Origin of the sequence: Niveibacterium sp. 24ML, assembly GCF_026586805.1 — a bacterium.
In the GTDB taxonomy this organism is placed as follows: Bacteria; Pseudomonadota; Gammaproteobacteria; order Burkholderiales; family Rhodocyclaceae; genus Niveibacterium.
Genome location: NZ_JAPFHA010000018.1, coordinates 1 through 54,951, shown reverse-complemented (window position 1 = coordinate 54,951; position 54,951 = coordinate 1). Strand labels below are relative to the sequence as shown.

General features: G+C 66.4%; 58 protein-coding genes (1 of these 58 only partly in view). 34 read left to right on the top strand and 24 right to left on the bottom strand.

Features of this window, described 5'->3' with window-relative positions:
• Both OPU71_RS15110 and OPU71_RS15105 read left to right on the top strand, forming a co-directional pair.
• A protein-coding gene (locus OPU71_RS15110; RefSeq protein WP_267728842.1) for a PAS domain S-box protein crosses the window boundary here: on the top strand, positions 1–829 show its 3' portion. Its footprint begins 1,664 nt before the window's first position; the window shows 829 of its 2,493 coding nt (coding positions 1,665–2,493); the start codon falls outside the window, past its left edge; its stop codon occupies positions 827–829.
• Between the two features lie 72 nt (positions 830–901).
• Positions 902–1,501, top strand: coding sequence for a 1-acyl-sn-glycerol-3-phosphate acyltransferase (locus tag OPU71_RS15105; RefSeq protein ID WP_267728841.1), 600 nt, complete (start codon positions 902–904; stop codon positions 1,499–1,501).
• 24 nt (positions 1,502–1,525) lie between these two features.
• Here the strand turns inward: OPU71_RS15105 and OPU71_RS15100 are convergent, their stop codons facing one another.
• Entirely contained in the window at positions 1,526–5,086 is a 3,561-nt protein-coding gene (locus OPU71_RS15100; RefSeq protein WP_267728840.1) for a transporter substrate-binding domain-containing protein, read from the bottom strand.
• Positions 5,087–5,228: 142 nt separating this feature from the next.
• Between OPU71_RS15100 and OPU71_RS15095 the strand changes: the two genes are divergently transcribed.
• From OPU71_RS15095 to OPU71_RS15035, 13 genes are read left to right on the top strand one after another with little or no spacing between them, the layout of a single operon-like run.
• Complete coding sequence (locus tag OPU71_RS15095) at positions 5,229–5,846, top strand: riboflavin synthase (protein WP_267728839.1); 618 nt, start codon at positions 5,229–5,231, stop codon at positions 5,844–5,846.
• Positions 5,843–6,940 (top strand): bifunctional 3,4-dihydroxy-2-butanone-4-phosphate synthase/GTP cyclohydrolase II, encoded by a 1,098-nt coding sequence (gene ribBA / locus OPU71_RS15090; RefSeq protein WP_267728838.1) that lies wholly within the window; start codon positions 5,843–5,845, stop codon positions 6,938–6,940. Before OPU71_RS15095 ends, ribBA begins: the two co-directional genes overlap by 4 nt.
• A 54-nt stretch (positions 6,941–6,994) precedes the next feature.
• Positions 6,995–7,468, top strand: a complete 474-nt coding sequence (ribH, locus tag OPU71_RS15085; RefSeq protein WP_267728837.1) for a 6,7-dimethyl-8-ribityllumazine synthase — start codon at positions 6,995–6,997, stop codon at positions 7,466–7,468.
• Complete coding sequence (nusB, locus tag OPU71_RS15080; protein ID WP_267728836.1) at positions 7,465–7,941, top strand: transcription antitermination factor NusB; 477 nt, start codon at positions 7,465–7,467, stop codon at positions 7,939–7,941. The genes ribH and nusB overlap by 4 nt, the downstream gene beginning before the upstream one ends.
• Complete coding sequence (locus tag OPU71_RS15075; protein WP_267728835.1) at positions 7,938–8,510, top strand: GNAT family N-acetyltransferase; 573 nt, start codon at positions 7,938–7,940, stop codon at positions 8,508–8,510. Before nusB ends, OPU71_RS15075 begins: the two co-directional genes overlap by 4 nt.
• Entirely contained in the window at positions 8,507–9,361 is an 855-nt protein-coding gene (locus OPU71_RS15070) for an HAD family hydrolase (RefSeq protein WP_267728834.1), read from the top strand. Before OPU71_RS15075 ends, OPU71_RS15070 begins: the two co-directional genes overlap by 4 nt.
• A complete protein-coding gene (locus OPU71_RS15065; protein ID WP_267728833.1) occupies positions 9,358–9,837 on the top strand; it encodes a hypothetical protein in 480 nt (159 codons plus the stop codon). The genes OPU71_RS15070 and OPU71_RS15065 overlap by 4 nt, the downstream gene beginning before the upstream one ends.
• A gap of 43 nt (positions 9,838–9,880) precedes the next feature.
• Positions 9,881–10,837, top strand: a complete 957-nt coding sequence (gene thiL, locus OPU71_RS15060) for a thiamine-phosphate kinase (RefSeq protein ID WP_267728832.1) — start codon at positions 9,881–9,883, stop codon at positions 10,835–10,837.
• Positions 10,834–11,703 carry a DMT family transporter gene (locus OPU71_RS15055; RefSeq protein WP_267728831.1) on the top strand — a complete coding sequence of 290 codons (870 nt, stop codon included), beginning with the start codon at positions 10,834–10,836 and terminating at the stop codon, positions 11,701–11,703. The genes thiL and OPU71_RS15055 overlap by 4 nt, the downstream gene beginning before the upstream one ends.
• A gap of 18 nt (positions 11,704–11,721) precedes the next feature.
• Complete coding sequence (locus tag OPU71_RS15050) at positions 11,722–12,204, top strand: phosphatidylglycerophosphatase A (RefSeq protein WP_267728886.1); 483 nt, start codon at positions 11,722–11,724, stop codon at positions 12,202–12,204.
• Positions 12,204–12,680 carry a nicotinamide-nucleotide amidase gene (pncC, locus tag OPU71_RS15045; protein ID WP_420712389.1) on the top strand — a complete coding sequence of 159 codons (477 nt, stop codon included), beginning with the start codon at positions 12,204–12,206 and terminating at the stop codon, positions 12,678–12,680. Before OPU71_RS15050 ends, pncC begins: the two co-directional genes overlap by 1 nt.
• On the top strand, positions 12,677–13,165 hold the full coding sequence (locus OPU71_RS15040) for a GNAT family N-acetyltransferase (protein WP_267728830.1): 489 nt from the start codon (positions 12,677–12,679) through the stop codon (positions 13,163–13,165). Before pncC ends, OPU71_RS15040 begins: the two co-directional genes overlap by 4 nt.
• A gap of 34 nt (positions 13,166–13,199) precedes the next feature.
• Complete coding sequence (locus OPU71_RS15035; RefSeq protein WP_267728829.1) at positions 13,200–13,697, top strand: GNAT family N-acetyltransferase; 498 nt, start codon at positions 13,200–13,202, stop codon at positions 13,695–13,697.
• Positions 13,698–13,700: 3 nt separating this feature from the next.
• Here OPU71_RS15035 and OPU71_RS15030 read toward each other — a convergent pair whose 3' ends face one another.
• The 7 genes from OPU71_RS15030 to OPU71_RS15000 form a co-directional block, all read right to left on the bottom strand.
• Complete coding sequence (locus OPU71_RS15030) at positions 13,701–13,961, bottom strand: hypothetical protein (protein WP_267728828.1); 261 nt, start codon at positions 13,959–13,961, stop codon at positions 13,701–13,703.
• Positions 13,958–14,599: a flavin prenyltransferase UbiX gene (locus tag OPU71_RS15025; protein ID WP_267728827.1), complete on the bottom strand. Its 642-nt coding sequence runs from the start codon at positions 14,597–14,599 to the stop codon at positions 13,958–13,960. The genes OPU71_RS15030 and OPU71_RS15025 overlap by 4 nt, the downstream gene beginning before the upstream one ends.
• Before the next feature lie 308 nt (positions 14,600–14,907).
• Positions 14,908–15,768, bottom strand: a complete 861-nt coding sequence (gene purU / locus OPU71_RS15020) for a formyltetrahydrofolate deformylase (protein WP_267728826.1) — start codon at positions 15,766–15,768, stop codon at positions 14,908–14,910.
• Between the two features lie 109 nt (positions 15,769–15,877).
• Entirely contained in the window at positions 15,878–16,486 is a 609-nt protein-coding gene (thrH, locus tag OPU71_RS15015) for a bifunctional phosphoserine phosphatase/homoserine phosphotransferase ThrH (protein ID WP_267728825.1), read from the bottom strand.
• 99 nt (positions 16,487–16,585) lie between these two features.
• Entirely contained in the window at positions 16,586–17,278 is a 693-nt protein-coding gene (locus tag OPU71_RS15010) for a head GIN domain-containing protein (protein ID WP_267728824.1), read from the bottom strand.
• Positions 17,279–17,367: 89 nt separating this feature from the next.
• Positions 17,368–18,501 carry a PilT/PilU family type 4a pilus ATPase gene (locus OPU71_RS15005; RefSeq protein WP_267728884.1) on the bottom strand — a complete coding sequence of 378 codons (1,134 nt, stop codon included), beginning with the start codon at positions 18,499–18,501 and terminating at the stop codon, positions 17,368–17,370.
• Positions 18,502–18,658: 157 nt separating this feature from the next.
• Complete coding sequence (locus OPU71_RS15000; RefSeq protein ID WP_267728823.1) at positions 18,659–19,702, bottom strand: type IV pilus twitching motility protein PilT; 1,044 nt, start codon at positions 19,700–19,702, stop codon at positions 18,659–18,661.
• An 89-nt stretch (positions 19,703–19,791) separates the two neighbouring features.
• On the opposite strand from OPU71_RS15000, the gene OPU71_RS14995 reads away from it, so the two are divergent.
• From OPU71_RS14995 to OPU71_RS14970, 6 genes are all read left to right on the top strand, one after another.
• Positions 19,792–20,490, top strand: coding sequence for a YggS family pyridoxal phosphate-dependent enzyme (locus tag OPU71_RS14995; protein WP_267728822.1), 699 nt, complete (start codon positions 19,792–19,794; stop codon positions 20,488–20,490).
• 30 nt (positions 20,491–20,520) lie between these two features.
• A complete protein-coding gene (gene proC / locus OPU71_RS14990) occupies positions 20,521–21,333 on the top strand; it encodes a pyrroline-5-carboxylate reductase (RefSeq protein ID WP_267728821.1) in 813 nt (270 codons plus the stop codon).
• A gap of 31 nt (positions 21,334–21,364) precedes the next feature.
• Positions 21,365–21,934: a YggT family protein gene (locus OPU71_RS14985; RefSeq protein ID WP_267728820.1), complete on the top strand. Its 570-nt coding sequence runs from the start codon at positions 21,365–21,367 to the stop codon at positions 21,932–21,934.
• Entirely contained in the window at positions 21,931–22,233 is a 303-nt protein-coding gene (locus tag OPU71_RS14980; RefSeq protein WP_267728819.1) for a DUF167 family protein, read from the top strand. The genes OPU71_RS14985 and OPU71_RS14980 overlap by 4 nt, the downstream gene beginning before the upstream one ends.
• Before the next feature lie 74 nt (positions 22,234–22,307).
• Positions 22,308–22,898, top strand: coding sequence for a pyridoxamine 5'-phosphate oxidase (pdxH, locus tag OPU71_RS14975; protein WP_267728818.1), 591 nt, complete (start codon positions 22,308–22,310; stop codon positions 22,896–22,898).
• 295 nt (positions 22,899–23,193) lie between these two features.
• The gene (locus tag OPU71_RS14970; protein WP_267728817.1) at positions 23,194–23,799 is read left to right on the top strand and encodes a response regulator; all 606 of its coding nucleotides are present in this window, start codon (positions 23,194–23,196) and stop codon (positions 23,797–23,799) included.
• A 24-nt stretch (positions 23,800–23,823) separates the two neighbouring features.
• On the opposite strand, the gene OPU71_RS14965 is transcribed toward OPU71_RS14970, so the two are convergent.
• The 8 genes from OPU71_RS14965 to OPU71_RS14930 form a co-directional block, all read right to left on the bottom strand.
• Complete coding sequence (locus tag OPU71_RS14965) at positions 23,824–24,147, bottom strand: nucleotide pyrophosphohydrolase (protein ID WP_267728816.1); 324 nt, start codon at positions 24,145–24,147, stop codon at positions 23,824–23,826.
• 2 nt (positions 24,148–24,149) lie between these two features.
• The gene (locus OPU71_RS14960) at positions 24,150–24,746 is read right to left on the bottom strand and encodes a class I SAM-dependent methyltransferase (RefSeq protein WP_267728815.1); all 597 of its coding nucleotides are present in this window, start codon (positions 24,744–24,746) and stop codon (positions 24,150–24,152) included.
• 162 nt (positions 24,747–24,908) lie between these two features.
• Positions 24,909–26,183, bottom strand: a complete 1,275-nt coding sequence (locus OPU71_RS14955) for a dihydroorotase (protein WP_267728814.1) — start codon at positions 26,181–26,183, stop codon at positions 24,909–24,911.
• A 10-nt stretch (positions 26,184–26,193) separates the two neighbouring features.
• Positions 26,194–27,153, bottom strand: a complete 960-nt coding sequence (locus tag OPU71_RS14950) for an aspartate carbamoyltransferase catalytic subunit (RefSeq protein ID WP_267728813.1) — start codon at positions 27,151–27,153, stop codon at positions 26,194–26,196.
• Complete coding sequence (gene pyrR, locus OPU71_RS14945; protein ID WP_267728812.1) at positions 27,146–27,646, bottom strand: bifunctional pyr operon transcriptional regulator/uracil phosphoribosyltransferase PyrR; 501 nt, start codon at positions 27,644–27,646, stop codon at positions 27,146–27,148. Before pyrR ends, OPU71_RS14950 begins: the two co-directional genes overlap by 8 nt.
• On the bottom strand, positions 27,627–28,055 hold the full coding sequence (gene ruvX / locus OPU71_RS14940; RefSeq protein WP_267728811.1) for a Holliday junction resolvase RuvX: 429 nt from the start codon (positions 28,053–28,055) through the stop codon (positions 27,627–27,629). The genes pyrR and ruvX overlap by 20 nt, the downstream gene beginning before the upstream one ends.
• Entirely contained in the window at positions 28,055–28,576 is a 522-nt protein-coding gene (locus tag OPU71_RS14935; RefSeq protein WP_420712390.1) for a YqgE/AlgH family protein, read from the bottom strand. Before OPU71_RS14935 ends, ruvX begins: the two co-directional genes overlap by 1 nt.
• Positions 28,577–28,733: 157 nt before the next feature.
• Positions 28,734–29,120, bottom strand: a complete 387-nt coding sequence (locus tag OPU71_RS14930; protein ID WP_267728809.1) for a hypothetical protein — start codon at positions 29,118–29,120, stop codon at positions 28,734–28,736.
• Positions 29,121–29,189: 69 nt separating this feature from the next.
• Here OPU71_RS14930 and OPU71_RS14925 point away from each other — a divergent pair, with 69 nt between their 5' ends.
• The 3 genes from OPU71_RS14925 to OPU71_RS14915 are packed head-to-tail and all read left to right on the top strand — an operon-like array spanning position 29,190 to position 30,460.
• On the top strand, positions 29,190–29,666 hold the full coding sequence (locus tag OPU71_RS14925) for an ASCH domain-containing protein (protein ID WP_267728808.1): 477 nt from the start codon (positions 29,190–29,192) through the stop codon (positions 29,664–29,666).
• Positions 29,644–30,072, top strand: coding sequence for a YbaN family protein (locus OPU71_RS14920; protein WP_267728807.1), 429 nt, complete (start codon positions 29,644–29,646; stop codon positions 30,070–30,072). Before OPU71_RS14925 ends, OPU71_RS14920 begins: the two co-directional genes overlap by 23 nt.
• Positions 30,056–30,460, top strand: a complete 405-nt coding sequence (locus OPU71_RS14915; RefSeq protein WP_267728806.1) for a hypothetical protein — start codon at positions 30,056–30,058, stop codon at positions 30,458–30,460. Before OPU71_RS14920 ends, OPU71_RS14915 begins: the two co-directional genes overlap by 17 nt.
• Positions 30,461–30,462: 2 nt before the next feature.
• On the opposite strand, the gene OPU71_RS14910 is transcribed toward OPU71_RS14915, so the two are convergent.
• Positions 30,463–31,599 carry a type IV pilus twitching motility protein PilT gene (locus OPU71_RS14910; RefSeq protein WP_267728805.1) on the bottom strand — a complete coding sequence of 379 codons (1,137 nt, stop codon included), beginning with the start codon at positions 31,597–31,599 and terminating at the stop codon, positions 30,463–30,465.
• Between the two features lie 359 nt (positions 31,600–31,958).
• Between OPU71_RS14910 and OPU71_RS14905 the strand changes: the two genes are divergently transcribed.
• The 10 genes from OPU71_RS14905 (at position 31,959) to ptsP (ending at position 41,105) form a co-directional block, all read left to right on the top strand.
• A complete protein-coding gene (locus OPU71_RS14905; RefSeq protein WP_267728804.1) occupies positions 31,959–32,744 on the top strand; it encodes a substrate-binding periplasmic protein in 786 nt (261 codons plus the stop codon).
• Positions 32,745–32,810: 66 nt separating this feature from the next.
• Positions 32,811–33,332, top strand: a complete 522-nt coding sequence (locus OPU71_RS14900; RefSeq protein WP_267728803.1) for a GNAT family N-acetyltransferase — start codon at positions 32,811–32,813, stop codon at positions 33,330–33,332.
• Positions 33,333–33,398: 66 nt separating this feature from the next.
• Positions 33,399–33,860, top strand: a complete 462-nt coding sequence (locus OPU71_RS14895; RefSeq protein WP_267728802.1) for a hypothetical protein — start codon at positions 33,399–33,401, stop codon at positions 33,858–33,860.
• A gap of 43 nt (positions 33,861–33,903) precedes the next feature.
• Positions 33,904–35,178: a class I SAM-dependent methyltransferase gene (locus OPU71_RS14890; RefSeq protein WP_267728801.1), complete on the top strand. Its 1,275-nt coding sequence runs from the start codon at positions 33,904–33,906 to the stop codon at positions 35,176–35,178.
• Between the two features lie 67 nt (positions 35,179–35,245).
• Positions 35,246–36,538: a glutamate--cysteine ligase gene (gene gshA, locus OPU71_RS14885; RefSeq protein WP_267728800.1), complete on the top strand. Its 1,293-nt coding sequence runs from the start codon at positions 35,246–35,248 to the stop codon at positions 36,536–36,538.
• Positions 36,535–37,467 carry a glutathione synthase gene (gene gshB / locus OPU71_RS14880; protein ID WP_267728799.1) on the top strand — a complete coding sequence of 311 codons (933 nt, stop codon included), beginning with the start codon at positions 36,535–36,537 and terminating at the stop codon, positions 37,465–37,467. The genes gshA and gshB overlap by 4 nt, the downstream gene beginning before the upstream one ends.
• Positions 37,468–37,590: 123 nt before the next feature.
• The gene (locus OPU71_RS14875; RefSeq protein ID WP_420712388.1) at positions 37,591–38,628 is read left to right on the top strand and encodes an FAD:protein FMN transferase; all 1,038 of its coding nucleotides are present in this window, start codon (positions 37,591–37,593) and stop codon (positions 38,626–38,628) included.
• A gap of 65 nt (positions 38,629–38,693) precedes the next feature.
• Positions 38,694–39,101 carry a PTS sugar transporter subunit IIA gene (locus OPU71_RS14870; RefSeq protein WP_267728798.1) on the top strand — a complete coding sequence of 136 codons (408 nt, stop codon included), beginning with the start codon at positions 38,694–38,696 and terminating at the stop codon, positions 39,099–39,101.
• Complete coding sequence (locus tag OPU71_RS14865) at positions 39,088–39,357, top strand: HPr family phosphocarrier protein (protein ID WP_267728797.1); 270 nt, start codon at positions 39,088–39,090, stop codon at positions 39,355–39,357. The genes OPU71_RS14870 and OPU71_RS14865 overlap by 14 nt, the downstream gene beginning before the upstream one ends.
• Positions 39,357–41,105 carry a phosphoenolpyruvate--protein phosphotransferase gene (gene ptsP, locus OPU71_RS14860; protein ID WP_267728796.1) on the top strand — a complete coding sequence of 583 codons (1,749 nt, stop codon included), beginning with the start codon at positions 39,357–39,359 and terminating at the stop codon, positions 41,103–41,105. The genes OPU71_RS14865 and ptsP overlap by 1 nt, the downstream gene beginning before the upstream one ends.
• Positions 41,106–41,137: 32 nt before the next feature.
• On the opposite strand, the gene OPU71_RS14855 is transcribed toward ptsP, so the two are convergent.
• From OPU71_RS14855 to OPU71_RS14825, 7 genes are read right to left on the bottom strand one after another with little or no spacing between them, the layout of a single operon-like run.
• A complete protein-coding gene (locus OPU71_RS14855; RefSeq protein ID WP_267728795.1) occupies positions 41,138–42,463 on the bottom strand; it encodes a patatin-like phospholipase family protein in 1,326 nt (441 codons plus the stop codon).
• A gap of 58 nt (positions 42,464–42,521) precedes the next feature.
• Positions 42,522–46,211: an eCIS core domain-containing protein gene (locus tag OPU71_RS14850; protein WP_267728794.1), complete on the bottom strand. Its 3,690-nt coding sequence runs from the start codon at positions 46,209–46,211 to the stop codon at positions 42,522–42,524.
• The gene (locus tag OPU71_RS14845) at positions 46,208–48,175 is read right to left on the bottom strand and encodes an ATP-binding protein (RefSeq protein WP_267728793.1); all 1,968 of its coding nucleotides are present in this window, start codon (positions 48,173–48,175) and stop codon (positions 46,208–46,210) included. The genes OPU71_RS14850 and OPU71_RS14845 overlap by 4 nt, the downstream gene beginning before the upstream one ends.
• Entirely contained in the window at positions 48,172–50,142 is a 1,971-nt protein-coding gene (locus tag OPU71_RS14840) for a hypothetical protein (RefSeq protein WP_267728792.1), read from the bottom strand. Before OPU71_RS14840 ends, OPU71_RS14845 begins: the two co-directional genes overlap by 4 nt.
• Position 50,143: 1 nt before the next feature.
• Positions 50,144–51,586, bottom strand: coding sequence for a hypothetical protein (locus tag OPU71_RS14835; RefSeq protein ID WP_267728791.1), 1,443 nt, complete (start codon positions 51,584–51,586; stop codon positions 50,144–50,146).
• A gap of 10 nt (positions 51,587–51,596) precedes the next feature.
• On the bottom strand, positions 51,597–52,910 hold the full coding sequence (locus OPU71_RS14830) for a hypothetical protein (RefSeq protein ID WP_267728790.1): 1,314 nt from the start codon (positions 52,908–52,910) through the stop codon (positions 51,597–51,599).
• Complete coding sequence (locus tag OPU71_RS14825; RefSeq protein WP_267728789.1) at positions 52,907–54,571, bottom strand: hypothetical protein; 1,665 nt, start codon at positions 54,569–54,571, stop codon at positions 52,907–52,909. Before OPU71_RS14825 ends, OPU71_RS14830 begins: the two co-directional genes overlap by 4 nt.
• Positions 54,572–54,951 lie beyond the last annotated feature (380 nt).

Below are 54,951 nucleotides of genomic sequence, written 5' to 3'. Positions count from 1 at the left end.
ACGCCGCAGCGAACAACTGCGCGCCAAGCACGCCGAGCTGGGCCTGGCGATGCAGCAACTGGTGCAGGCCGAAAAGCTTGCCGCGCTGGGGGGGCTGGTGGCGGGCGTCGCCCACGAGCTCAACTCACCGCTTGGCAACACGCTCACACTGGCCAGCAGCCTGCGCGAGCGGGTTCGCCTCTTTGCGCAAAGCCTTGAAGAGGGGAGCCTGCGCAAGTCTTCGCTTACCCAATTCACCGAAGATAGCGCTGAAATGGCGGCGCTGATCGAGCGCAGCGCACGGCGCGCCTCGGAACTGATGGCCAATTTCAAGCAGGTTGCGGCCGACCAGACCAGCGAGCGCCGCCGCCGGTTCGACCTGAAGGAAACCGTCGAAGGCGTGGTCGCCGCACTCAGGCCGCGCCTGGCCCATGTGGCGCAGACGCTGACACTCGAGATTCCGCCCGAGATCGAGTTCGACAGCTATCCAGGGCCGCTCGAACAGATCGTCACCAACTTCATCAACAATGCCCTGCTGCATGCCTTTGACGATCGCAACGAAGGGCACATGACCCTGCGCGCGCAACTGATCGATCCCGACCATGTGCGCATCGTGTTTGAAGACGACGGCAACGGCATGAGCGAGGACACGGCCCGGCGCGCATTCGAGCCCTTCTTCAGCACCCGCGTGGGTGCCGGCGGCACCGGGCTGGGGCTCTACATCGTGCGCAACCTGGTCGAAGGCCGCCTCGGCGGCCAGCTCACGCTCGATTCGGCACCGGGCCAGGGCACCCGCCTCACCGTCGATCTGCCTCGGCTCGCGCCCGCGGATCAGACCACCCCTGCGTGAAGCGCGCGCCGGGGTAGACGGGCGCGGCGCAAGCTGGGATAGTCGCCCGCCCGCAGCACTGGAAGTACCACCATGTCGCCCACGCCCAACCCGATCGCCAAAGCACGCCCCCGACGCTGGGCCATTGCCCTGCTGCGCATGATCGGCTGGCGCCTCGATCTGCCTGCGCCCACGGCATCCAAGGTACTGGTGATCGTCTATCCCCACACCTCGAACTGGGACTTCCCGCTTGGCTTGCTGACCCGCTGGGCAAGCGGCTGGCCGATCCGCTGGCTGGGCAAGCACACGATCTTCGTCGGCCCCTTCAACCGCATCCTGCGCCGCTGGGGTGGCATTCCGGTCAATCGCGCAGCGGCGGGCGGCTTCATCGAATCCCTCGTGGCGGACATCAATCGCCGTGAAACCCTGATTCTCGCCATGGCGCCAGAAGGCACGCGCGCGCGGCAGGAATACTGGAAGTCGGGCTTCCTGCGGATTGCCCACGCCGCGAAGCTGGATCTGGGCATCGGCTACATCGACTTCGCCACCCGCACGATCGGCATTCGCGAGTACATGCGCCTCTCCGGCGACGAAGCGGCCGACATGGCCCACATCGCCAAGGCCTACGAAGGCATTCGCGGCTACCGCCCTGAACAGGCGGGCCCGATCCGCCTGCGGCCGCCGGCCCCCTGAAGGCGGCGGCCGGCGCCGGGCGCCTCAAAGCAGCGGCTTGATGCGATCCAACTCGGCGGCGAGGCGATCGAGCGCCGCCGTCAGTGACACAGTGAAGCGCCGTGTGGCCGCCACATCCCCCGCCTTGGCGGATCGCTCCAGATCGGCCGCCGCCGCGCCGACCCCGGTGAAGCCAGCATTGCGGGCGCCGCCCTTGACCCGGTGCGCAAGAAAGCGCACCGCTTCAAGATCATTCACATCGAGTTTGTCGCGCAGTTCGACCAGATCTTCGCCGGAGGCATGCACGAAACCATCAGCAATGTCGTGCGCGCGGTCCATCGAACCGACCAGCCCGGCCAGGTGCGCCAGCGGTTCAACCTCTTCGTCGTACTCGGGCTCCGGCATCAGGCCTTGCGGCGGCATCGCCGGCTGGCAGCCCAGGCGCGAGAGCGTCGCATGGAGGGTTTCAAGCGTCAGCGGTTTGAGCAGGACGGTATCCATGCCCGCGGCAAGACACGCGCTGGCGGTCGTCTCGCTGCCGTCCGCGGTGACGGCCGCAATCGGCGTACGCACCAGACCGCGTGAACGCTCACGCTGGCGCATCCGCGCCGCGAGGCTGATGCCATCTTCACCCGGCATGCGGTAGTCGAGCAGGATCGCTGCAAAGCTGCCGCTGCAAAACGCCTCGAAGCCGGCCTGCGATTCGCCCGCCAGCACCACCTCGAAGCCCATCAGCGCGAGCAGATCCTTTGCCACACGCAGGTTAAGGGGCTCGTCATCCACCACCAGCACCTTGCGCGTGCCAGGCGCGGCGGCCTCACTCGGCGCCTTGCTCGGCGCCTCGGCAAGCGGGGCGGGCGGCGGCGCGGCCGGGGCCAAGGCCTTGTTCAGCGTTTGCAGGAAGCGGCTCGGCAACAGCGGTTCGGCGCTCAGGGTGAGGCACTTCTCGCGCGCGGCCGCGACGGCCCCCGTAGCGCCGCCTCGCAGCAGGCGCACCCAGGCTTGCGCCGGCAGCGGTGCGGCGCCGTCCGACACGGTGATCTGGCTGAATTCGCGCGCTTCGGCCGAGACCACCTGCGCCCCCCAGTTACGCAACCAGGCCTCGCATTCAGAGCGCCAGGCCTTGTTGGACACTGCCAGGCGAACACAGATGCCGACCAGGCTGCGTTCGTCGTTGGACGCAAGCAGATGCGCGTCCGCCTCGACGGTGAAGGTGAAACGGCTGCCGCCCAGGGTGCCAGGCGAATGCTCAAGCCGCCCGCCCATCGCGTCGCTTAGGGCACGGCAGATGGCCAGACCGAGCCCGGTGCCGGGTGCGCCAGGTCCGCCGAGGGGCTCGAAGGGGTGGAACAGGCGGTGACGATCACTCTCGGCAATGCCGGCACCGCTATCCTCGATTTCGATGATCAGCCGCCAGCGGCGCGTTGTCAGCGGTGCGCCATCGATCCGCAGCTTCACGCCCCCATGCTCGGTGTAGCGGATCGCGTTCGAGAGCAGGTTGGCCATCAGCTGCCGCACCCGCACACCGTCGAGCACCAGAGGCGGCAGTTGCGGCGCGGTGAAGAGCTGCAGGCGCAGGCCGCGCTCGACCGCCATTGGTGCGAACAGCGCGGCCACGTCTTCGGCCATCGCACGGATGTCCGAGACTTGCGGATCGAGCACAAAGCGGCCCGCTTCGATCCGCGCGTAGTCGAGCGCGTCGTTGAGAATCGTCAGCGCCATGCTGGCCGAACGCCCGACCACGCCCATCTGGTAGCGCTGGTTTTCATCGAGCCGGCTGTGGATCAGTGCATCGACCATGCCGATCACGCCATTCATCGGCGTGCGCACCTCGTGCGAAAGCGCGGCGAGGAAGGCGGCCTTGCGGTCGGCCGAATCAAGCGCCGCATCGCGCGCGTCGGCCAAGGCCTTTTCAACGACCTTGCGGCGCTCGACTTCGCGTGCCAGGCGGCGATTCCACATCACTACCAGCCAGATGATGAAGCCAAGCACCGCCACGATCGGCAGCCCCACGCTGAGCAGCTTGGTCCACGGCAGCACAAACCGGTACTTGGGCACCAGCCAGCGCTGGCTCAGCTCATGTTTCTCGGCCGGCGTCATCGAATCGAGCGCCAATTTGAGCAGGCCAACCAGCTCCGGCCAATCGCTGCGCACCGCCAGGTGCAGTTCGCTCGGTGCATCGACCCAGCTGCCCACGATGCGAAGCACCCCCGCGTAGCGCTCGCCCAGCGGTGCCGTCACGGCGGTCAGGTCATTGAGGCTGGCATCGGCCGTGCCGCGCGCGACCGCGTCAAGCGCCAGATCCAGCGTTTCGTATTCGACGATCTGGATGCCGGGGTACTGGCGCTGCAGGCGCGGCAGCAGGAAATGCCCGCGCTTCATCGCCAGCACCTTGCCGTTGTACTGGCCCGGATCGCGGAACAGGGCGCCGTCGTTACGCGCCACCGCCACCGTGGCATTGGTCAGCATGGGCCCGGCAAAGCGCGCGAATTCCTCGCGCTCGGGGCTGCGCGACAGACCCAGGGCGATATCGATCTCGCGCGCCGCCAGGGCACGCTGCAGATCGGCCAGCGAGAAGGCACGCGGCGTTTCCAGCCCCACGCCGAGGCGTCGCGCCAGCAGTTCGATCTGGTCGGCAAACATGCCGTGCATGCGGCCATCGGGGCCCAGTTCGGTCAGTGGCGCGTAGTCGGCGATGTAGCCCACCCGCAAACGCGGGTGCGCCGCCAGCCAGGCACGCTGGGCCTCATCGAGCTGCAGCGGGGAAGGCGCGGCGGCCAGCTGCAGCGACACCGGCATCCAGCGCCGCACGATCTGTTCACGGGTACCCGAGTCGATCGATGCGATCGCGCGATCGAGCAACGGGGCCAGGGCCGCCGCATGGCGACCGATGCCCAGGCGCAGACCGGTATCGAGCTTGACCGGCCCTCTCACCGCAAGATTGGAGAGCAGATCGCGCTCCACCACGAAGGAGGCTGGCGCCAGCGCGCCGAAGTAGGCATCGGCCCGGCCGTCGGAAACCGCACGCAAGGCACTGGCGGTATCGGCGAACTTCTGCACCTTGGCCTTCGGATAGCGCTGCGGCACCAGTTCGTCGGCGGCAAACCCGCCTTCGACCGCAACCGCACTCCCCTCCAGCGTGGCTTCAGGCGTCAGTCGCGTGGTTTCGCGCCGCGTGATCATGACCACCGGCGTATCAAGGTAAGGCTGCGAGAACAGCATGTAGCGCTCGCGCCCGGCGGTGCGGCCGATCGAAGGCACGATGTCGATCTCGCCCGCACGCACCTTGGCAAACAAGGCCTCGGCATCGCGCTCGACGTGGATCTCGTAGGTGATGCCGCTGCGCCTGGCGATCTGCTCGACCAACTCAGCCGACATGCCGACATATCGGCCGCTGGCATCGAACTGCTCGATCGGCGCCCAGTCCTGTCGCGCCACCCCCACCCGCACCACCGGGTGGGTTTCCAGCCAGGCGCGCTCGGCGGCGGTGGGTTCCAGGGGGGGGGTCTGCGCAAGGGCAGGCAGGCCACCGGTGCATGCGGCGGCAAGGAGCAGGTGCGGCACAAGGCGCGCAATGCGGCGAAGCACACGGGGGATGAGCTGCATGGCGGCATGATAGCGGTGACGGCCGCGCCGTGGCACACGTAGGCGCCTCGCCCACGCCGGCAGCGCCGCCGGCCCGCCTGCCGCAAGCGGCGCCACCCCGGCCGATCGGCTAGAATCACCGCTTTTACAAGCGGAGCGAAGCATGTTCTCCGGAATCGTGGCCGCAACCGGCCGCATCGTGGCGGTGACCCCGCTCGAACAAGGCGTGCGCCTGACCACCGACGTTGGCGACTGGGATCTTTCCGACGTTGCGCTCGGCGACTCGATCGCCCATAACGGCGTCTGCCTCACCGTCATCGCCAAGGAAGGCCAGCGGATGCAGTTCGACGTGTCGGCCGAATCGCTCGCCTGCACTGTCGGCCTCGCCGAACCCGGCGAAGTGAACCTCGAAAAAGCGCTGCGCCTGGCCGACCGCATCGGCGGCCATCTGGTCAGCGGCCATGTCGATGGCGTGGGCGAAGTGCTGAAGTTCGAGCCGATCGGCGAAAGCCACGAACTGGTGATCCGCGCGCCGCGTGCGCTGGCCGGCTACATCGCGCGCAAGGGCTCGATCACGGTCGACGGCGTGAGCCTTACGGTGAACCGCGTCGAAGGTACCGACTTCTCGATCAACCTGATCCCGCACACAGTGGAAGTCACCACGCTCAAGCGCCTGGCACCGGGCGCGAAGGTCAATCTTGAGGTCGATCTGATCGCCCGCCATGTCGAGCGCATGCTCGCATGGGAAAAAGAATCGCAAGCCGGGGAACCAAAGGCATGAGCGTACTGGCACCGATTACCGCCATCATCGAAGACATCCGCGCCGGCAAGATGGTAGTGCTGGTGGACGAGGAAGACCGCGAAAACGAGGGCGACCTCGTGCTCGCCGCCGAACACGTCACCCCGGAAGCGATCAACTTCATGGCCAAGCACGGCCGTGGCCTGATCTGCCTCACGCTCACGCAGCAGCGCTGCAAGCAGCTTGGGCTGGGGCTGATGGTCAAGGACAACCGCTCGCCCTTCTCGACCGCCTTCACCACCTCGATCGAAGCGGCCGAGGGCGTCACCACCGGCATCTCGGCGCAGGATCGCTCGGTCACGGTGCAAGCCGCGGTGGCCCGCAACGCCAACGCCGATTCGATCGTGCAGCCCGGCCACATCTTCCCGCTGATGGCGCAGCCCGGCGGCGTGCTGGTACGGGCTGGCCATACCGAAGCCGGTTGCGACCTCGCCCAGCTTGCAGGTTGCGAACCAGCCGCGGTGATCTGCGAGATCCTCAAGGACGACGGCACGATGGCGCGCCTGCCGGATCTGCTGGAATTCGCCAAGGAACACGACCTGAAGATCGGCGCGATCCGCGACCTGATCCAGTACCGCGCGCACGCCGAAGTGCTGGTTGAGCGCGTCAGCGAAAAAACCGTCGAAACCGCGCATGGCGCCTTCCAGCTGTGTGCCTTCGCCGACCGCGTATCCGGCGAAGTGCATCTGGCACTTTCGCGCGGCGACATCACGCCGGACGCAGAAGCGCTGGTGCGGGTGCACGAGCCGGTCTCGGTGCTCGACTTCATCGACCCGGCCGGCAGCCCGCACAGTTTTGGCATCGACGAAGCGCTCGCGCGCATCAAGGCCCACGGCAAAGGCGTGCTGATCCTGCTGCACCGGCCCGAGAGCGGTGAAGACCTGCTCGCGCGCCTCGCGCCGGGCGACGGCAAGCGCCCCGCCGTGAAATGGGACCCGCGCATCTTCGGGATCGGCGCACAGATCCTGCGTGATCTGGGGGTCGGCAAGATGCGGGTGCTCGCCAGCCCGCGCAAGATCCCCAGCATGACCGGCTTCGGCCTCGAAATCACCGGCTACGACGCACCCGGCGCCTGATCCGCCCAACCGCAAACATCGCACGGCGCCCCGGCGGCGCCAGCAAGGACGAACATGCCCCGCTTCAACGACATCCCCGAGATCGAACCCGAGCTCAACGGCGCAGGCCTGCGCATCGGCATCGTCATGAGCCGCTTCAACCAGTACGTCTGCGAGGGCCTGCTCTCGGGGGCGACCGGCGAACTGCTCACGCGCGGCGTCAAACCCGAAGCGATCCAGATCGCCACCGTGCCGGGCGCGCTGGAAATTCCGCTCGCCCTGCAAACCATGGCGCGTTCCGGCCGCTTTGATGCGCTGATCGCGCTCGGCGCCGTGATCCGCGGCGAGACCTACCACTTCGAGCTGGTGTCGAACGAGCAAGGCGCGGGCATCACCCGCGTCACCCTCGACGAGAGCATCCCGATCGCCAACGGCGTGCTCACCACCGAAGACGACAACCAGGCCGAATTCCGCATGCACCAAAAAGGCCTCGAGGCCGCGCAAGCGGCAATCGAGATGGCCAACCTGCAAAAGGCACTCCGCGCATGAACACCCCGACCCCGAACAAGACGCCGCGCCGCCTCTCGCGCGAACTGGTGCTGCAAGGCCTCTACCAGTGGCAGCTGACCGGCAACTCGGTGCCAATGATCGAGGAACACCTCGAAGTCTCCGAAGAAACCGCCGGCGACTGGGTCCGCTCGGACCGCATCCTGCTGCGCGCGCTGCTGACTGGCACCGTCGAACACGCCGCCGAGCTTGAAGCCGAATTCGTGCCGCACATCGACCGGCCGGTCGGCGAGCTGTCGCCGATCGAACGCGCGATCGTGATGCTGGGCGTGTATGAACTCAAGCACTGCCCCGAAACACCCTACCGCGTCGTGATCAACGAAGCGATCGAGCTGGCCAAGAACTTCGGCGGCACCGAAGGGCACCGCTTCGTCAACGGCGTGCTCGACAAGTGCGCCGCACGCCTGCGCTCAGTCGAGATCGAGCACGCCAAGAACAACCCACGCCCGCGTTGAACCGAGCGCCGATACTGTTCGATCTGCCCGCGCAGATCGACACCCCGCGCCTGATCCTGCGCCCGCCCCGAGCGGGCGATGGCGCGGCGGTGCTGGATGCGGTGGGTGACTCACTCACCGAACTGCGGCAGTGGCCCGCCAACCTGCCCTGGGCAGTACCCGAGCCCGAACTCGACGCCTTCGAAACCTTCTGCCGCCGCAGCCACGCCCAGTTCATCCTGCGCGAGCACCTCAACTACCTGATCCTCGATCGCGACACTGCTCGCCTGCTCGGCGTCTGCAGCCTGCACGCGCTCAAGTGGCCCGAACGCTTCGCCGAAATCGGCTTCTGGGGCCGCAGCGGCACCCACGGCCAGGGCTATGTGACTGAAGCCGTCACCGCCCTCAAGGCATTCGCGATCGAAACCTTCGGCGCACAACGCATCGAGTTGCTCACCGACGCGCGCAACACCCGCGCCCGCGCCCTCGCCGAACGCGTCGGCTTCAAACTCGAAGGCGTGCTCCAGCACTACGCCAAAGCACCCGACGGCAGCCTGCACGACACCGCGCTCTACGCGCTGATTCCGTGAGCACCGCAGCGCTCTACGTCTCCGATCTCGACTTCACGCTACTCGATAGCTCGGGCCAGCTATCCGCGACGACACGCCTGGCGCTGTCATCCTGGCTCACCGACGAACTGCTGTTTACCGTCGCCAGCGCCCGCGCATGGACATCGATCCGCGACGTGCTCGACGGCATCGCACTGCCGCTTCCCGCCATCACCAACAACGGCGCCTGCGTAACGCACCTTGCAGCCGGCCGCCATCTAGACATTTGCAGCCTGCCTGCGCCACTCGCCCGTGAGGTCTATCGAATGCTTGACGAGGCCGCGCTCCATCCCTTGGCTGCCAGTACCACCGGCGACGCCGACAGGCTTCGCTTCGGCAAACAGGCCAATGCAGGCATCGCCGCCTACTTTGCAGACCGAACCGAACGCGGCGATCCGCGCCTGCGGTCAAGCGAACCGCCGCACGCCGCACTTGATGAGCAGGTGCTGGGTCTGACAGTCATCGCACAGTCAGCAGAAGTGCAAGGCGCCATCGCGAAGCTGCAGACCCACTTCGCCGGGCAACTGCAATGGAGCCACATGACAGCAACGATGCATCCCGGATTCGAGTGGCTAAGCATTGGCGCCAATGGGGCAACCAAAGGCGATGCGCTACTACGCCTGAAAGTGCTCGCCGGCCTCGACAACCATCACACCGTAGCCTACGGCGATGACCTTCAAGATTTGAGTCTGCTCGCTGCTGCAGACCACGCAGTTGCCGTAGCAAACGCCCACCCGCGGGTTCGCGATGCAGCGGCAAGCCTCACAGCCCGCCACGACCAAGACGGCGTGGTCCGCCACATCGCGCAGCACAGCAAACGAATGCTGCCATGACTCACTTCCTGACTGGCCTGCTCGTCGCGGCAGGGCTCATCACAAGCATCTACGCATGGCAGGCGGGCTTTGTGTTGCTGGCGCTTGCCGGCATCCTTTACCGCTGGAGTCAAGGCGGGCCCCTGTTCGGCGAATCGGCATTGAGTCCGGGCCTGCGGGCCAGCAGCATGGAAATCATCCGCGAATCTGAAAACGAGCTGGTGCTTCGAGGCAGTGAGCGGGTCATCATCCTGGACAGGGTGACACGCAGGATCAGGGGAATCGATCATGAGCTCGCGCGCTTTGACGAGATCAGCGAGATCCATGTCAACGCCGAACTCGACGCAGAAACCCAGAGCGAATTCGGGCGCTACTCGCTTGCGCTCAAGCGCCGTCGGGGCGGACCGATCCGCCTTGGGTACACCGATGACCAACTCGATGCATCGATCATTGGCGCGAAGCTAAGTACCTGGCTAGCGGTGCCCGTCGTCGCCTGAGCCGCGATAATCTCGGATTCACAAGAACCGATTGCAGCCCCAAATGCCCTCCGAATTCAGCCTCATCGCCCGCCATTTCACCCGCCCCACCGCGAACACGGTGCTCGGCGTGGGGGACGACTGCGCGATCGTGGCGCCGCGTGCCGGGTACGAGTTGCTGGTGTCGAGCGACATGCTGGTCGCGGGGACGCACTTTCTGCCGGACACCGATCCGGCGCGTCTTGGCTGGAAGACCGCTGCGGTGAATATTTCGGACATTGCCGCGATGGGCGCTCAGCCGCGCTGGATGACGCTGGCGCTCTCGCTCAGCGCGCCGGATGAGCCCTGGATCGCGGCGCTGGCGCAGGGTTTTGCGGATTGCTGCGCGGCTTTCGGCGTCGACTGGATTGGCGGCGACACAACGCGCGGGCCGCTCAACCTGTGCGCTACGGTGTTTGGCGAAGCCCCCGCAGGGCGGGCGATCCGGCGCAGCGGCGCGCGAGCGGGCGACGACATCTGGGTGTCCGGCTGGCCGGGCCTGGCCGCGCTGGGCCTCAAACATCTGCTCGAAGGCACGCCGCTGAATGGCGACTGGCGCGACACCTGCATCGAGGCGCTTGAGCGCCCGCAGCCCAGGGTGGCGCTGGGGCTGGCGCTCAACGGCATGGCCAGCGCGATGCTGGATGTCTCCGACGGGCTGGCCGGCGATCTGGCGCATATCCTGGAACGCTCGGGCTGCGGCGCGGAGCTTGAGGACGCCGCACTGCCACTGGGCCCAGCGCTGGCCGCCTGCAACGACGCCCGGCTTGCGCGCCAATGCGTGCTCGGCGGGGGTGACGACTACGAACTGCTGTTCACTGCGCCGCCGGCGCTGCGCGAGGCGATCGCCGCACTGGTACCCGGGCTTGGCCTGCCGATCAGCCGCATCGGCCGGTGCCTTGCCGAGCCGGGCCTGAACCTCAAGCACCGCGATGGATCGGTCGCTCCGCTCGCAATCACTGGGTTCGATCACTTCGCATGAATCGCCCGGCACTGACCCTGATCGGCACAGCAATGTGCTGGGCCGCGATCTGGTGGCCCTTCCGCTGGCTGCAGTCGCAAGGCCTGAGCAGTGCGCTGGCCAACACGCTTGCCTTCGCCTTTGGCGCGCTTATCGCGCTGGCCTGGTCGCGCGGACGCGTGGCGAATTTCTGGCGCGACCCGCGCCTGCTGGTGCTGGCGCTGGCCTCGGCCACCTGCAACCTGGGCTACAACGCCGCCGCCACCCACGCGCCGGTCATGAAGGTGGTGCTCTTGCTCTACACCGCGCCCCTGTGGACGATCCCCCTGGCCTGGTGGCTCTTGCGAGAGCGCCCGGGCTTGCGGGGCAGCCTCGCGCTGCTGCTGACGGTGTGCGGCGCGGCACTGATGCTCTGGCACCCGGCCTTGGGTTACCCCTGGCCGGCAAGCGGCTGGGAATGGCTGGCCTTGCTCGCGGGCCTGAGCCTGGCGGTGTACAACGTGCTGATCCGCGCGCTGCCGCATGGCGACGAGATCGAGCGCGTCGCGCTGATCTTCGTCGTGGAGTTCCTGCTGGCCCTGGCCTGGGTGCTGGGCGAAGGCAGTGGCACGATACCCGCCACGGCACCGCTGGCGATGGCCGCACTCGCCGGCATTGGCATGCTCGGAATCATCGTGGCGATGCAGTGGGCACTGCAACGTCTGCAAGCCAACCTCGCCGCAGTGCTGATGAGCACCGAACTGATTTTCGCCGCCGTCTTTGCCTGGTGGTGGGCGGACGAGGCGATGGGGCTGCGCGAGGCGGCGGGCGCGATGCTGGTGGCCACCGCGGCGCTGGTTTCAGCCTGGCAGCCGGCCACGCCTGCCAATTCGCCCACCCAGGCCTGATACGATCACACCATGAGCCTGCGCCCCAACCTTCGCTTCCTGTTCGCCCACCCGGCGCACTTTCTCGCGCTGGGGCTCGGGTCCGGGCTTGCGCCAAAGGCGCCCGGCACCTTCGGCACCTTGGCGGCGTGGGCGCTGTGGCCGATGCTGCGGGGGCTGTTCACCGCCGACTGGGCGCTGCTGCTTTTTCTGGCATGGGGATTCGTGCTCGGCGCCTTCGCGATCGAGATCACCGGCCGCAAGCTCGGCGAAATCGACCACGGCGGCATCGTCTGGGACGAGTTCATCGCGATGTGGCTGGTGCTGTTCTTCACCCCGCCGGGCCTCGCCTGGCAGCTGCTCGCCTTCGTACTGTTCCGCGGCTTCGACATTCTCAAACCACCGCCGATCCGCCAGGCGGATGCGCGTTTCAAGAACGGCGTCGGCGTGATGTTCGACGACCTGCTCGCGGCCGGCTACGCCCTGCTGGTGCTGGCGATACTCAAACGGATGATCGGCTGATGGAACACGAACTCGAACGCCTCTCACACGATCTGGGCGACTGGCTTGCCGGCCGCGAACTCAAACTCGCCACCGCCGAATCCTGCACCGGCGGCTGGCTCGCCGAAGTGATCACCGCCACCTCAGGCAGTTCATCGTGGTTTGACCGCGGCTGGGTCACCTACTCGAACGAGTCCAAGCAAGAGATGCTCGGCGTGCGGGCCGATACGCTTGCAGCACACGGCGCGGTAAGCGAGGCGGTGGTGCGCGAGATGGCCGAGGGCGCGCTGGCCCGCTCCGCCGCGAGCCGAGCGATTGCCGTATCCGGCATCGCCGGCCCCAGCGGCGGCACGCCCGAAAAACCGGTCGGCACCGTCTGGATCGCGTGGGCGCACGCCGATGGCGAGACCCGCACCGAACACCACTGTTTTGCTGGCGACCGCGAAGCGGTGCGGCGGCAAACCGTCGTCCGCGCGCTGAGCGGGCTGCTTGAATGACGCAGCTGCGATTCACGCAGATCGACCTCGCGCGCCACGCAGCCGATTGCGTGGCGATGCGGCGGGACAGCTTCGTGATTAGTTTTGGTGATGCTTCGCGCTTCGAAGCCGAAAGCGGCGACGAGGGCACGGGCTACCTGCACTGGCTTCAGACGCATCGGTCGCGCTACCCGCAAGGGCTGCTCCATGCCTGGGACGGTGAGCAACTTGCCGGGCAGATCGAAGTCACCCGACCCGAGAGCGCCGATTATCTGTACGTGAACCTGTTCTACCTGCAGCCCGCCTACCGCCATCGCGGCATCGGCGCGCAATTGCACGCCCGGGTGCTTGCCTTGCTGGACGGCGACGAACGCCAGAGCCTGCGGCTGTGCGCCGCCAGCACCAATGCAGCGGCGCTGCGCTTCTACCGCAAGCACGGCTGGCAGGACGATGGCGTGCGCGCTAACGCCCCCGATAGCCGTTACTGGCGCTGGTCTGCACGCTGAGCAATACGCCGCGCCTCCAAACCTTCGAACGTAAATGCCAATGACGACCGAAATCCTCCGCGCCGACCTCTCCCTCCCCGCCCATGCCGATGCACTGGTGCTGCTACTTGATGCCTATGCGCGCGACGCGGCGGGCGGCGGGCATGCGCTGTCCGACGACATCAAGCAACGCCTTCCCGGCGAACTGGCCCGCCGCAGCGGCGTGCATGTGCTGTTGGGCTTTGTCGACGGCGAAGCCGCCGGGCTGGCGATCTGCATGGAGGGTTTTTCAACCTTCGCCTGCGCGCCGCTGTTGAACCTGCACGACTTCGCGGTGCGGCCGCAATTTCGCGGGCAAGGGCTGGGCAAGGCGCTGCTGGCCCGCGTGGCAGGCCTAGCTGAGGAGCTAGGGTGTTGCAAGGTGACGCTGGAGGTGCTGGAGGGCAACGCGCGCGCGCGCGGCCTCTACCTGGCCTGCGGCTTCAAGGACTACGCCCTCGACCCGGCTTTCGGCAAGGCGATGTTCATGCAACGCTGGCTCGCCAAGGACTGAGCCTTACTTGAGCTGGTGCGCCGAGAACAGCACCGCTTTGCCCGCGACGAAGTTCACCTTGATGTTGCGGGCCTCGTCGCCCCAGACGCAGCTGCGCACCGCGAGCGCCTCGTCACACTGGCTTGCCTTGCCGATGATCGCCTCGACCTCGTCGAAACTCATGCCGGCGCGGATGCGCTCGTAGTTGCTGACGGTGAGTTTGCTGCAGCCTGCGAGCGCGACAAGCGAAATCAACGCGATCAAGCCAAACGAAGTCTTTGTCATGGCTGGCCCTCAGTTTGGCCGGTAAGCGCCGGCGCTGTATCGCCCCAGCGCGCCATCAATTGATGTGCAACGCCAAGCTGGTCAAGGATCCGTGCAACGACAAAATCAACCATGTCCTGCACGGTTTGCGGATGCGTGTAAAAGCCGGGGCTGGGCGGCAGGATGACGACGCCCATGCGCGAGAGCTTGAGCATGTTCTCCAGATGCAGCGTGGAGAACGGCGTCTCGCGCGGCACCATCACCAGCGTGCGGCGTTCCTTGAGGCAGACGTCCGCCGCGCGTTCGATCAGGCTGGACGATAGCCCCGCCGCAATCGCCGCCAGCGTGCCCATGGTGCAGGGGCAGATCACCATGGCATCGGGCGGGTTCGATCCCGATGCGAGCGGCGCAAACCATTCCTCGCGGCCATAGACCGAAAGCTGGCCTTCGGCTGCGCCGAAGCGCTCGGCAAACAGCGCTTGGACTTCCGCCGGGCGGGCCGGCAAGGCGAGATCCATTTCCTGCCGCGCCACGACCTGCGCCACCTGCGAGTACAGCAACTCCACCCTGATGCCCGCGGCGAGCAGGCATTCGAGCAAGCGGATGCCGTAGGGCATGCCGGAGGCGCCGGTGAAGGCAAGGGCGACGCGGCGGGTCATCGGGATACTCCGTGGGCTGGCATCTGGCGATTGTACGTGGCGCGGCGGCCGCCGATGCAGCGCCTTAGCCCTCAGCCGGCTTCGCCGAGCGCCGCCAGCGTGTCGATGATGATTTCGGCTGCGGCGTGAAGGAAAGTGCTCATGATGTGCCCTCTGCGGCGCGGTGGTAGTTGATGGGCCGAGTCTAGAGATTGCCAGTGGCGGCGACCAATCGATTGTCCCGATCCAGCGGATAGGGCCGTGCTATCCGCGCGCCCAACAAAAAGGGCGCCCACGAGAGGGCGCCCTGGTCGCGGCGTGGCGTTGAGTCAGCGGAACACGACGGTCTTGTTGCCATGCACCAGCACCCGGTCTTCCAGGTGGTAGCGGAGGCCGCGCGCGAGCACGGCCTTCTCGATGTCCTTGCCGTAACGGACCATGTCCTCGACCGAGTCGGAGTGGTCCACCCGGATCACGTCCTGGTCGATGATCGGGCCCTGGTCCAACTCTTCGGTGACGTAGTGGCAGGTGGCGCCGATCAGCTTCACGCCGCGCGTGTGCGCCTGGTGGTAGGGCTTGGCGCCGACGAAACTGGGCAGGAAGCTGTGGTGGATGTTGATGATCTGCCCCGGATAGTCGCAGCACATGTCCGGCGGAATGATCTGCATGTAGCGCGCGAGCACCATCACGTCGCCACGCACATCCTCGAAGATGCGGCGCACTTCGGCATAGGCGGCCGGCTTGTTGTCGGCATTAACCGGCACATGATGGAAAGGAATGCCATGCCACTCGACAAAGCCACGGAAGGTATCGTGGTTCGAGATCACGCAGGGGATCTCGATATCCAGCTCCTTGCTCTGCCAGCGGCCGATCAGGTCGTAGAGGCAGTGCTCCTGCTTGCTGACCATCAGCACGACGCGCTTCTTCACCGCGCTGTCGGTGATCTTCCAGTCCATGTCGAACTCGCGCGCAATCGGCGCAAAACGCTCGCGCAGTTCGGCCAGCAGGAAGGGCAGCGAACTGGCGCGGATCTCGATGCGCAGGAAGTAGCGCTGCGCTTCGTGATCGGTGTGCATGTTGGATTCGAAGATCCAGCCCCCGTGTTCAGCAATGAAGCCGGTGACGCGCGCAACGATGCCGGCGCGGTCGGGGCAAGAAGCGGTGAGGGTGTAGAAGCGTTGCGTGTGCATGGTCGGGGGAGTGGGGAGTTGGGAGTGGGGCTTAGGGAGCAAGGAGTAATGCGTCGCGGTGGCGTTCCACTCACGACTCACCACTCAAGGCCCCACTCCCGAAGCATCGCTAGATGCGGGCGGCGGCTTCGTCGATGTAGCGACGCAGCGTGTCGTAGTCGCGCGCCACCGGATACTGCGGGAACTCGCGGATCACGTTCTCTGGCGGGTGCATCAGGATGCCCGCTTCGGCCTGGCCGAGCATCGCGGTGTCGTTGTATGAATCACCGGCGGCGATGCACTTGAAGTTGAGGCCCTGGAAGGCTTTCACGGCGGCGCGCTTCTGGTCCGGCATGCGCAGGTGGTAATTCACCAGCTTGCCGGCGGCATCGGCTTCGAGGCGATGGCAGAACAGCGTCGGCATGCCAAGCTGCGCCATCAGCGGCTTGGCGAATTCGTAGAAGGTGTCGGACAGGATCACCACCTGATACTGATCGCGCAGGCCATCGATGAAAGCCTTGGCACCCTCCAGCGGCGCGAGGCCGGCGATCACCTGCTGGATCTGCGGCAGACCGAGCCCTTTCTCGGCCAGGATATCGAGGCGGTACTTCATCAACTTGTCGTAGTCCGGCTCGTCGCGGGTGGTGCGGCGCAGCGCTTCAATGCCGGTGGCTTCGGCGAAGGCGATCCAGATTTCGGGAACGAGTACACCTTCGAGGTCGAGACAGACGATCTTCACGGGACTTCCTGGTCAGGGGTTGCGGGCAGCCTGCGATTCTATCAGGCCGCCCCGCCGCATCCAGCCGTGCCAGATCACGCCCGCAGCGCGATTTGCCGCCTAGTTGCGAAAGCTCACATCACAGCTGCCCTGCTTGCTGACTTCGCGCTCAGCAGGGGCGCCAAGCACTTCGATATCGCCGGACCCGCTGCAGGACACTTTCACCCGCTGGCTCGCGCGCGCAACCAGATCGCCGGAACCGGCCAGCGCCAGCGTGGCTTCGCGCGCAGCCAGATCCTTCAGCACCAGATCGCCTGACCCCGCCAGGGATGCCGCCACCGTTTGCGCCTCGCCGCTGACAAGCACATCGCCCGAGCCCGAGAGCTTCACCTGCAAGCGTTGCACCTTGAGCGCGCTGGCGCGCAAATCGCCCGAACCCGAGAGCGCCATCGAGAACGCCGGCGCGGCAAGTGCGCGCACTTCCAGGTCGCCGGAGCCCTGCAGCTTCGCCTCGCTCAAGGATGCTGAGCTGACGATGATGTTGAGCTTCTTGTTGAATCTCCACGTGGCGCTGCCATTCGTCGCGCTGATTCGCAACACACCATCGCGGGACTCGAAGCTGAGCCGTGCCAGCAGGTCCGCATCGCCCTCGGCCTTGATCGCCGGCGCGCCAGCCTTCCAGACCACATCAAACGGGCCGCTCAGCTCAATGCGATCAAAGCCTGCCAGGCCCTGATCGAGACGCGCAGCTTCAGCGTGTGCGAGAGATGGGACGGCGGCAATTGCCAGAACAAACGATAGTGAGCGCAGCATCGTGGGGCCTCGTTTCAATTCGATGGCCCCAGACTGCCGCGCGGATGTAGCTCCTGTGTGTCAGCGCTACATCCGGATACCCGCGCGGGTCAAACGATATCCAGCCCCTGGATGCCCGCGTTGAGGTCGCGGTCGGAGTGCTTGCTGTTGAGCTTGATCTGCAGGCGCAGGTCGTTGATCGAATCGGCGTTGCGCAAGGCGTCTTCGTAGGTGATCTGGCCGGCTTCGTACAGATCGAACAACGACTGGTCGAAGGTCTGCATGCCCAGTTCGCGCGAGCGCTTCATCAGATCCTTGATCTCGGCGATCTCGCCCTTGAAGATCAGGTCGGAAATGAGCGGGGAATTGAGCATGATCTCGACCGCCGGCGCGCGCCCCTTGCGATCCTTGAGCGGAATCAGCCGCTGCGACACCATGCCGCGCAGGTTGAGCGACAGATCCATCAACAACTGGTGGCGTCGGTCTTCCGGGAAGAAGTTGATGATCCGGTCGATCGCCTGGTTCGCGCTGTTCGCGTGCAGGGTGGCCAGGCAGAGGTGGCCCGTCTCGGCAAACGCGATCGCGTAATCCATGGTCTCGCGATCGCGGATTTCACCCATCAGGATCACGTCCGGCGCTTGGCGCAGGGTGTTCTTCAGGCCCATCTCCCAGCTGTCGGTATCGATGCCCACCTCACGCTGCGTCACGACGCAGTTCTTGTGCGGGTGCACGTATTCGATCGGGTCTTCCAGCGTGATGATGTGGCCGTAGCTGTTCTCGTTGCGGTAATCGACGAGGGCCGCCAGCGATGTGGTCTTGCCGGTGCCGGTACCGCCGACGAAGATCACCAGGCCGCGCTTGGACATCGCGATGTCCTTGAGGATCGCCGGCAGCCCCAATTCGTCGATGGTCGGAATCTTCTGCGCGATCGTCCGGCACACCATGCCAACCCGGCTTTGCTGGATGAAGGCATTGGTACGGAAACGGCCGATCCCCGCCGGCGAGATGGCGAAGTTACATTCCTTCGTCGACTCGAACTCGGCGGCTTGCCGGTCGTTCATCACCGAGCGGACCAACTCGGCCGTGTGCTGCGGCGTCAGCACCTGGTTCGATTGCGGCACGATCTTGCCGTCGATCTTGATCGCCGGCGGAAAGCCCGCAGTAATGAACAAGTCCGACCCCCGCTTGCTGATCATCAGCTTGAGCAGGTCGTGCATGAATTTGAGTGCCTGATCGCGTTCCATGGTGCTTCTTCCCTTCGCTGTTCTGGTGATCGCCTCGGCGATTCGTGCAGTGGCCGTCGTGAGCGGGTCGAGGTCGATTCGAGAAGCGTAGCCGTACCCGAGTACGGCGAGCATCGCAGGATCGAGATCGGCCCGCGCAACAGGCCAATGCGCGGATCTAGCCGGGGAAGTTGTCCTTGTTGGCGGCCTTCAGTCGCGCTTCTGCCGTACTGACGATATTGCGCTTGACCAGTTCTTGCAGGTTCTGGTCGAGCGTCTGCATGCCGAACTGCTGGCCGGTCTGGATCTGCGAGTACATCTGCGCGATCTTGGCTTCGCGGATCAGGTTACGGATCGCCGGCGTGCCGATCATGATTTCGTGCGCGGCGACACGGCCGGTGGCGTCCTTCTTCTTCAGCAGGGTCTGCGAGATCACCGCACGCAGCGATTCGGACAGCATCGCGCGGACCATTTCCTTTTCCTGCGCGGGGAAGACGTCGATGATACGGTCGATCGTCTTGGCCGCCGACGAGGTGTGAAGCGTACCGAACACCAGGTGGCCGGTTTCGGCCGCGGTCAGCGCGAGGCGGATCGTTTCAAGGTCACGCAATTCGCCAACGAGAATGACGTCCGGGTCTTCACGCAACGCCGAGCGCAGCGCATTGTTGAATGACTGGGTGTCGCGCGAGACTTCGCGCTGGTTCATCAGGCAACGCTTGGATTCGTGCACGAATTCGATCGGGTCTTCGATCGTCAGGATGTGGCCGTACTCGTTCTCGTTGACGTAGTCGACCATCGCCGCCAGCGTGGTGGACTTGCCCGAGCCGGTAGGGCCGGTCACCAGCACGATGCCACGCGGGTTCTGCGCGATATCCTTGAAGATCTTCGGGCATTCGAGCTCTTCAAGCGTCAGCACCTTCGAGGGAATCGTCCGGAACACCGCCGCGGCGCCGCGATCCTGGTTGAAGGCGTTGACCCGGAAGCGCGCAAGATTGGGCACATTGAAGGAGAAGTCGGTCTCCCAGATGTCCTCGTACATCTTGCGCTGCGAGTCGTTCATGATGTCGTACACCATGGCGTGCACTTCCTTGTGCTCCATGGGCGGCAGGTTGATCCGCCGTACGTCGCCATGAACCCGGATCATCGGTGGCAGGCCCGCCGAAAGATGTAAGTCGGAAGCCTTGTTCTTGACCGCGAAGGCAAGCAGTTCTGTGATATCCATGGCGTCTCTCAGGATGCGTGGCGCAGACAGTGGGCGGCAAGTGCGCTGCTATACTCGACCAGCCCGGTCGAATGACTCGAAACGATTATATGACAGCCCTTTCGGCCAATCTGCAAGCAGTTCGCGAACGAATTGATCAGGCCTGCCGCCAGGCAGGGCGAAATCCGGCCAGCGTGAGCCTGCTCGCGGTCAGCAAGACCTTCCCCGCCGAATCGGTTGCAGCGCTTGCGGCGGCTGGCCAGCACGCCTTTGGCGAGAACTATGTTCAGGAAGGCTGCGGCAAGGTTGAGGCCCTTGCAGCGCTGAAACTGGATTGGCATTTCATCGGGCCGCTGCAAAGCAACAAAAGCCGCCTCGTCGCGCAGCACTTCCAGTGGGTGCACTCGGTGGACCGCCTGAAGATCGCGCAACGCCTCTCGGAACAGCGCGCCGCCCACCATGCGCCGCTGAATGTCTGCATCCAGGTCAATGTCAGTGGCGAAGCCTCGAAATCGGGCGCTGCGCCCGAGTCGGTCGAGTCGCTCGCGCTTGAAGTCGCGGCGCTGCCGCGGCTGCGCCTGCGCGGCCTGATGGCGATTCCCGAGCCGAGCGATGACGTGGCCGTGCTGCGCGGCCGGTTTGCGCAGCTACGCGAGCTTCGCGATACCCTGAACGAGCGTTACGGCCTGGCACTTGACACCCTTTCGATGGGGATGTCGTCCGACCTCGACCTTGCGATTGCCGAAGGTGCAAGCATCGTGCGCGTCGGCACGGCGATTTTCGGCACCCGCACCGCGGGCACCCCCTGATCCTGTTCCACGAATCACAGAGACACACGTATGCGAATCACTTTCCTGGGTGGCGGCAACATGGCAGCGGCACTGATCGGCGGCCTCATCGAACGCGGCTTTGCACGCGAAGCGCTGCAAGCGGTGGACCTGAGCCCCGACGCCCGCACCGCGCTGTCAGATCGCTTCGGCGTGCGCGCAGTTGAATCGCTGGACGAGGCCGCGCTGGAGTGCGACGTCCTGGTGCTCGCCGTCAAACCGCAACACATGCGCGATGCCCTCGCGCCGCTTGCAGGGCGCCTGGGCTCGCAACTGGTACTGAGCATCGCCGCGGGCATCCGCATGGAAGCCTTGTCACGCTGGCTGGGTGGTTACCGCCGCATCGTGCGTGCCATGCCCAACACACCGGCCTTGATTGGCGCCGGGGCCGCCGGCCTGATTGCGGACAACGACGTCACCGATGGCGACCGTGATGCCGCATCGAGCATTCTCGGCGCGGTCGGATCGGTGGTCTGGCTCACCGACGAAACGCAGATCGATGCCGTGACCGCGCTCTCCGGCAGCGGGCCGGCCTATGTGTTCTACTTCATCGAAGCGCTGATCGAGGGCGGCGAAGCGCTCGGCCTGCCGCGCGACACCGCACGCACGCTCGCGATCGACACCGTGCTTGGCGCAGCAAGGCTGGCCGCCGCAAGCGATGAAGACGCGGCAACCCTGCGCGCCCGTGTCACCTCGAAAGGCGGCACCACCGCGGCAGCGCTCGGCGCAATGGAAGAGGCGGGTTTCAAGGCCTTGATCGCCCGCGCACTCGTTGCAGCCGAGACCCGCGGCCGCGCGATGGGCGAGGAACTCGGGCGCGACTGAACGCCGCCCCACTGACTGGAGAGATTGCGCAATGGTTCAGGGCTTGCTGATGCTGATCGTCGAAGCCGTTGGAAGCTTCATCACGGTGCTGCTGCTGGTGCGCGCGCTGATGCGCTGGCAACGTCTTTCCTTCATCAACCAGATCGGGCAGTTCGTGCTGGCCGCCACCGACTGGGCGGTGCGCCCGGCGCAGAAGGTGTTCGGTTCGAGCGGGGGCTTCGACTTGTCATGCATCGTGCCGGCCTGGCTGGCGCAATGCCTGGTCGTTGCGATTGATCTGGCACTCAGGGGCGCGCTCGACAACCCCATCGGCCTGATCCTGAGCGCGGCAATCGGCGGCGTGTTCGAACTGCTGCGCAGCATGCTCTACCTGATCATGATGGTCGTGATCGCCGCGGCGGTGCTGTCCTGGGTGAACCCGCGCGCACCAGTCGCGCCGCTGATCAACGGCCTCGCCCGCCCCTTCCTGCTGCCCTTGCAGCGGCGCTTGCCGCCGCTGGGCGGGGTGGACCTGTCACCGCTGGTGCTGCTGCTGATCCTGCAGATGCTGCAGTTCGTGCTCATGAACCTGCGCCAGGCCGTCACCCTCGCTTTGCTGTGAGCTGGCTGAGTCATTGCGCCGATGGCAGTGTCGTCATCGCCTTGCACATCCAGCCCGGCGCAAAACGCACCGAATTGATCGGCTTGCACGGTGAAGCACTGAAGATCCGCCTTGCGGCGCCGCCCGTCGATGGCAAAGCCAATGCCGCCCTGCTCGCGTTCCTCGCAAAAGAACTGGGCGTTGCCAAGCGGGCAGTGACGCTCGAATCCGGCGAGGCATCACGCCAGAAACGGGTTCGCGTCAGCGGAGCAAGCCCCGAACGCCTCGCAGCCCTGCTCACTGGCAACAGAACCGATTGAGCCCGCGACACTCGAACAGCAGATGGCGCCCCGGCGCCTTCGCGTTGCCCCCGAAACCCGATCCGGATATCCCCATGAGTATCGACGTCCCGAACCCCTTCACCCTCTTCGGCGAATGGCTTGCCGAGGCGAGCGCCAGCGAACCCAACGACCCGAACGCCATGGCCCTATCGACCGTTGGCGCCGATGGCATGCCCTCATGCCGCATGGTGCTGCTGAAAGACTTCGATGAGCACGGCTTCGTCTTCTACACCAACCTGGGCAGCCAGAAAGCGCACGAACTGGCCGTCAACCCCAAGGCCGCCTTGCTTTTCCACTGGAAGAGCCTGCAGCGCCAGGTGCGCGTGCAGGGCGCCATCACGCCGGTGAGCAAGGACGAAGCCGACGCCTACTTCGCCAGCCGCGCGCGCGATTCACGCATCGGCGCCTGGGCATCGAAGCAATCGCAGCCGATGGAAGGCCGCTGGGAGCTGGAAAAGCGCGTCGCGGCCTACGCGCTGAAATTCGGCATCGGCGAGATCCCGCGGCCGGACTTCTGGTCCGGCTTCCGCGTCACCCCTGAAGTGATCGAGTTCTGGAAGGCCGGCGCTTTCCGCCTGCACGACCGCGTCAAGCTCGAGCGCCAGGCAGACGGCGACTGGTCGCGCACACCACTCTTCCCCTGACGGCTTTGAGTGCCCACGCGCAGTCCCGCCAGTGGGCAAATCTGGGCCTTTCCAGAATGGCGGATTTCGCGAAGTCCCGAGTATTTCGCATTGATGATGGATCGCCCACCCACCCGCCAAGGGTCGCCGGGAGCCGTCCGCAAGCGGGGCATTCACGGGCCAACTGTTCTCCGGCGTGATCTGCTACGCAAGGCCAATTCGCTTGGCATTTCACGCACGCGCGTTCACGCGCATGATTTAAGGAGTCTTGACAGCCCCCACACGCCATCAGGCGCATTCAAAAGAGGTCGATCACATGCTCAACGTATTCTCAGGCTCATGGTTGCAGAGCTGGAGCGTGTTTGCGGATGCGGTGTCGAGCTACGGTTACCTGATCGCGGTATTCATGGGGCTGGCGCTGGTGTTCTTCTGCACCGCACCGCTCTTCCGGCCAGAACCGCTGACCCCGGCCGAGCAGCGTCAGATCGTACCGCCGGCCCCAAAGCGTCGCGCAGTACTGGTGGTCGACGACTCCGCCGTGGTGCGCGCAAAACTGCAGAAACTGCTCGAATCAGCGGGCTATGAAGTCGCACTGGCGCAAGACGGCATCGAAGCAGAAGAGCGCCTGGCCGAGCGCCGTTTTCATTTGCTCATTACCGACCTTGAAATGCCGCGCATGAACGGATTCGAGTTGATTGCGTCCGTGCAGGGCAGCCTCGCGACCGAACGACTGCCGATCATCGCAATCACCGGGCACGATGCCCTGCAAGCGCGCGTGCGCGACTGTGAAGGCATTTTCGGTATTTTTCAGAAGCCCTGGAACGATCGTGAATTGCTGATGCGTACCGAAGCGCTGACACAGCTGAGCGAACTGACCTGGAACGTGCAGAATCCCCGCCCGCAGTCGCTGGCCGACGCCTGAGGCGGGCCGCAGCGCCAGCGCCGACTACAGCGGCGGGTATTTCTTCGCGTTAAGCGCGATCTTGTCGCGCACCGCGGCATCCAGATCGACCCCAAGCACCATCGCAAGCCGCATCAGGTAGAGCAGTACATCGGCAATTTCCTGCCGCACATGTTCCGCCTGCTCGCCGGCCATGATCGCCTCGGCCTGTGCGTCGGTCTTCCACTGAAAGATCTCGGCAAGCTCGCCCACTTCACCCGTCAGCGCAAGAATCAGGTTGCGCGGGGTGTGGAACTGATCCCAGTCCCGCTCGGCCGCAAAGCGCGCGAGTTCCACTTCCAGCGCGGCGGTATCGATCAAACGTGCCATGGTCAGGGCCGCGCGCCAATCAATTGAACAACGCTCGCGCGGCCGGTGTGGCCGATCCCCTCGATGACTTCGCGCTCCAGCTCGGCCAAGTGCTCGCGGCGCAGCGCGGCGAAGTCGCTCGCCAGCGTCCGCATTTCGTAAAGCAGGCTCTGATCCTTCGGCCCACCGGTTCCGAGCTGGAGCTGTCGCGGCGTGTAGGCCTCCAGCAAGACCAAGCCGCCCGGCCGCAGGGCGCTGACGGCACGCGCATGCACGAAAGCGCGCAGGGGCGGCGGAAGATGGCAGAAGATCGAGACAACGGCCGACCACCGGGCTGAGCCGAAATCGTACTTGGCAAGATCCGCGCAGACAGTTCGGATCAGCAGCCCACCCGCTTCGGCCCGCTTGCTGAGCTTTTCAAGGCCGACCGCAGAGCTATCCACCGCGGTGACCTGATAACCCAGCTGAGCCAGATAAAGGGCGTTGCGCCCCTCACCTTCACCGAGGCAGAGCACCTCGCCGGGTGGAATGCGGGAAGCATGCTCGCGCAGGAAGTCATTGGGCGTATCGCCGTAATAGAAACCCGGCTGCGAGTAACGTTCGTCCCAGACGTTGGCCATGCCACCCCCATTCGCAGAAGCGCGCGGCACCTTGCGGTGCCGCTCCAGAGGGCGCGAGTCTGCATCAGCGGGGCGGCTTACTCAAGCTGCATTGCTGTTACAGCCAAGGCAGAGGCATCGCAATGCGCACGATAGCCGAGCCTCTGCACAGGCGGTCGGTGCTCAGGCACCAAGCATGACCCGGCCTTCAACCAGGGTGTGCGTCACCACGCCTGGCAACTCGTAACCAAGGAAGGGCGTGTTCTTGCCCTGGCTGCGCAAGCCGGCGCGGGTGATCGTGCGGTGCGCGTCCGGGTCGAAGATGCAGACATCGGCGCGCGCGCCCACACCGAGGTGGCCGCCTTTCGTGATCCCCATGATCCGCGCAGCGTCGGCGGTGACGCGCGCGAGCGTGGTCGAAAGCGGCAGCTTCATCTCGGCCCCCCACTTGAGCGTGAGCGGCAGCAGCAGTTCAAGGCCGGTGGCACCGGGCGCCGCCTCGGCAAACGGCGTCTGCTTCTCGTCATCGTCAACCGGTGTGTGGTCCGAGCACACGGCGTCGATCTCGCCGCCGGCCAGCGCCGCGCGCAGGGCTTCACGGTCGCGCTGGGCACGCAGGGGTGGCACCAGATGCGTGAGCGGGCTGAAGAAACCGATATCCACGTCACTCAGATGCAGGTGATGAGCGCTGACATCGCAGGTGACGTTAAGCCCTTCAGCGCGCGCACGGCGGATCAAGTCCAAGCCGGCGGCCGAAGACAGGCGCGTGATGTGCAGCTTGACGCCGGTGCTGCGGGCCAGTTGCAGTTGCGTCGCGAGCGCGACGGTCTCTGCTTCAACCGGAATGCCGGTCAGGCCCAGGCGTGAGGCGACCTCACCGTCGTGCGCAACGCCGCGCGACATGTAGGGATCAAGCGGCTGCAGCCAGACGCGGTAGCCGAAGGTAGCGGCGTACTGCATCGCGCGCATCAGCACCAGGTTGTCCTTCATCGGGGTGTTGGCCTGGCCGAAGGCCACGCAACCGGCCTCGGTCAGCTCCGCCATTTCGGTGAGCCGTTCGCCTTTGAGGCCGGCGGTGAGGGCGCCGACCGGATAGACGTGCGCGCAGTTGAGCTTGCGTGCGCGGTGGCAGAGCATTTCAACCAAGCCCGGTTCGTCGAGCGCCGGGTCGGTATCGGGCGGGCAGGCAAGGCTGGTGACGCCGCCGGCCATCGCAGCCTGCATTTCGGATTCGAGCGTGGCCTTGTATTCGTTGCCCGGCTCGCGCAGGCGGGCAGAGAGATCAACCAGCCCGGGCGCGACCACCGCGCCGTTCGCATCGATCACGCGGTCTGCAACAAAACCGGCCGGCGCGCTCCCGAGCGCGACGATCTTGCCTTCGGCGATGAACACGTCTTGCCGGGCATCGAGCTTGTTGGCCGGGTCAATCACGCGGCCGTTCGAAATCTGGATCTTCATCGTCATGGTCTCAGTGCCCCGCCAACATGCTCATCACCGCCATCCGCACCGCGATGCCGAATGTCACCTGCGGCAGGATCACCGCATTGCCGCCGTCGGCAACCGCCGAATCGATCTCGACACCGCGGTTCATCGGGCCGGGGTGCATCACGATCGCATCGGGTTTGGCGAGCGCGAGCTTCTCGGGTGTCAGGCCCCAGACCTTGAAATATTCCTGGCTGGAGGGCAGCAGCGCGCCTTGCATGCGCTCGTTCTGCAAGCGCAGCATCATGACCACATCGACGCCCTTGAGGCCTTCGCGCATGTCGTGGAAGACGCGCACGCCCATGCGCTCAACGTCGGTCGGCAGCAGGGTCTTGGGGCCGATCACGCGCACTTCGGGCACGCCCAAGGTGGTCAGCGCGGCGATCTCGGAGCGCGCGACGCGCGAATGCAGCACATCGCCCACCACCGCCACCGTCAGGTTGGTGAAGTCCTTCTTGTAGTGACGGATCGTGTACATGTCGAGCAGGCCCTGCGTCGGGTGCGCATGGCGCCCGTCGCCGGCGTTGACCACGCTGATGTGGTCGCGCCCGGTGGCGCGCAAGTGCTGCGCCAGCAGGTAGGGCGCGCCGCTCGATGCGTGCCGCATCACGAACATGTCAGCGCCCATCGCGCAGAGGTTATCCACCGTATCGAGCAGGGTTTCGCCCTTGCTCGTCGAGCTGGTCGACACATTCAGGTTGATCACGTCGGCCGAGAGCCGCTTGGCGGCAATCTCGAAGGTGGTGCGGGTGCGCGTGCTGTTCTCGAAGAACACGTTGAACACGCTCTTGCCGCGCAGCAGCGGGAGTTTTTTGACCTCACGCTCGCCCACTTCGGTGAAGGGGGCAGCGATGTCGAGGATCTCGGTGAGGATGCTCTTGGGCAGGCCTTCAAGCGTGAGCAGGTGCGCGAGCTTGCCGTCTTTGGAGAGTTGAGGGTTAAGCATGGATCAGCCTCAAGGTGAGTGCGCCGTCGGCCGCCTCTTCAAGCTGCAGGCTGTCGGTGGGAGCGATCGGGGTTTCCAGCGTGTGGGCAACGAAGCGGGCAGCGATCGGCAGCTCGCGGCCACCGCGATCGACCAGCACTGCCAGATCCACCCGCGCCGGGCGGCCGTAGTCGAACAGTTCATTGAGCGCCGCGCGGGTGGTGCGGCCAGTGTAGAGCACATCGTCCACCAGAATGATCGGTGCGCCGGCGACATCAAAAGGGATCTCGCTCTTGCGCGGGCTCGGGTGCAGGCCCTTCTTGCCGTAGTCGTCGCGGTAGAAGGCGACGTCCATCACGCCGAGTGGCTTGCTCAGACCGAGTGCCGCATGCAGCCGTTTGGCGAGCCACACGCCGCCGGTATGAATGCCGACCATTGCAGTGTCGGCGGTGACATGGGGACGGATCTGATCCGTCAGGGCAGCGATCAGCTGTTCAGCGTCCGGAATGGGCATTGGATGTCTCGAACCAGGTTTGAAGAATGCGCTGGGCGGCCACCGCGTCCAGATGCCGCTTGCGCGACTTCCAGCCGTGGCCTGCCTGGGCCAGCATGGTCTCGGCTTCGGCCGAGGTCAGGCGTTCATCCACCAGTTGCACCGGCAGCCGGAAGCGGCCGCCCAGCTGGTTGGCAAAGCGGCGCGCGCGCGCGGTCATCTCGTGCTCGGTGCCGTCGATATGCACCGGCAGCCCGACCACCAGCGTTTGCGGGCGCCACTCGTCGATCAGTTTTGAAATGGCCGCGAAGCGCGGCTCGTTGGCTTCGCCCTCGATCACCTGGATCGGCTGCGCCATGCCGACCTCGGTCTCGCCCACGGCAACACCGATCCGGGCGGTGCCGAAGTCAAAGCCGAGCACCGTAGCCATCAAGCGTGGCCGGCAGTGTCCGACAGGCGGGTGAAGTCGATCCCCAGCAACTTCATCGCCGCGTCGAGCCGCTCATCGGGCGGCAGATCAAAGACGATGCTCAGATCGGCCGGCACCGTGAGCCACGCGTTCTGCGCCAGCTCGGCTTCAAGCTGGCCCGCCGACCAGCCCGCGTACCCGAGCGAGATCAGCACATCCGACGGCTCGCCGGTGGCACCGAGCGACTCAAGAATGTCCTTCGAGCTGGTCAGCGCGACGCTTTCATTCACTGTCAGCGAGGAATGCCATTCGCCGGCGGGGCGATGCAGCACAAAGCCGCGATCGGTCTGCACCGGGCCACCGAAGAACACCGGCCGCTGCGCAAGCTCGGCCGACTCGAGCGGAATGTCGACTTTCTCGAACAGCTCCGCCAGCGTCATTTCGATCGGGCGATTGACGATCACGCCCAGCGCGCCTTCGTCGTTGTGCTCGGCGATGAAGGTCAAGGTGCGGGCGAAGTTCGGATCCGCCATGGCAGGCATGGCGATCAGGAAATGATTGGTCAGATTGATGGGATCCACGCCCACATTCTAGCAGGCACGCGCCCCAGCGCCGCGTATCGCCGGCGTGCCGTGCTTTGCATGCCCCCGGCCGATGGCCGCCGTCGCCGGCCCGCCCGGCGCACCGCATGGCAGCCGCTCAGCAGGCAAAGCTTTCGATGAAACGATCGGGCCCGGGCGCATCACAGCGAACCGTTGTGGCGCGAACCTCGAAAATGCTGCCGTTGATCAAGCGGCATTCCCAAACCAACGGGCCTTCCAGCGCCAAGGGCAATGCCACCCGGCCAAGGCGCACGCCATCGTGGGTCAGCCAGCCGTCCGCAATGCCGCCGACACACGCGGCCAGATCGCCGTCGATGAGCGCATGCTCAAAGCAGATCTCAAGCCCGCCGGCGTAACCGGCAAGCTCGCTGCCGTCGGGGGCCCGCCGGTAAACATGTGCAGCCGCGCAGCGGATCGACAATTGCCCGCCGCGCAACGTCGCCGCCTCGATCTCGGTGCTGTAGAACGATAGCTCGTAGCGCATTGCCCCTCCCCCTCTGGCGCCTGTCTGTGACGCCGGTATGCTTGCAAGTCCTGACGCTCGACTCAAGCCATGGATCCGCTGCCAACGCCCGAACAGATCATCGCCCAACTTGCCGCGCAAGGCGTCCGCCTGCCGCCCGGCCGTGTGCATGTGGATGGCTATGGCGACTCGCCGGCCTTGTCGCAAGCCCTGCTGGCGCTGATTCGCGACGGGCAGAAGCGCGCCGGCACCGGATTGCTGTGGGGGCACGAACACGAGCAGCTTGGCTGGGCCGAGCCGGGCGACATCGAGGTGATTGTCGATCATCTGAACCGGCCCTCGGTCATCGCACGGACCCTGAGCGTCGAGATCAAGGCCTTCTGCGATGTCGATGCCGCTTACGCGGCCACCGAGGGTGAGGGCGACGGCTCCCTTGCGTACTGGCGCGAAGTCCACTGGGACTACTTTTCACGCGAATGCGCGCGGATCGGCCGCACGCCCAGCGAACGCATGCCGGTGGTGTGCAGCATCTTCGAAGTGCTCGATGTCCTCCCTCAAGCCGACTGAAGCGCGCAATGGCGCGCACCGCATCCTGTGGATCGTGCTCGGCACGGTCTGCCTGCTGCTCGCGGTACTCGGGGCCCTGCTGCCGCTGCTGCCCGCCACCCCCTTCGTGATTGCGGCCGCAGCCTGCTTTGCGCGGTCCTCGCCCCGCATCCATGCAAAGCTGCTCAACAACAAGACCTTCGGGCCGATGATCCGCGACTGGGAAGCGCGGCGCTGCATGCCACGCAAGGCCAAGGTAGTGGCCATTGCGATGATGAGCCTGATGGGCGGCATCTCGATTGCCTTCTTCGTGCCACCGGGCTGGCCCAAACTCGCCGGCGCCGCCTTCATCCTGATCGGCTGTGCAACCGTGCTGCGGATCAGAACCTGCCCGGCCGCAGCGGCATCCGATGCGCCACGCAGCTAGCCTGCTGCGCTACCTGTGGGCGTCGCCGGCAAGCGCGCTGGGCTTGCTCGCCACCGCACTGCTTGCGGCGTGTTTCGGCACACGACCAAAGATCGTGCAAGGCGTCATCGAAGTCGACGCGGGCGCCCTGGTGCGACACCTGCCGCCACTGCGCTTTGAGGCGATCACCCTCGGCCATGTGGTGATCGGCGTGAGCGCGCAAGCCCTTGCGCGCTGGCGCTCACACGAACATGTACACGTGCGGCAGTACGAACGCTGGGGCCTCTTGCTGATCCCGCTCTACCTTGGTGCCAGCGCATGGATCGGGCTGCGCGGCGGTGATGCCTACCGCGACAACCCGTTCGAGCGCCAGGCCTACGATCCGCGCGAGCACCGCCCGCGGCGCTGAACTCAGCGCTCGAAGATCTGCGCGAACTGGGCCAGATCGGTGGTCGCCTTGCGTGCGTCGGCCAGCGCGATCCGCTTGGCCTTGAGCAGAATCTGCAGATCCGAATTCATGGTGTGCGAACGCGAATCGGGCACCGCGTTGAGCTTCTCAAGCAGCGGCCGGATGCCGGCGACATTGCGCCCGGCGATCAGGGCCTGCGCCTCGGCGTTAGGCGTGAGGCATTCGGTGGCGAGGTAGTAGGAATCGCCCTTGAGCGAGGGCACCAATGCCTGGCAAATCACACCGCGCAATGCGGTCGAAAGGGCCTGCGCCTGGGTCTCGCTGTTGCCGAGCAGGCGCAGCAGCTTCTGCAAACCTTGCTCGGTGGTCTTGGCGTGCAGGGTTGCGAAAACCAGCGGGCCGGACTCGGACAGCGCGAGCGCTTCCAGCGCGGTCTGCGCATCGCGGATCTCGCCGATCAGGATCACATCCGGCCGCTCGCGCAGCGCATCGAGCGCGCCGAGGTAGTAGCTCTCAACGTCGCCGTCGGCGCCCACCTCGCGCTGGGTAATGATGCAGCGGCGTTGCGGGATCAGGGTTTCGACCGGATCTTCAATCGTGATGATGTGGCCCGAACGCGTCTTGTTGATCTCGTCGAGCAGCGAGGCAATCGTCGTCGACTTGCCCTGACAGGTGTCGCCGATGAAGAGCACCAGCCCGCTGTTGAGCTTCACCAGATCCTGGATCGAGGGGCGCAGGCCAAGGTCTTCCATTGCCATCGGCTCGGTCGGGAAGCGGCGGATCACGCAGCCCAGCCGCTTGCGGCCCTGGAAGGTAAAGCAGTTGGCGCGGATGCGCGCGCTGTAGAGATCCTTCGAACGGTCGAAGGCGCGCTCCATGATGCGCTCTTCCCAGTTCGGCTCGATCACCTTGAAGAACTCTTCAAGGTCTTCGCCGGTCACCGGCGTATCGCAGGCCGCCACCAGCCGCTTGGGCTGGCGCAGCATGACCGGGCTGTTCTGGTGAATGATGATGTCGCTGAACACGATGTTCGAGTTGAGCAGGTGCAGGATCTGCTCGACCAGCGTGCCCAAGGCGGGATAGCCCGCATTTTCGGCCGCCGAAAGCGTCTCGATCATCGAGTAATTCTGGTGTTCCATCAAAGCTCCCGGGGCAAGCAATTTATACGATCGGCCGTGACTATATACCGCGCAAAGGAAAAGTCACGAGCCACAGCGACAGGCGGTTGCACACCAATGCCCTGTACAAAATGCCAGCTTCATTCCGGCGCGACGGAAAGGCCCGAAAACCAGCTCGAAGCGGGCTTGCCTGCTGCGATAACACCGCAGCAAGGCCGCCGCGCCAGCGCTTCAAGATGCGCGGCCGGGCATCCCCAAGGACATGACGACCAACAGCCTCACCCCCCGCCCGCAGCAGCGCTAAGATTGCAACTTCAACGGTGCTGCGGCCCTCGATAGCGGGGCCGGTCAAACAGCCCTCCGCGACAGGAGCCGAATCGATGCCTCGCCCTTACTGCGCCGCGCTGCTCGCCTTGTTCTGGCTCCCCCTGGCCGCTGGCGCCGAATGCACGCAACTGCGCTACGCCACCAACCCAAATTACCCACCCTTCAGTTGGCCCGGCGAGCACAACGACTACAAGGGCGCGAGCATCGAACTGCTCAAGCTCGTGGCGCCGCCTGGCGTCGCGCTTGCGCCAGTGGTTGTCCCGTGGAAGCGCTCGCAAGCCATGGCCGAGGCCGGCGAGATCGACTTGCTGCTGAGCCTGCGGATCACGCCAGAACGCGAGCGCTACCTCAGCTTCACCCGCGCCGCCGCCTTTGCCAACCCGATTGTCGTGTTCGTCAAAGAGACGAGCCCGATCAGGTACGCCGACTGGCAGACCCTCAAGGACTATCAAGGCGGCGTGAGCCTGGGCGACGCATTCGGCAATGGTTTTGACGAATATATGCGCGACAACCTCCGGTTCGAGACCGCGCTGACGATGACCGAGAACTTCCGCAAGCTCAAAGCCGGGCGCATCGACTATTTCGTCTCTGGCGACTACCTCGGCCGCGCCTACCTGCGCAGTGCCGCAGGCAAGGCCGGACCTCGCGTGATCAGCCTCGATCCGCCCATCAGCAGCGGCGGCATCCACTTCGGATTCAGCCGCAAGTCCGCGTGCGTCAGCCTGCTCAAGGAAATGGACGCACGCCTGGCCGAACTCAACTCGAAAGGTACGCCCACGCGATTGCTCGATGAAGCGCTCGGCGCTTTCGCGCTCGTCTCCAGCTACGACTGGAAGTAGCGGCCCGGCAACTTCAATGACCTTGGTTGCGGCTAGACTCAAGGCCCCCTTGAGCCCCCAAGTGCCATGATCCAGACCGACCTGCACGACTGCCATCTGCGCCCCTGGCTGCACACCGACAAGCCCGAGCTGATCACGCTCGCTAACAACCGCAAGATCTGGCGGAACCTGACCGACCTGTTCCCGCACCCCTACACCGAAGCGGATGCCGACTTCTGGATCCCCTTCGCCAGCCATACAGGCGCTTCCTGCCACCTCGCGATCGTGCATCGTGGCCGGCTCGCAGGCGGCATCGGCATCATCGCCGGCGAAGGCAATGCACGCTTCACCGGCAACTTCGGTTACTGGCTGGGGGAGCCCTGCTGGGGCCAGGGCATCGCGAGCGCGGCGGCCCGCGCGATGGTCGATCACGCCTTCACGCAGCTTCAGTTTGAACGGCTCGAAGGCGCAGTCTTCGAATGGAACCCGGCATCCATGCGGGTGCTGGAAAAGGCCGGTTTCAGCCGTGAAGGCGTGCTGCGAAAAAGCGTCTTCAAGGACGGGCAGCTGATCGACAGCGTGATGTATGCCCGGGTGCGCAGCGGCTGAAGCGCCCCCTCTTCTCGCAAAACACCGCCCCCAAAAATAGCCAAGCCGCCTGCCCCTCCCAACACGATGACGCTGAACTACGAAACACTCGACACGCTGGCCGACGCCTACACACCGCTGCTGGCCCTGTTGTGGCTCGCGCTGATCCTGCACCCGCTCCTCGCCCGCCAGTGGCGAACAGCGGTGCTGCGAAGCGCCCTCGGCATCTCATGCCTGGCCGTTTGCTACGGGCTGATGTTCGCCGACCGCGTGCTTGCGTTGTGGCCCGCGATCGGCCTTGACTACAGCACCCACAGCGCGGTGGCCATTGCATTCGTTGCAATCCTCTGCACGCTGCTGCCGCGCCAGCGCCTGGCATGGATCGCCAGCTTGCTGGCGTATTTCCTCCTGATGCTGTACCAGCGCTATCACACCGTCGCCGATATCCTCAGCACCGCCATCGCGGTCACGCCGCCCGTGGCTTACCTGTGCGTGCAGCTTGCCCGCGCGGGGGCGGCCAGCCGCCGGGCGAACAGCACGGCGCATTGAGCGACGCGGCGGCGGGGCCGGCATGTGGGAGAATCCGGCCCCGATGATAGAACTCAGCAGCCCCTCCCGCAGCGAATCCGTCGCCCCCACCTTTGATGTCGCACAGCTGGGGCAGGTCTTTACGCCCGAACCGGTTGTGCGGGCCATGCTCGCGCTGCGCCAGAAGCGGGGCCGCACGCTTGAACCTTCCTGCGGCAACGGCGCTTTCCTGCGCCACCTGCCTGGCGCCGTCGGCATCGAACTTGACCCGCGCCATGCGCCGCCGGGCGCACTGATCGGCGACTTCTTCGCGCTGCCGGCACACGAGAAGTTCGACACCATCATCGGCAATCCACCCTATGTGCGGCACCAGGACATTGCCGCCAGCACCCGCGCCCTGCTGCCCAGCACGCTGGGCTTCGATCGCCGCAGCAACCTGTTCCTGTTCTTCATCGCCAAGTGTCTTGACCACCTCACGCCTGGCGGCGAGCTGATCTTCATCACCCCGCGCGATTTCCTCAAGGCGACGAGCGCGGGGCCGCTCAACCGGCTGCTGCACGCACGCGGCACCCTCACCCACGTGATTGAACTGGGCGACAAGAAGAGCTTCGACGATGCGCTGCCCAACTGCCTGATCTGGCGTTTTGTCGAGGGCGATTTTTCGCGCCGCACGGCACTGATCGACGCCGCCCACCACCGCACACTGGGCGATGCGCTCAGCGCCGCCGAACGCGGCGAGTGGGAAGTGCGCGATTTCGTTGAACACGCCGGGCAACTGGCCTTCGTGCGCAGCGCGCACGACCTGGCGCTGACCGACGTGTTCGCGGTCAAGGTGGGCGCGGTCTCCGGCGCCGACGCCGTCTTCAGCAGCGACGCCTGCGGCACGCGCGATTTCGTTTGCTCACACACGATCACCAGCGGCAAGACGCGGCGGATGATCTGGCAGCCCGAGTCCCCCCACCCCGCGCTGCTGCCGCACAAGGCCGCACTGCTGGCACGCCGGATCGCGCCCTTCGATGAAAGCAACTGGTGGCACTGGGGGCGCGGCTACCCGCTCACCAGCGCGCCACGCATCTATGTGAACCACCGCACCCGCGTGGCCAAGCCCTTCTTCCTGAACGACAGCCCGCATTTTGACGGCGCGGTACTTGCGCTTTTCCCGCATCGCCCCGATGTTGGTCTGAATGAGCTGTGTGCCATGTTGAATGCGGTCGACTGGGCGGAGCAGGGCTTCGTTTGCGACGGGCGCTTCATCTTTGGGCAGCGCGCGCTGCAGCATGCGCGCCTGCCCGCGGCCTTTGCCGCATTCGCACGCGAAACCAGCCCCGCTGCACCCTGAGCGCAGGTGATCCCCCGCGCGGGGGTGCCGGGGTTAAACTTGGCGCCCCGACCGAGGAGAACCACCAATGGTCCCGCATTTGACGACGGCCCTGACCGGGCCGCTTCTGGAACTGGAACGCTGCTTCCTCGACAACGCCACGAGCATCGAGGCCTGGCTGCGGCAACAATGGCAGGATCACATGCCGCCTTTCTACGGGTCGGTCGATCTGCGCAACGCGGGTTTCAAGCTCGCCCCGGTGGACATGAACCTCTTCCCGGGCGGCTTCAACAACCTGCATGAGAGCTTTCTGCCGCTGTGCGTGCAGGCCGCACAATCGGCGGTCGAGCGCATCTGCCCGGACGCTTCGAAACTGCTGCTGGTACCCGAGAACCACACGCGCAACCAGTTCTACCTGATGAACGTGGCGCGCCTGGCAAACATCCTCGGCCACGCCGGCCTCAAGGTGCGCATCGGCAGCCTGCTGCCGGAGATCACCGCGCCGACCACCCTGGATCTGCCGGACGGCCAGAAGCTCACACTCGAACCGCTGGTGCGCAAGGGCGACCGCCTCGGGCTGAAGGACTTCGACCCCTGCGCGGTGCTGCTCAACAACGACCTTTCCGCCGGCGTACCGGACATCCTCAAGGATCTGGATTCGCAATGGGTGATGCCGCCGCTGCACGCGGGCTGGACCACCCGCCGCAAGTCGATCCACTTCGGCGCCTACGACCGCGTTGCCGAAGCCTTTGCGAAGATGCTCAAGATCGACCCCTGGCTGATCAATCCCTACTTCGGCCGCTGCGGCAAGGTCGACTTCCATGAACGCGTGGGCGAGGAATGCCTGGCCGCGCAGGTGGACGCCACGCTGGCGAAGATTCGCGCCAAGTACATCGAATACGGCGTCGAAGACCAGCCCTTCGTGATCGTCAAGGCCGACGCCGGCACCTATGGCATGGGCGTGATGACGGTGCGCGACGCCTCCGAAGTCACCGGCCTCAACCGCAAGCAGCGCAACAAGATGTCGGTGATCAAGGAAGGCATGCAGGTCAGCGAAGTCATCATCCAGGAAGGCGTGCACACCGTCGAAACCGTGAACGGCGGCGTCGCCGAACCGGTGGTGTACATGCTCGACAAATACGTCGTCGGCGGCTTCTACCGGGTGAACACCGAGCGCGGCATCGACGAAAACCTCAACGCCCCGGGCATGCGCTTCGAGCCCCTGGCCTTCGAAACCTGCTGCAACACGCCCGACTGCGCCCAGGCGCCGGACGCGCCGCCCAACCGCTTCTACGCCTACGGCGTGGTGGCCCGGCTGGCGCAGCTGGCGGCGTCGGTAGAGCTGGAAGAAACCGCCCCGGCCGAGCTGGAAATGGCATGAAGATCGCGTTCATCGTCGACCCGCTCGAGGGGCTCAAGGCCTACAAGGATTCGAGCATCGCGATGATGCGCGCGGCACAGGCGCATCGCTTCGACGTGTTTGCGATCCTGCGCGAAGACCTGCGCCTGCGCGACGGCCAGGTCCGCGCGCGCGCGCAGGCCCTCAGCCTGAGCGAGGACAACAAGCACTGGTACCGCGCCGGTGACAGTGCCGACTTCGACCTGCGCGAGTTCGACGCGGTGCTGATGCGGCAAGACCCGCCGTTCGACTTCGAGTACATCACCGCCACCTGGCTGCTCGAACGCGCCAAGGCACAAGGCGCCAGGATCTGGAACGACCCGCGCGCAGTACGCGATCACTCCGAGAAGATCGCGATCACCGAGTTCTCGCAGTTCACCGCCCCCACCCTGGTGGCGCGCGCCAGCGACGACATCAACGCCTTCATCAACGAGTTCGGCGATGTGATCCTCAAACCGCTCGACGGCATGGGCGGCAGTGGCATCTTCCGCGTGCGCCGCGACGACCCGAACCGCAACGCGATCATCGAAACGCTGGGGCAGCTGGGGACGCGCTCGATCATGGCGCAGCGCTACATCCCCGAGATTTCGGCGGGCGACAAACGCATCCTGATCATCGGCGGCCTCGTGGTGCCGTACTGCCTGGCACGCATCCCCAAGGCCGGCGAATCGCGCGGCAACCTGGCCGCCGGAGGCACCGGCGTGGCGCAGCCGATTTCCCCGCGCGACCGCGAGATCGCGGAAACCCTCGCGCCCCAGCTGTGGGAACGCGGCCTGCTGATTGTCGGCCTCGATGTGATCGGCGATTACCTCACCGAGGTGAACGTCACCAGCCCCACCTGCATGGTCGAGATCGAAGACCAGACCGGCTACGAGGTGGCCACCAAGGTGATCGAAGCGCTGCTGCCCTGAGGCCGGTGCCTGCGCGGTCGGTCTGATTCAGATCAGGCCCGGCGCGGGCGGCGGGGCGGGTGCCCGCAAGCGCCCCGCCACACGCGGTAAAGTGATGCGTCCGCCTCCCCCCGAGACCCACGCGTGCGCCTTCGACTTCACCTGACCCTCGCCTTGCTGGTGCTGGCCGGCCTGGCCGGCTGCGGCCGCCAAGGCACCCACCATGAAGAATCCTTCGTCTTCGGCACACGTGTCGAAGTCACCACCTGGGGCGTGCCTGAAGCGCAGGCCCGCGATGCGGTCGGCGCAGTGCTGCGCGAGTTCGATCGCATGCACCGCAGCTACCACGGCTGGCAACCCTCTGAACTGACAGCGGTGAACGAAACGATTGCGCGCGGCGAGGTCGCCACCGTATCACCCGAACTGGCCGGCATGCTGAGCGAGGCCCAGGCGCTCAGCGCCCGCGGCGGGCAGTTGTTCGACCCGGCAATCGGCAAGCTGATCGGCCTGTGGGGCTTTCACCGCGACCAGTTCGAGCCGACCAGCCCCGACGCCGCCGCACTGCAGGCAGTAGTTTCCGCCCGGCCGTCGATGGCCGACCTGACGATCGAAGGCTCGCAAGTACGCAGCCGCAACAAGGCGGTGCAGCTTGACCTCGGCGGCTATGCCAAGGGCTGGGCGCTGGACAAGGCGGCCGAACTGCTCAAGGCCCGTGGCGTGCACAACGCCCTGGTAAATATCGGCGGCAACGTGCTGGCACTTGGCGCCAAGGGTGACCAGCCCTGGAAGGTGGGGATCCAGAACCCGCGCGGCGGCGGCGCCCTGGCCGCGCTGCCGCTCAAGGATGGCGAAGCGATCGGCACCTCAGGCGATTACCAGCGCTTCTTCGAGCGAGACGGCCAGCGCTTCTGCCACCTGATCGACCCCCGCACCGGCCGGCCGGCCACGCAGACCCAGAGCCTGACGATCCTGATCACCGCCAGGCCGCGCGCCGGCACGCTCTCGGATGCCGCCAGCAAGCCCGCCTTCATCGACGGCGAGCACTGGCGCGAACGCGTGGCCGCCTTCGGCATCGAACATGCGCTGCGCGTCGATGCCCAAGGGCACATCGTCGTCACCAATGCGCTGGCACGCCGCATCGAATGGCTGGGCGAAACCCGGCCCGACCGCCTGGTCGACTGAGGCACAGGCGGCGTGCTGCGGTTAGAATCCATCGGCTAGTTCGGCGTCGCCGATCGGAGACAGGCATGCTCGGAATCTTCCTTGTCACTCACGGAACCCTTGGCGAGTCGCTGATACAATGCGCTTGTCATGTCCTCAACCGCCGGCCGCTGCAGATCGCGCAGCTTGGCGTGTCGGCCGCCGACGACCCGTTGGACGCCCTGCCGACAGCACGCACCCTGATGGCCACCGTTGATAGCGGCGACGGCGTCATCGTGCTGACTGACATCTTCGGGGCCACCCCCAGCAACATCGCACTCAAGCTGCTCAAGCCCGGATCCGTAGAAGGACTGGCCGGCGCGAATCTGCCGATGCTGCTGCGGATCCTGACCTACCGCGAAAAGAACGACATCCAGACCGTGATCACCAAGGCGATCGCTGGCGGATGCGATGGCGTGTTGCACATGAAAGTGGATCGCGATGCCAAAAACTGAAGTTGAAATCATCAACAAGCTCGGCCTGCATGCACGCGCCTCGGCCAAGCTCACGCAGGTTGCCAGCGGGCATGAGTCGGAAGTCTGGCTCGAACGTAACGGCCGCCGCGTCAACGCCAAGAGCATCATGGGCGTCATGATGCTGGCCGCCGGCAAGGGCTCGAAAGTCACGATCGAAACCGAAGGCTGCGATGCCGACGTTGCCATGCAGGCTCTGGTGGCACTGGTGGCCAACCGCTTTGGTGAGTCCGAGTAATGCCGGCGACGGTGGCCAAGCCCGAATCGGTTTCGTTCGCGCTGCACGGGCTGCCCGTCTCGCACGGCATTGCGATCGGCTACGCACACCTGATTTCCCATGCCTTGCTTGAAGTCCACCACTATGTGGTCTCGCCCAAGGCCGTCCCGAAGGAGCTGAGCCGGCTCGACGACGCGGTGGCCTCGGTCGGCGCTGAACTCGATGTCCTGCGCCAGACGCCCAGCGCCGCCGCCTCGGAAGTGGCTGTGTTCGTCGACCTGCAGATGGCGCTGCTGCGCGACCCGCTGCTGATCGACGAGGCCCGCTCGCATATCCGCACCCGGCGCTGCAATGCCGAATGGGCGCTGGTGCAGCAGATGGAAGTGCTGGTCGAGCAGTTCGACGCGATCGAAGACGCCTACCTGCGCGAACGCAAAGCCGATGTCGTGCAACTGGTCGAGCGCCTGGTGAAAAGCCTGCTCGGCCACCCCGGCTATGTGCCACAGAAGCGGCGTGACGGCTTTGCCACCATCGTCGTGGCACACGACCTGTCGCCGTCGGACACGATCCACTTCAAGGATGCACAGATCGCCGGTTTCGTCACCGACATCGGCGGCTCTACCTCGCATACCGCCATCGTCGCGCGCAGTCTCGCGATCCCGGCGGTGGTTGGCCTGCAGCATGTGCGCCATACGGTGCACGACGGCGACGTACTGATTGTCGATGGCACGCGCGGTGTCGTGATCGTTGCACCCGACGAGCGGGTGCTCGAGGAGTACCGCATCCGCCAGGAGCAGCTTGAGCTCGAACGCACAAAGCTCAAGCGCATCACCGGCGCCACCGCGCGCACGCTGGATGGCGAGCGCGTGCAGATCAAGGGCAACATCGAACTGCCGCGCGACGCGCAAGGCGTGCGCGAAGTCGAAGCCGACGGCGTCGGCCTGTTCCGCACCGAATTCCTCTTCATGGGCCGCGACGAGTTGCCCGACGAAGACGAGCAGTACGAAGCCTACCGCAGTGTGCTCAAGGCCCTGCCCGGCAAGTCGGTCACCATCCGCACGCTCGACATTGGCGCCGACAAGGCGCTGCGCGGCATGGAACTGCATAGCGACCAGAACCCGGCGCTCGGCCTGCGCGCCATCCGCTACTGCCTCGCCGAACCGCGCATGTTCATGACGCAACTGCGCGCCTTGCTGCGCGCATCGGTGCACGGGCAATTGAAGATCATGCTGCCGATGCTCGCCACGCTGGACGAGATCACCCAATCGATCGCGATGATCGAGCGCGCCAAGAGCGAACTGCGCACCGAGAAGATCAAGTTCGATGACGCGGTGCCGGTCGGCGGCATGATCGAAATCCCCGCCGCAGCGCTATCCGTCGGTCTGTTCGCGCGCAAGCTCGACTTCCTCTCGATCGGCACCAACGACCTGATCCAGTACACCCTGGCGATCGACCGCACCGACGCAGCCGTCTCACACCTCTACGACCCGTGGCACCCGGCGGTGCTGATGCTGATCCACCGCACGATCCAGACCGGCCTGCGCGCCAACGTACCGGTATCGGTGTGCGGCGAAATGGCGGGCGACATTGCCAACACCCGCCTGCTGCTGGGCATGGGCCTGCGCGACTTCTCGATGCACCCGGCGCAGATCCTCGAAGTCAAACAGGAAATCCTGCGCGCCCACACGGTGGAACTCGGGCTCAAGGTCGGCAAGCTGATGAAGCTCGACGAACCGGACAAGGTGCGCGAAGCGATCGAGCGGCTCTAGCCCCGCACCGCTGCGGGGCCCGCCACACCCACTCAGACTTGGACCGTCTGCGGCCGCCAGGATTCCTGGTAGGCGCCGATGAGGCTGGCGCGGGTGTCCTTGTAACGCTCCCAGTCGAAGCCTTCAAGGAAATCGAGCGCCGCTTTCGCGCCACGCTCGAAAAGGTCGAGCTTGGCCTCGTCGCTGAGCCGGAAGTTGAGCCAGTCGTGATCGGCGGTGTCGATGTAGGCCACCAGTTGCCTGAAGTCCGGGTTCTTGCGGATGAACTCGTAATCAAGGCAGTGACGCGAGGCATTGAAGGTCTGCGTGATCAGCTTGAGCGGCCCGGTAATGGTGTGGGCGCGTTCATCCCATTGCAGCTTCACGCCAAAGGTCGGCCGCGTCGGCACCTTGTGGGTGCTGTGGAAGGCATCGATCGGGAAGTTCGACAGCACACCGCCGTCCACGAACACCGCCTCGGGCGGCGGGAAACCGATGTTGTCGTCGGCCACCAGGCCCGCCATGTCCTCCCAGCGCTTCACATGCGCCGCATCGCGCAGCGCCAGCGGCACGCGCACCGGGGCGAAGAACAAGGGAATCGACATCGAGCAGCGTGCATAGTCCGCCGGGTTCACCGCGCCCACGTCGGCCCAGTACAGGTCCGCCATGCGGGGGAACTCCACCTTGGTCTCGGTTGCAATGTCGGCCGCCACGACGCACAGGTAATCCTTTGCCGGATCAAGCGGTGGCAGCGCATCGCGCCCTTCCAGTTGCGAAGCCCGATGCCGCGTGCCGTCGCGCAGCCGCCATCCGGCAGGGGTGGTGCCCATCAGGCGGCGCAGCGCGGTGGTGCTGGCGACCGCATCGCCCAGGACGATGTCGCGCATCCAGGCGTGGAAACGCGCACCACGGTTGAGGCCATGAATCTCGTTCATGTTGTCGACCACCTGCATCGCCTTCCACAAACCCTTCGCGAGCCCCGGTCGCTTGAGCATGGTGTTGATGAAGTCCGGCGCGTCGTCATCCTCGTCGTCCTTGCCGTCAACGAAACTCTCCATCGGCATGTTGGCGACGATCTCGGTCAGGCGTTCGCTCTTGGCCACCGCGGGCGCGCCAAGCGCGGCGAGCGCCAGCGCGGTGATCGACCCGGCCGACGCGCCACCGAGGCCGGAAAAGCGCAGGCCCGCTTGCTCCAGCACATAGACATAGCCCAGCAGCGCCACGCCCAGCACGCCGCCGCCTTCCATCACCAGATCGACATACTGGTGACCGGCGTCGTCGATCACGTCGCTGTAGACGCGCTGGTGAAGGCCCTTGGCCCGTAACTCAGTCAGAACAGGCTCAACGCGCACGATGAAGTCGCTTGCGGTTTGAGGCATGGTTTGCTCCTTTTCTTCAATGAGGTTCCGGCATCACCATTCGAATCCGGAAGAACGCCTAGGTGGGTTGAGGATTCGGAATCGACACCGACAGCGTTGGCCCAAACGGCGTGAAACTGACGCCCCCGCCCTTCTTCTTGGCCCGCAATTGCTGCCACTCCACAGAAAGACTGGTGGCGAGTTCATCAAAGATGTCGCTTGGACTGCCGCCGGGGTAGTTCACCTGCACCGAGTAGCGCAGGATCTTCTTCTCGCTGAGCACCAACTGTTTGACGTCGACCTCGGCGCGATTCTTGTGCAGGCCGTTTGCCGATGACGTAATCGGCGAAAGGTTCGACAAGGAACCGCCGGGGCCGCCCAGCTTTGCGTTGAGCAAATGCCCCTGCACATAGCGCTGGCCATGCACTTTTCGGATCAGATCCCAAACCTTGGCGTTCGGCGCCGACCCGGTTGCGGAACCGTCGCCCGCGTTCTGTTTCGTCAGCCCATTGATGACCATGCTGCGACCGCCCAGCGATTCACCCGGCACGATTTTGCTCGCCTGGAGGCCTCCGTAAGAAGGCGACTGCTTGGGCACGTCATCAGCTGACAGGCCATCGAGCACGCCGGCATCAACCAGGATCTTCGCGACAGCATCCATCGCTTCGTAGAGCGCCTGTTTCTTGGCTTTGCCACGCTCGATATCGGCCGGTTTCGCGTCCTCCGGCTTGATCGCGTTGATCGTCTTCAGATCGCCCATCAGCGTTGCGATCTCGTCGCGTTTGACCGTAGCCGATGCTTTGAGACCCGGATCATCGATTTCCCCAATCGTCGCGTTCAGGTTGGTGACGTCGCTGTGCACCATCACTTTCACGTGCGGCGGTTCGCCTTCAAGCTGGATTGAATGCGACTCACCCGACTTGGTCTTGAAGTCGACCCGCTCGTGCCACCAGTCAATCAACGCCGCCACCGCCGATTTGATCGCCCCCAGCACCGCCTCGATTGCGCCCTTCACCTTGTCGATCAGCCACAGGATCGCCGCATCCACCTTGGCGCGAATCGCGTCCACCAGCTCGCGTATCTTCTTGCCGACACCGCCCAGGCCCACCTGCTCAGCGAGGAATCCGATCACGATCGGCATGCCGCGCCGCATCAACCCTTCCACCCGCGCACCGGCCTTGTCGATGGCACCACTGGCGATTTCGGATGCCGAGTCGAGCGCACTGATCGCCATGCGGATGATCTGCTGCGCGTAGCGTTTGACCGTTTTGAACACCTTGTAGATGCGCCGCGCGATGTCGACGATCTCCGACAAACCGCCGGACGCCGCCGCCGCGGCCGCGACGATGGCGATCTCTTCGGCCACCTTGCCCGCCACCCATTCGGCCACGCCCTGCAGCACCGTGCTGCCAAATTCCTTGGCCTTGTCGATGATGCCCTTGGTGTTCTCGGCCGGCGACTTGGAGGTATCAATCGCGCCGCGCACCCACGCGATGGCACTGCCAAAGCGGCGCATCCAGACCTGGAGCTTGGCGACCTTTGCCGGATCGAAACGCTTCTTCAGCAATTCGAAGATGTGATTCACCGACAAGCCCATCACATCGAGCGCGAAGCCAAACACCGCCATCGGGTCTTTCCAGCTTCTTGGCGCACTGATGCCTTTCTCGGCAAGCTCGCCGAACAGCCAACCCTCGATGCCAAAACCCAGGTGGCTGAGGATGTTCTTGCCGAAGCGCTTGAAGCCGGCGCCGGTGGCGCGCACCGCGTTGCGCACGAAGGCGATCGGCGCGCGCATCACGCGGTCCCACACCGAGAAGGCCTTGCTGATCAGTTCGCCCAGCAGCTCGGGCGGCACGTCGAACACCCGCAGCACGAGGCGGAAACTCGCCTTCACCGCCCCCATCAGATCGCGGTTCTTGAACACCAGCTTGATCAGCGCGCGGATCTCGGTCTTGGTGCGCGCCCAGGCCTCGCCGTCACGCACGAGCGCTTCAAACAGCTCGATCTGGCGCAGGATGATCGGGATCAGGAAATCCACGAAGGGGTCGCGGATGCACTTGGGGATCATGTCCCAGATCTTCTCGGCCAGCAGGACAGGGATGCCCCAGACGTCGAGCACCACATTGGCAATGCGCTTGAAGAAGTTGATCGCGCGGGTAATGAAGCTCCCTAGCAGGGTGAACCCGGCAATCACCGCATCAGCAAGGCTGACGAGCTTGCCGCTGGCCCAGGCCGCAAGCGCTTCAATCTGATCGGCGACCCACTGCGTGGCACGCACGATGAACGCCAGACCGACCCCCGCGGCCGCCCCCACCCAACCGCCGGCAGCCTTGGCCAGGCGACCGATGGCGCCCGAGAGACTGCGCGCAAAACCCACCAGCCCGCTGCCAAATCGCTGTGCGGCGCGCTGCAGGCTAGGGAGCAGGGTGTTCTGCAGATAGGCACGGCCGCGCACCACCAGATCGCCCTTCCAGTTCGCCTTGATCCAGCGAACCCCTTGCACCACCCCCACGACCGCCGCTGCCAGCACGACGAAGGGCCCTGCCGGCGACGCAAGAATCGCAAGCCCGGCCACCACCGCCGTGACGGTCGCGATCTGCTTCTTGTAGGGCTCGAGCACTTGCTTGATCGCATCCCAGACCTTTTCGACCTTGCCCTGCACCCACTGCAGGATGCCGTTCTGTCCTTCAGGCCCTTCACCGATACCCAGCTTGTTCTTGACCCAGGTCCACGCCGCGGCAAGCGCCTTGCGGATCGGTGCGCACTTGTCCCACACCCAGGTGGCGAACTGCTCGATCTTGTCCCACTGCTGCTTGGCGATCTTCTTGATCCAGCCCCACACCGGGGCGCCCACCTTGTCCCACAGCGCCTTGCAGAGGTCCTCGACCTTCTTGACCACGGGTTGCAGCTTCTCGACGATCGGTTGCAGCAAGCGCGTTGCAAGTTGCTCGATCTTCGCGGCCGCCTGCCGCAAGGGCGAACAGTCATTCGCCGCGATCTTCCCGACGGCTTCCTGCACCCAGGCGATCATTGGCGCAAAGCGCGCCACCAGCGACTTGCCTGCACCGGCAATGCTGCGGACCGGCGCCATTACGCTATCAATCAGCCGCTCGAATCCGCTGGTGACCTTCTCCTTGAGCCAGTCGACGATGCCAGCCGGCCCTTTCTCGATGAAGGGCACCAACTCAGGGGCATAGCGGCGCAGCAGATCCATTGCCACATCCGCGCCGGCCTGCACAACGGTGTTGACCGCGCTACCGAGCAGCGCCGCACCACGCGCCAGCAAGCCCGGCTTGCGCTGCACCGTGGCGCCCTCGGTGCGCCCGACCACCGAGAAACCGGTGCCCGCCACCACCGCGGCGCTTGCGCGGCTCGCCTCCGCCTCCAGCGCATCGCTGCCGCCGCCCAAGCGCTGCACGCGTGGCCGCGCCGGGCCGCGCTGCTGGATCACATGCGCCGCTTCATGCGCGAGCAAGGCGATGTCGTCGGGCCGCTCGCCACGCGCGAGCACGATGTCGTTGCCGTAGGCGAAGGCACGGGCGCCCTCCTGTTCGGCCGCCCGCTGCGCGGCGGCATCGGTATGCACCCGCACGGCGGAAAGATCGGCCCGCAGGCTTTGCTCCAGCCGGCGCCGCACCGGCATTGCCAGCGGCTGGCCAGCGCCCAGTCGCCCCGGCATGCGCTGCGCGCTGCCCTGGGCCGGGCGGGCACGCGCTGGCGCGGCCGGCGCAGGCCGCGCCGCAACCGCTGCGCGTGCCACCGCGCTCATGTTTCGCCCCCCTCACGCAGCGGGCAGACCTGCCCGCTCTTGCGGTACTCACGGCGGATCGCCGATTCGAGCGCCGCCGCGTCGATCACGCCACCGGCATCAAGCGCCAGCAGCGCCGCATGCAGCACCACGTTGCGCCACTGCCCGCCCGACAGCGCACAGCGCGCCGCAAAGCGCGACAGCACCGCCGCCGGCACCGCATGATCGGCCGGCAGCTGAATCGCGAGGATGCGCTCGCGCACCGCAGCATCCGGGGCCGGGAAGTCGATCGTCACATCAATACGGCGCAGGAAGGCGCTGTCGATCCGCTCAGCGCTGTTGGTGGTGATCAGCAGGATGCCGTGGAAGCGCTCCACCGCCTGCAGCAGGAAGTTGGTTTCAAGGTTGGCGTAGCGATCGTTGGCATTGCTGACGCCGGTGCGGCCTGCCATCAGCGCATCGCCTTCGTCAAGCAGCAGCACCGCGTCGATCGCCTCGGCGGCTTCGAAGATGCGCGCGAGGTTGGCCTCGGTCTCGCCGATGTACTTGCTCACCGTGCGCGCGAGGTCGATGCGGTAGGCGGGCTTGCCCAACTGCGCCGCCAGGATGCGCGCCGCCGCGGTTTTGCCTGTGCCGGACGGCCCCTTGAACAAGGCCCGCACCCCGGGCGTGAGGCCGGCCGCGAGCGCCTCGCCCACGCCATCGGCCAGTGCCTCGCGGCGGCGGCAGCGCAGTTCAAGCCAGCCCATCTCTTCAGTGGCACGCGCAGGCAGTGCCAGCTCGCGCCAGCTGCCCGTCGTCGGCAAGACTTCGGCCAGCGCCGCCAGCGCCGCATCGCCCCGGTGCGCCAGTTGTTCGGCCAGTGCGTGCGCGGGTTCGGGCCGCGTCAGGGCGCGTTCGATCTGACGCCGCCACACCCCGGCGGGCAGACGGTGCGGCAGCGCAAGTGCCGCCGGGCAATCGTCGCGCCCGGCCGCCAGCCAGGCCTCATGCAGAATCGCCACGCGCTGCGCCGGTGTCGGCGGCCGCAGCGGCAGCAGTGTGACCTGCGCGGGCAATTCGCCCCCTGCGACCGGCAGCAGCGTGTAGTCAGCCTTGGTGACAAGGCGCGGCAGGGCATCGGGCAGGCTGTGGCGCGCATCGAGCACCAGCGCCGCGTTCGAAAGCAGGGCCACGCAGCGCGCGCTATCCAGATCGGTGAGGCTGGTGGCTGCCCCCGCGCGCAGGCTCAGGCAGCCGTGCCCGCCCTGCGCCGCGAGCGCGGCGGCAAGGCTCATCCGCCCGCAGCCCGGCAAGCCGCGCAGGGCCAAGGGCTTTGGCAGATCGGCCACTCCCGGCGGGGCGACCAGGCCTTCGAGCGCGCGCGCCTGCGTCGGCTCGCGCAGGCGCAAGGCCGGGTCCTGCACCGGGCGCGCGCAGAGCGCGTCCCACACCGCCAGCGGCACCGCCAGCGGCCATGCCGCGCGCGGCCCCTGCTGTTCGGCCAGCAGCAGGCCGGCCTTGAGCACCTGTTGCAAACGTTCGCGCACCGCGTCGGGATCAAGCGTCGGGTGGCAGGCCGACAGCCAGCCCCAGGCGGGGCGCGCGGCGCCATCCTGCAAGTCGGCCGCCAGTGCGGCAAAGCGCGGGTCGTCCTCGATCAGGCCGACCTGGAAGACCAGCCCGATCGCGGCATCGCCCAGCCCGAGCGCGTGCTGCAGGCGCCGGATCGGCAGGCTGAACTGCGGCGCGGCCCAGGCGGCCGTGGCCTCATGCCAGACCTGCCAGCAGGTTTCCAGCGGCAGACCTTCGAGTTCCGGCCTGTCGATCTGGTCCAGATAGTCCTGCAGGAAGGGATGCTGCGCGAACAGCGCATCGGGCGAGCCCGCCTTGCGCAGCGCCGGCGCCAGCCACGCCAGCACCGCACCGAAGAAGAACAGGCGCGCATGGTTGGCCGCGCCGGGTGCCACGTCGGCAAAGGCCAGCGGCGCACGCGGCGCGTTCATTGCCCGGCCTCGGCGGTGAAGCGGTAACGCAGTGCGCATCCGGCCGCGGGCAACCACCCGAGGTCGCGATCGAGCCCCGCCAGGCGCAATTCGATCGGCAAGGCGGCCAGCGACATGCGCACTTCAAGCGCCTCGCCGCTGCGCACGATGCGCGCGGCGCGGCGCAGCACACGCCCGACCACCTCATCCGGCGCAAAGCCCGTGGCCACCGCGAGCCGCGCCACGACGAAGGGGGCAAGCCGTGCCACCCAATCCGCCCAGTCGCCGATCGGGCGCGGCGCCGGCCGGCCGCGTTGCGCGATCCGGCGTGGCGCTACCCAGCCGGGCCAGTCGTTGCCGCGCAGCACTTCGCGGCGCGGCAGATCGGCCACGCAGAAGCCGGCCGGATGCCACAAGGCATGTCGATCCGGGCCTACCACCTGCCGCCAGGCGCGCTTCTGATCAGCCCAGGGCGCCAACCAGTCCTCTGGCAGGCACCAGTCGGCCCGCGGCGGCGGCGCCCAGCTGCCCGCTTGCAGCTCGGCCGGGCGGCCGGCCGCTGCGGCAAGCCAGGTCGCAAGCGGATCGGCATCGAAAGCGGCGCCGAGCAATCTGCGCGCAAGAAGGCTGAGCAGATCCCAGGGGTGCAGGCCAATGCCACGTTCGGCGGGGCGGGTGAAATCCGGGTAGAGCCCCAGTGCAAGCGCAAGGTTGAGCAGGTGGAACACGCCACCGAGCCCGGTCTGCACGGCGGCCAGCGGGCTCGCCACAAAGGCTGTATTCGCCGCTGCGTGCGCGGCGCCGGATACCGCGCGCGAAGGTAGCGCGATCTGCTGCAAGGCAGGGATAAGCGGCAACTCGGGCACCGGGAGTTCGCCCGCCGTTTGTTCCGGCAGCGCGGGGGGCGTCGGCGCTTGGTCGTGCCACTGCACGGCCGGCGGCGAGCGCGGGCCGTCTGCGGCTGCGGTGTCAGTCGGCGCGGCCGTAGCCGGCGCCTCGTCCGGTGATTGCGCCCCCGCTGCGCGATCCGCATCGGCGGCACCGGGCGGGTACGCGGAAGCCAAGCCCTGCGCACTCTGCGAAGCGGGCACAGGCGGCGCGCTGAAAGCAGCCGGCTCATCGCTCGCGGTGGCCCCGGCCACGGAAGGCGGAAGGGCGGCGGGCGCCGGCGCGGCCACCTCATCACCCAAGGCCAAGCGCGGCAAGTCTTCGACGGCCATGCCCTCAGCCGCGGTGGCCGCCGCTGGCCCATGTGCCGCCAGCCATGTGTCTGGCGGACAGGGCGCGGCGCTGGCAGCGGCCGGCACCCGGGCCAGCCCCAAGGCCAGCCACAGCCAGGCGCGCGCGGCGGCGGGCAGATCAGCGCTTTCGAACCCGGCACAATCGGCGAGCGCCTCGGCGATGGCCCGTACCGCGTCGGCGGGTGCCGGCGTGGCCCCTGCCGGAATCACGAAGCACTGCGCGAGGGCTTGCCGCAAGCCTTCTGCCTGCGGCGCGCAAGCGCGTGCGAATGCCACCGCCCGCCCTTCCCCGGCCAGGAGCGCAAGCGCGGCCGGCACCGCTTGCGGATGCGTGCGCCAGGCGGCGAACACGCCTTCGGCACCTGCCTGCGGCAAGCTGCACCACCACCAGTGATCGATCGTGCCGGCCAGCAGATCGCGCGCGGCGCAGGCCAGCCATTCGGCGGTATCGGCAAAGCGCACCGCCTCGGCTGCCGGCCCCACCGACTCGATCCAGGGCCGGCGCGCCGCGGCCAGGCGGCTGCGTGCCTGGGTGATGACGGCTTGCCAGTCTGGCGACGGGCGATGCAAGGGCCGCTCCAGCGCATCGGCCGCAATACGCCCGCCTGCCCGGCGCAGGCACAGGATCGCATCGCCCGGATCGAGCGCGCCCAAGGCTGCATCGACCCGCCGCGCCAGGCGCGCCTGCACATCGGGGGCGTGCGCAGCGCCACGCACGCGGGCTTGCACGATGTGCACGCCGTCCATGTCAGCGCCCTTTCGGCGGTGTCTTCTTCGGCGCGCGCTTGGCGGCCGGCTTGGCCGCAGGCTTCGGCGCGGTGTTCGTTGGCGCCTTGCGCGACGCCGCCTTGGGCGTCGGCAGATCGCGCATGTTGCCTCCCAGGTTCACCGGTGTGGACAAGCTGCCGAGCGCCACCGGCTGCGCCACCCCCACCACCGGCGTGGCAACGACACCGGGTGCAAGGCCGGTGTTCCCGATGCCCACGGGGTTGAAGAGGCCCGGATTGGCATTCACGCCGGTGAAGTTGCCCGGCGCCGCAATCACACCGCCGGGCACGCTGTTCACGCCGCCCGTTGGCAGCGTTGCGATGGTTCCGGGCTGGGTCGTGATGCCGCCAGGAAGCGTGTTGATCGCACCCGGATTGAGGATGCCACCCGGCTGCACGCCAATGCCGGTGGGCGGATTGAGCACGGTGCCGGGGTTGATCACTGTGCCGGGGTTGATCACTGTGCCCGGATTGATCACCGTGCCCGGCAAGGTCGTGATCCCGCCCGGTAGCGTCGTGATGCCGCCGGGGTTTGTCGCAATGCCGCCCGGCGGGTTGGTGATCCCGCCGGGGATGGTCGTCACCCCGCCCGGGATGGTCGTGATCCCGCCGGGGAAGGTGAAGCCGCCCGGCGGCAGGATGAAGAGCTTGGGATAGGCCGCCACCTCCAGTTGCAGGATCAGCCCGCCGTCGAAGCTCGCGCCGGGGCTCAGCGGCTGGAAGCCCAGTTCAAAGTAATCCGGGTTCTCACGGAACACGTAGGGCATGACCGTCGTGATGCCGCCCTTGCCATCGGCGTCCTTGAGGGTGAGGCGATAGACGTAGTGATTGAAGGACGGGTTGTAGCCGCTGAACGCCAGTTGCGGCATGCGCGCATCCTTGCTGACCACGCTGCCCTTGAGCGAGGTGACGACCCAGTCATTGACCCCGCTGGTGCGGCGGATAAGCGCAGCGGCGACAATCTCGGGCGTCTGCTGCGCCGCTTGCGGGGCCGCCACCGGCCGCCACGCGTTGTTGGTGAAGCCGAGCAACTGACCCTCTGCCGGCGCGCTGGCCTGCACGCTGCGCCCTTGCAGCGCGCCGATCTGGTTGGCCGCAGTGGTGCCGCTGACATCGCCGCTCATCGCGTCTGGGCCGACGTCGCCGGCCAGCGCGTTGAGGCGGTCGATGATCGCGTTCATCAAGTTCGCGGTGATCAGCTCGCCGGGCTGCACATGGGCGAGCGTCGTCGGACGCTGGGGCGGCCGCAGGATGCCCGGATCAATCGTCCCGACCAGGCCGGGGTTGAGCAAGCCGGGCGCCACGGTCATCCGATCGCCAAGCAGGGAAGTGTCCACCATCGGCTGGGCGAGCGACGAGAGACCGGTACGCTGGATCTGATCGCCGCGCAGTGCATCGGCAGAGAGGGCTTTGAAGTCGGCCATGTCGGGCTCCTCAGAAAGTGGGGTAACGGTCGTGATCGAAACGCGCGCGGTTCTCACGCGACGCAGCCGGAAGCGGCAGGTGCCGGTGGCCGAAGAGCAGCGCGCCGCTCTCGGCGCCGCCATCTCCACGCAATCGGAATCGCCAGATCAGTTGCTGCGGTTCGCTCGCCAGATCGATCGGCGGCAGCATCGCCGCGCCGCGCCACAGCGGTTCGAGCAGCGCGCCATCGAGGTAGTCGTCCTCGCTGACAGCCAGCCCGCTGAAGAAGGCGTTGGGCTGGATGCCGCGGCGCGTGGCACTGGCGATCGGCAGCACACCCACCGGCGGCAGATAGGCAAAGACATTGCGCGCCGTCATGATCGTGGGCGCATAGTCGGCGGCGCCGATCAGTTCGGCGGCCTGCTGCGCGAACTGCCGGATGAAGGCCATGCCTTCCGCCGCACGGCGTCCGCTACCGAGCAGCAGCAAGTCAGCCGCCGAAGCCGGTTCGTGTAGCGTGCGGCGCACCGCCCACATGTCGAGCCAGGCCAGGCCAGCCGGTTGCCAACCAAACAGCGCAAGCGGCACTTCGTCGTCGGCCACCACACCGGCGGCATCGAGCAGGCCGTAGGCGCGCAGCGGGTTGTTCAGCCCACCGAGCGGATCGACCAGCGCTTCGGCCACGACGTTTCCGCCCAAGGCCGCAAAGGCCGCGATATGCCGCGCGCGATGGCGGCCCAGGGTGCTGGTATCGGCCAGCGTGGATGCTGCGGCGCCAAGCAGCGCCACCGGAATCGTCGCGAGCCGGAAGCGCAAGCCATTGAGCCGCCAGCGCGCACCGCAACGATTGATCGATTCGCTGCCGGCGCCCGACACGCCCGGCGCCTGTTCGGATGACAGCGCCTGCGCCGGGCCCACCAGCAGCACCTGCAAGGCGGTGCCGTAACGCACCGAAGGCCCGGGTCTGCCGCCCGGCTTCGGCCCGCAGAGCCGGAAAGCCCCCGGCCCGAGATTGGGGGGTGGCGGCGTCGAGGTATCCGGCGCCAGCTGGATGCGCAGCGGTGAGGCGAGCCGCAGCACCGTGCCGTCCGGCGCGATCGCGGTGCCGGGCGACAGATCCACCGCCTCCAGCAGACTGCCATTAGCGCTACGTGAACGCGTCACCACCAGCCCGCGCGCAATGCCGGTGCCGGCGGCCGTGGCGATGGCCGCGTCACGCTCGGCGCTGGCCGCCTGCTCATCCGCCAGATCGCGGCCGGAGAGCAGGCGGCCAGCGAAGAAATTCACCGCACGCTGGGCGCCATCGAAGTAGCCCGCGGCGGCGGCTTCTGCAAGCGCGCTCATGGTTTCTCTCCGTACTCGCTGACTTCGAGCATCACTTCCCAGCCCGCTTCAAGGCTGCTCAGTTCGGTGCCGAAGGAGAGTGAAATCAGGATGCCCTTCTCGACGAAGCCAGCGCAGCCTACCGACGGGATCGGTTTGTCGAGCGTGCCCATCGCGATCGCTTTCAGGATGTACATGTGCCCGCCGTCGAAGTTAGGCCGCACATAGCCATCGAAGCGGATCAGCATCGGGTTGTTGTCCACCAGCTCAAGCCCGCCGAACACCGGCCCGCGCGCGCCATTGAAGCCCAGCACCCCTGCTGCAACCACGCGCACCGGCGACGCCGCTGCGCCAGCCGGGCGCGGCCGCCAGGCCTCGGCTTCGGCATCCCACACCAGCGCATCGCCATGTGCCGGCGCCTCGTCCGACACCTTGCGCTTCTGCAAGCCGGCAACCACGTTGTCACCCGCCGGGCCGTTCGCATCGCCACCCAGCACCACCGGGTCACCGCCCACCGCGGGCGGCGCCACCGGCCGCCAGACCGTGCCGTCGAAACCAAGCAACTGGCCGCTCGCTGCACCGGTTGAAACCAGGCCGACGCCCTGCAAGGCGACGACCTGCGCGGCGTCGATAGGCCCCGTGAGATCGCCGCCGCTCACCGGCATCGGCGGGCTGCCGTGGGTGTGGTCGGCACGCGCGTAGGCCTCGCTCACGCCGACCGCTGGTGCAAGGCCGAAGGCGGTTTCCGACGCGACCACCGCGGCCGCCACCGGCTGTGCCGTCTGGCCCAGCGCATAGCGTTCCTGCAGGGTGCGGGTGTTGAGCAGCAAAGGCCGCGCACTGTCGTCGAGCGTCAGCGTTGCGGCATCCAGCACGCCGGCATTGAGGCGGAAGCGCAGGCTCGCGAGCAGCACTGGCTCTTCCGGCTTCAACACGGTCGGCGCTGCGGGCGGGCCCGCATCCACCGGGACTTGCGGCCGCACTTCGGTGATCCAGACCCGTTCGGCGAGCGCGATCACCGCGTCGAAATCCGCCGCCGCAACCTGCCACGGCCCACCCAACGCCTCACCGGCGATCAGCGTGCGCACCAGCGGCGGTACATCGGCCAGCGCGAGGGGCGTGCCCGGCGCGGGCGCCAGACGAATCGCGCGTAGCAGGCGGCCGAAGCGATCGGTGAGCCACTCTTCCACCTGCGCCGGCGGCTCGGCAACGAAGGCGAGGCTGAAGGTCTCCGCAATCCGCGTCGCCACGCCCTCGCCTTCACCGCAGCAGGGCGTCACCGGCAGCGGCAAGCGGTTGGTATCGCACTCGTGGTAGCCCAGCACCACATGCGCGCGCTGGAAGCCGGCATCGTCCGCCGGCAGCAGGGCGGAGACATTGGCGCCGACCCAGGCGGCGAAGTCGGCGCACTGGCGCGCATCAACCCGCACCACCTTGCCGGCCACCGTCAGCGCAAGGCCGGGTTCAACCCGCACCTCACTGCCCGAGAGCGACACCGCCAGCCCGAGCGCCGTGCCGTAGCCGTGCAGCACCCGGTTGTGCTGGCGGTCGCGCTCGAGGAAGTAGAACTGCTCCTGCTCGAATTCATCGGCGCCAAGGATCTGGCCCAGGCTGTAGCGCACCCGCTTGTCGGCCTCGGGGGCAGACGGCGTGGCGGCAGTGGAGAAGGCGGCATCACTCATGAGCGATTCTCCCGAAGAGGGATGTTGGTTAGCGGGGAGGCCGCGCGGGCCTCTTGTCTTTGAATCCAGTGAATTGGCGCAGCGCCGCCATGCGATGCAGGCTTGGCTTGCGGTTGGCGTTGTTTGCTTGACGCGGCTGTGCCGGTGAAGCCGGGTCCCGCCCCGGCGGGCGTGTTACTTCTTTTGCTTCGCCAAAAGAAGTAACCAAGAAAAGGCGACCCGGCCTTCGCGGTCAGACACTGCGTGTCTGACTTCCCTGCGCTGCTCGCGAAGTCGGGCGGCTGCGGAACTCGCGCCGGGCTGCGCCCGCCGCTCAGACAGTCCTCGCCGTCGGCGCTGCGCGCCGATCCCCCGACCCCGCTGCGCTGCTCGGCGCTCTC

Bases quoted from the DNA above. Each gene is read 5' to 3' on its own strand.
- OPU71_RS15065 (WP_267728833.1), top strand. From the start codon at position 9,358: ATGACTCACTTCCTGACTGGCCTGCTCGTCGCGGCAGGGCTCATCACA.
- OPU71_RS15105 (WP_267728841.1), top strand. From the start codon at position 902: ATGTCGCCCACGCCCAACCCGATCGCCAAAGCACGCCCCCGACGCTGG.
- OPU71_RS14935 (WP_420712390.1), bottom strand. From the start codon at position 28,576: ATGCCTGCCATGGCGGATCCGAACTTCGCCCGCACCTTGACCTTCATC.
- OPU71_RS15005 (WP_267728884.1), bottom strand. From the start codon at position 18,501: ATGGAACGCGATCAGGCACTCAAATTCATGCACGACCTGCTCAAGCTG.
- OPU71_RS14955 (WP_267728814.1), bottom strand. From the start codon at position 26,183: ATGAAGATCCAGATTTCGAACGGCCGCGTGATTGACCCGGCCAACAAG.
- OPU71_RS15100 (WP_267728840.1), bottom strand. From the start codon at position 5,086: ATGCAGCTCATCCCCCGTGTGCTTCGCCGCATTGCGCGCCTTGTGCCG.
- OPU71_RS14895 (WP_267728802.1), top strand. From the start codon at position 33,399: ATGACGCTGAACTACGAAACACTCGACACGCTGGCCGACGCCTACACA.
- ruvX (WP_267728811.1), bottom strand. From the start codon at position 28,055: ATGGCTACGGTGCTCGGCTTTGACTTCGGCACCGCCCGGATCGGTGTT.
- pyrR (WP_267728812.1), bottom strand. From the start codon at position 27,646: ATGCCCATTCCGGACGCTGAACAGCTGATCGCTGCCCTGACGGATCAG.
- nusB (WP_267728836.1), top strand. From the start codon at position 7,465: ATGAACACCCCGACCCCGAACAAGACGCCGCGCCGCCTCTCGCGCGAA.
- OPU71_RS14930 (WP_267728809.1), bottom strand. From the start codon at position 29,120: ATGCGCTACGAGCTATCGTTCTACAGCACCGAGATCGAGGCGGCGACG.
- OPU71_RS14910 (WP_267728805.1), bottom strand. From the start codon at position 31,599: ATGGAACACCAGAATTACTCGATGATCGAGACGCTTTCGGCGGCCGAA.
- OPU71_RS14870 (WP_267728798.1), top strand. From the start codon at position 38,694: ATGCTCGGAATCTTCCTTGTCACTCACGGAACCCTTGGCGAGTCGCTG.
- OPU71_RS14840 (WP_267728792.1), bottom strand. From the start codon at position 50,142: ATGGACGGCGTGCACATCGTGCAAGCCCGCGTGCGTGGCGCTGCGCAC.
- OPU71_RS14920 (WP_267728807.1), top strand. From the start codon at position 29,644: ATGTCCTCCCTCAAGCCGACTGAAGCGCGCAATGGCGCGCACCGCATC.
- OPU71_RS14925 (WP_267728808.1), top strand. From the start codon at position 29,190: ATGGATCCGCTGCCAACGCCCGAACAGATCATCGCCCAACTTGCCGCG.
- purU (WP_267728826.1), bottom strand. From the start codon at position 15,768: ATGCACACGCAACGCTTCTACACCCTCACCGCTTCTTGCCCCGACCGC.
- OPU71_RS15000 (WP_267728823.1), bottom strand. From the start codon at position 19,702: ATGGATATCACAGAACTGCTTGCCTTCGCGGTCAAGAACAAGGCTTCC.
- thiL (WP_267728832.1), top strand. From the start codon at position 9,881: ATGCCCTCCGAATTCAGCCTCATCGCCCGCCATTTCACCCGCCCCACC.
- OPU71_RS14835 (WP_267728791.1), bottom strand. From the start codon at position 51,586: ATGGCCGACTTCAAAGCCCTCTCTGCCGATGCACTGCGCGGCGATCAG.
- OPU71_RS15010 (WP_267728824.1), bottom strand. From the start codon at position 17,278: ATGCTGCGCTCACTATCGTTTGTTCTGGCAATTGCCGCCGTCCCATCT.
- proC (WP_267728821.1), top strand. From the start codon at position 20,521: ATGCGAATCACTTTCCTGGGTGGCGGCAACATGGCAGCGGCACTGATC.
- OPU71_RS14970 (WP_267728817.1), top strand. From the start codon at position 23,194: ATGCTCAACGTATTCTCAGGCTCATGGTTGCAGAGCTGGAGCGTGTTT.
- OPU71_RS14900 (WP_267728803.1), top strand. From the start codon at position 32,811: ATGATCCAGACCGACCTGCACGACTGCCATCTGCGCCCCTGGCTGCAC.
- OPU71_RS14965 (WP_267728816.1), bottom strand. From the start codon at position 24,147: ATGGCACGTTTGATCGATACCGCCGCGCTGGAAGTGGAACTCGCGCGC.
- OPU71_RS14905 (WP_267728804.1), top strand. From the start codon at position 31,959: ATGCCTCGCCCTTACTGCGCCGCGCTGCTCGCCTTGTTCTGGCTCCCC.
- ribBA (WP_267728838.1), top strand. From the start codon at position 5,843: ATGAGCGTACTGGCACCGATTACCGCCATCATCGAAGACATCCGCGCC.
- OPU71_RS15030 (WP_267728828.1), bottom strand. From the start codon at position 13,961: ATGACAAAGACTTCGTTTGGCTTGATCGCGTTGATTTCGCTTGTCGCG.
- OPU71_RS14850 (WP_267728794.1), bottom strand. From the start codon at position 46,211: ATGAGCGCGGTGGCACGCGCAGCGGTTGCGGCGCGGCCTGCGCCGGCC.
- OPU71_RS14985 (WP_267728820.1), top strand. From the start codon at position 21,365: ATGGTTCAGGGCTTGCTGATGCTGATCGTCGAAGCCGTTGGAAGCTTC.
- OPU71_RS15035 (WP_267728829.1), top strand. From the start codon at position 13,200: ATGCCAATGACGACCGAAATCCTCCGCGCCGACCTCTCCCTCCCCGCC.
- OPU71_RS14855 (WP_267728795.1), bottom strand. From the start codon at position 42,463: ATGCCTCAAACCGCAAGCGACTTCATCGTGCGCGTTGAGCCTGTTCTG.
- ribH (WP_267728837.1), top strand. From the start codon at position 6,995: ATGCCCCGCTTCAACGACATCCCCGAGATCGAACCCGAGCTCAACGGC.
- OPU71_RS15095 (WP_267728839.1), top strand. From the start codon at position 5,229: ATGTTCTCCGGAATCGTGGCCGCAACCGGCCGCATCGTGGCGGTGACC.
- OPU71_RS14825 (WP_267728789.1), bottom strand. From the start codon at position 54,571: ATGAGTGATGCCGCCTTCTCCACTGCCGCCACGCCGTCTGCCCCCGAG.
- OPU71_RS14915 (WP_267728806.1), top strand. From the start codon at position 30,056: ATGCGCCACGCAGCTAGCCTGCTGCGCTACCTGTGGGCGTCGCCGGCA.
- gshA (WP_267728800.1), top strand. From the start codon at position 35,246: ATGGTCCCGCATTTGACGACGGCCCTGACCGGGCCGCTTCTGGAACTG.
- pdxH (WP_267728818.1), top strand. From the start codon at position 22,308: ATGAGTATCGACGTCCCGAACCCCTTCACCCTCTTCGGCGAATGGCTT.
- OPU71_RS14830 (WP_267728790.1), bottom strand. From the start codon at position 52,910: ATGAGCGCGCTTGCAGAAGCCGCCGCCGCGGGCTACTTCGATGGCGCC.
- ptsP (WP_267728796.1), top strand. From the start codon at position 39,357: ATGCCGGCGACGGTGGCCAAGCCCGAATCGGTTTCGTTCGCGCTGCAC.
- OPU71_RS14995 (WP_267728822.1), top strand. From the start codon at position 19,792: ATGACAGCCCTTTCGGCCAATCTGCAAGCAGTTCGCGAACGAATTGAT.
- OPU71_RS14865 (WP_267728797.1), top strand. From the start codon at position 39,088: ATGCCAAAAACTGAAGTTGAAATCATCAACAAGCTCGGCCTGCATGCA.
- gshB (WP_267728799.1), top strand. From the start codon at position 36,535: ATGAAGATCGCGTTCATCGTCGACCCGCTCGAGGGGCTCAAGGCCTAC.
- OPU71_RS14845 (WP_267728793.1), bottom strand. From the start codon at position 48,175: ATGAACGCGCCGCGTGCGCCGCTGGCCTTTGCCGACGTGGCACCCGGC.
- OPU71_RS14960 (WP_267728815.1), bottom strand. From the start codon at position 24,746: ATGGCCAACGTCTGGGACGAACGTTACTCGCAGCCGGGTTTCTATTAC.
- OPU71_RS14890 (WP_267728801.1), top strand. From the start codon at position 33,904: ATGATAGAACTCAGCAGCCCCTCCCGCAGCGAATCCGTCGCCCCCACC.
- OPU71_RS15025 (WP_267728827.1), bottom strand. From the start codon at position 14,599: ATGACCCGCCGCGTCGCCCTTGCCTTCACCGGCGCCTCCGGCATGCCC.
- OPU71_RS14950 (WP_267728813.1), bottom strand. From the start codon at position 27,153: ATGCTTAACCCTCAACTCTCCAAAGACGGCAAGCTCGCGCACCTGCTC.
- OPU71_RS15055 (WP_267728831.1), top strand. From the start codon at position 10,834: ATGAATCGCCCGGCACTGACCCTGATCGGCACAGCAATGTGCTGGGCC.
- pncC (WP_420712389.1), top strand. From the start codon at position 12,204: ATGGAACACGAACTCGAACGCCTCTCACACGATCTGGGCGACTGGCTT.
- OPU71_RS15040 (WP_267728830.1), top strand. From the start codon at position 12,677: ATGACGCAGCTGCGATTCACGCAGATCGACCTCGCGCGCCACGCAGCC.